Origin of the sequence: Micromonospora sp. LHW51205 (genome assembly GCF_003315815.1) — a bacterium.
Lineage (GTDB): Bacteria > Actinomycetota > Actinomycetes > Mycobacteriales > Micromonosporaceae > Micromonospora > Micromonospora chalcea.
This window is the reverse complement of sequence record NZ_QMEZ01000001.1, coordinates 1,577,664-1,632,831: the sequence shown is the minus strand read 5'-3', so window position 1 is coordinate 1,632,831 and position 55,168 is coordinate 1,577,664. Positions and strand designations below refer to the sequence as shown.

The 55,168-nt window shown below is 72.4% G+C and carries 56 protein-coding genes, 1 tRNA gene and 1 riboswitch (2 of these 58 only partly in view); of the genes, 30 read left to right on the top strand and 27 right to left on the bottom strand.

What is annotated here, in order from left to right; genetic code table 11:
* A protein-coding gene (locus DQE82_RS07770) for a DUF881 domain-containing protein (protein ID WP_043327617.1) crosses the window boundary here: on the bottom strand, positions 1-280 show its 5' end (the start). It extends 527 nt beyond the left edge of the window; only the first 280 of its 807 coding nucleotides appear in the window; its start codon is at positions 278-280; its stop codon lies off the left edge, out of view.
* 230 nt (positions 281-510) lie between these two features.
* On the opposite strand from DQE82_RS07770, the gene DQE82_RS07765 reads away from it, so the two are divergent.
* The 5 genes from DQE82_RS07765 to DQE82_RS07745 all read left to right on the top strand — a co-directional run bounded on the left by DQE82_RS07765 (position 511) and on the right by DQE82_RS07745 (position 6,776).
* On the top strand, positions 511-774 hold the full coding sequence (locus DQE82_RS07765; protein WP_043327616.1) for a cell division protein CrgA: 264 nt from the start codon (positions 511-513) through the stop codon (positions 772-774).
* 179 nt (positions 775-953) lie between these two features.
* Positions 954-3,152, top strand: coding sequence for a (Fe-S)-binding protein (locus DQE82_RS07760; RefSeq protein WP_113972299.1), 2,199 nt, complete (start codon positions 954-956; stop codon positions 3,150-3,152).
* 138 nt (positions 3,153-3,290) lie between these two features.
* Positions 3,291-4,598 (top strand): hemolysin family protein, encoded by a 1,308-nt coding sequence (locus tag DQE82_RS07755; RefSeq protein ID WP_113972298.1) that lies wholly within the window; start codon positions 3,291-3,293, stop codon positions 4,596-4,598.
* Positions 4,591-5,595 carry a hemolysin family protein gene (locus DQE82_RS07750; protein WP_064447992.1) on the top strand — a complete coding sequence of 335 codons (1,005 nt, stop codon included), beginning with the start codon at positions 4,591-4,593 and terminating at the stop codon, positions 5,593-5,595. The genes DQE82_RS07755 and DQE82_RS07750 overlap by 8 nt, the downstream gene beginning before the upstream one ends.
* Positions 5,596-5,765: 170 nt before the next feature.
* Positions 5,766-6,776, top strand: a complete 1,011-nt coding sequence (locus DQE82_RS07745) for a C40 family peptidase (RefSeq protein WP_064448126.1) — start codon at positions 5,766-5,768, stop codon at positions 6,774-6,776.
* Between the two features lie 65 nt (positions 6,777-6,841).
* Here DQE82_RS07745 and DQE82_RS07740 read toward each other — a convergent pair whose 3' ends face one another.
* The gene (locus DQE82_RS07740) at positions 6,842-8,875 is read right to left on the bottom strand and encodes an N-acetylmuramoyl-L-alanine amidase (RefSeq protein WP_064447991.1); all 2,034 of its coding nucleotides are present in this window, start codon (positions 8,873-8,875) and stop codon (positions 6,842-6,844) included.
* 238 nt (positions 8,876-9,113) lie between these two features.
* A riboswitch (cyclic di-AMP (ydaO/yuaA leader) is annotated at positions 9,114-9,251 on the top strand.
* Positions 9,252-9,264: 13 nt separating this feature from the next.
* Between DQE82_RS07740 and DQE82_RS07735 the strand changes: the two genes are divergently transcribed.
* Positions 9,265-10,296 carry an NlpC/P60 family protein gene (locus DQE82_RS07735; protein WP_043327611.1) on the top strand — a complete coding sequence of 344 codons (1,032 nt, stop codon included), beginning with the start codon at positions 9,265-9,267 and terminating at the stop codon, positions 10,294-10,296.
* Positions 10,297-10,360: 64 nt separating this feature from the next.
* On the opposite strand, the gene dcd is transcribed toward DQE82_RS07735, so the two are convergent.
* Positions 10,361-10,939: a dCTP deaminase gene (dcd, locus tag DQE82_RS07730; RefSeq protein ID WP_043327610.1), complete on the bottom strand. Its 579-nt coding sequence runs from the start codon at positions 10,937-10,939 to the stop codon at positions 10,361-10,363.
* Between the two features lie 78 nt (positions 10,940-11,017).
* Here dcd and DQE82_RS07725 point away from each other — a divergent pair, with 78 nt between their 5' ends.
* Complete coding sequence (locus DQE82_RS07725; protein WP_113972297.1) at positions 11,018-11,563, top strand: pyridoxamine 5'-phosphate oxidase family protein; 546 nt, start codon at positions 11,018-11,020, stop codon at positions 11,561-11,563.
* A gap of 72 nt (positions 11,564-11,635) precedes the next feature.
* Here the strand turns inward: DQE82_RS07725 and DQE82_RS07720 are convergent, their stop codons facing one another.
* The gene (locus DQE82_RS07720; RefSeq protein WP_104113413.1) at positions 11,636-12,628 is read right to left on the bottom strand and encodes a zinc metalloprotease; all 993 of its coding nucleotides are present in this window, start codon (positions 12,626-12,628) and stop codon (positions 11,636-11,638) included.
* Between the two features lie 268 nt (positions 12,629-12,896).
* On the opposite strand from DQE82_RS07720, the gene DQE82_RS07715 reads away from it, so the two are divergent.
* Positions 12,897-12,970 (top strand) — tRNA-Gly (locus DQE82_RS07715).
* 52 nt (positions 12,971-13,022) lie between these two features.
* Here the strand turns inward: DQE82_RS07715 and DQE82_RS07710 are convergent.
* Positions 13,023-13,793: a hypothetical protein gene (locus DQE82_RS07710; protein WP_113972296.1), complete on the bottom strand. Its 771-nt coding sequence runs from the start codon at positions 13,791-13,793 to the stop codon at positions 13,023-13,025.
* 114 nt (positions 13,794-13,907) lie between these two features.
* On the opposite strand from DQE82_RS07710, the gene DQE82_RS07705 reads away from it, so the two are divergent.
* A complete protein-coding gene (locus DQE82_RS07705) occupies positions 13,908-14,453 on the top strand; it encodes a hypothetical protein (RefSeq protein ID WP_113972295.1) in 546 nt (181 codons plus the stop codon).
* Here DQE82_RS07705 and DQE82_RS07700 read toward each other — a convergent pair.
* Complete coding sequence (locus tag DQE82_RS07700) at positions 14,431-14,733, bottom strand: hypothetical protein (protein WP_013473379.1); 303 nt, start codon at positions 14,731-14,733, stop codon at positions 14,431-14,433. The two genes, DQE82_RS07705 and DQE82_RS07700, sit on opposite strands and share 23 nt — an antisense overlap.
* A gap of 77 nt (positions 14,734-14,810) precedes the next feature.
* Between DQE82_RS07700 and DQE82_RS07695 the strand changes: the two genes are divergently transcribed.
* Positions 14,811-15,422 carry a dihydrofolate reductase family protein gene (locus DQE82_RS07695; protein ID WP_113972294.1) on the top strand — a complete coding sequence of 204 codons (612 nt, stop codon included), beginning with the start codon at positions 14,811-14,813 and terminating at the stop codon, positions 15,420-15,422.
* Here DQE82_RS07695 and DQE82_RS07690 read toward each other — a convergent pair.
* Together DQE82_RS07690 and DQE82_RS07685 are read right to left on the bottom strand one after the other, a co-directional pair.
* Positions 15,401-15,907: a GNAT family N-acetyltransferase gene (locus tag DQE82_RS07690; protein ID WP_113972293.1), complete on the bottom strand. Its 507-nt coding sequence runs from the start codon at positions 15,905-15,907 to the stop codon at positions 15,401-15,403. The two genes, DQE82_RS07695 and DQE82_RS07690, sit on opposite strands and share 22 nt — an antisense overlap.
* 9 nt (positions 15,908-15,916) lie before the next feature.
* Positions 15,917-16,312: a VOC family protein gene (locus DQE82_RS07685; protein ID WP_064447975.1), complete on the bottom strand. Its 396-nt coding sequence runs from the start codon at positions 16,310-16,312 to the stop codon at positions 15,917-15,919.
* An 87-nt stretch (positions 16,313-16,399) separates the two neighbouring features.
* Between DQE82_RS07685 and DQE82_RS07680 the strand changes: the two genes are divergently transcribed.
* The 3 genes from DQE82_RS07680 to DQE82_RS07670 all read left to right on the top strand — a co-directional run bounded on the left by DQE82_RS07680 (position 16,400) and on the right by DQE82_RS07670 (position 19,357).
* Entirely contained in the window at positions 16,400-17,296 is an 897-nt protein-coding gene (locus tag DQE82_RS07680; RefSeq protein WP_113972292.1) for a LysR family transcriptional regulator, read from the top strand.
* A 76-nt stretch (positions 17,297-17,372) separates the two neighbouring features.
* On the top strand, positions 17,373-18,425 hold the full coding sequence (locus DQE82_RS07675) for a MerR family transcriptional regulator (protein WP_113972389.1): 1,053 nt from the start codon (positions 17,373-17,375) through the stop codon (positions 18,423-18,425).
* Positions 18,426-18,475: 50 nt separating this feature from the next.
* Complete coding sequence (locus tag DQE82_RS07670; protein WP_113972388.1) at positions 18,476-19,357, top strand: LLM class flavin-dependent oxidoreductase; 882 nt, start codon at positions 18,476-18,478, stop codon at positions 19,355-19,357.
* Here DQE82_RS07670 and DQE82_RS07665 read toward each other — a convergent pair.
* Positions 19,354-19,767 carry an ASCH domain-containing protein gene (locus DQE82_RS07665; protein WP_104113406.1) on the bottom strand — a complete coding sequence of 138 codons (414 nt, stop codon included), beginning with the start codon at positions 19,765-19,767 and terminating at the stop codon, positions 19,354-19,356. The genes DQE82_RS07670 and DQE82_RS07665 overlap by 4 nt on opposite strands.
* 39 nt (positions 19,768-19,806) lie before the next feature.
* The gene (locus DQE82_RS07660) at positions 19,807-20,355 is read right to left on the bottom strand and encodes a phosphoribosyltransferase family protein (protein ID WP_199495948.1); all 549 of its coding nucleotides are present in this window, start codon (positions 20,353-20,355) and stop codon (positions 19,807-19,809) included.
* 160 nt (positions 20,356-20,515) lie between these two features.
* Between DQE82_RS07660 and DQE82_RS07655 the strand changes: the two genes are divergently transcribed.
* From DQE82_RS07655 to DQE82_RS07640, 4 genes are all read left to right on the top strand, one after another.
* The gene (locus tag DQE82_RS07655) at positions 20,516-21,148 is read left to right on the top strand and encodes a septal ring lytic transglycosylase RlpA family protein (RefSeq protein WP_069089158.1); all 633 of its coding nucleotides are present in this window, start codon (positions 20,516-20,518) and stop codon (positions 21,146-21,148) included.
* A gap of 68 nt (positions 21,149-21,216) precedes the next feature.
* Positions 21,217-22,344 carry a PP2C family protein-serine/threonine phosphatase gene (locus tag DQE82_RS07650; RefSeq protein ID WP_043327596.1) on the top strand — a complete coding sequence of 376 codons (1,128 nt, stop codon included), beginning with the start codon at positions 21,217-21,219 and terminating at the stop codon, positions 22,342-22,344.
* A gap of 116 nt (positions 22,345-22,460) precedes the next feature.
* A complete protein-coding gene (locus DQE82_RS07645; RefSeq protein WP_043327595.1) occupies positions 22,461-24,317 on the top strand; it encodes an acyl-CoA dehydrogenase in 1,857 nt (618 codons plus the stop codon).
* A 185-nt stretch (positions 24,318-24,502) separates the two neighbouring features.
* On the top strand, positions 24,503-24,772 hold the full coding sequence (locus DQE82_RS07640; protein ID WP_013283345.1) for a DUF6458 family protein: 270 nt from the start codon (positions 24,503-24,505) through the stop codon (positions 24,770-24,772).
* A 9-nt stretch (positions 24,773-24,781) separates the two neighbouring features.
* Here the strand turns inward: DQE82_RS07640 and DQE82_RS07635 are convergent, their stop codons facing one another.
* The gene (locus DQE82_RS07635) at positions 24,782-25,648 is read right to left on the bottom strand and encodes an aldo/keto reductase family oxidoreductase (protein ID WP_113972291.1); all 867 of its coding nucleotides are present in this window, start codon (positions 25,646-25,648) and stop codon (positions 24,782-24,784) included.
* Positions 25,649-25,776: 128 nt separating this feature from the next.
* Here DQE82_RS07635 and DQE82_RS07630 point away from each other — a divergent pair, with 128 nt between their 5' ends.
* A complete protein-coding gene (locus DQE82_RS07630; RefSeq protein WP_043327593.1) occupies positions 25,777-26,187 on the top strand; it encodes a helix-turn-helix domain-containing protein in 411 nt (136 codons plus the stop codon).
* A gap of 3 nt (positions 26,188-26,190) precedes the next feature.
* Here DQE82_RS07630 and DQE82_RS07625 read toward each other — a convergent pair whose 3' ends face one another.
* A complete protein-coding gene (locus DQE82_RS07625; RefSeq protein WP_069089161.1) occupies positions 26,191-26,727 on the bottom strand; it encodes a histidine phosphatase family protein in 537 nt (178 codons plus the stop codon).
* A gap of 117 nt (positions 26,728-26,844) precedes the next feature.
* Between DQE82_RS07625 and DQE82_RS07620 the strand changes: the two genes are divergently transcribed.
* A complete protein-coding gene (locus tag DQE82_RS07620) occupies positions 26,845-27,135 on the top strand; it encodes a DUF6458 family protein (RefSeq protein ID WP_030500523.1) in 291 nt (96 codons plus the stop codon).
* A 68-nt stretch (positions 27,136-27,203) separates the two neighbouring features.
* Here DQE82_RS07620 and DQE82_RS07615 read toward each other — a convergent pair whose 3' ends face one another.
* Complete coding sequence (locus DQE82_RS07615) at positions 27,204-27,881, bottom strand: hemolysin III family protein (RefSeq protein ID WP_030500524.1); 678 nt, start codon at positions 27,879-27,881, stop codon at positions 27,204-27,206.
* Between the two features lie 75 nt (positions 27,882-27,956).
* Between DQE82_RS07615 and DQE82_RS07610 the strand changes: the two genes are divergently transcribed.
* From DQE82_RS07610 to DQE82_RS07600, 3 genes are read left to right on the top strand one after another with little or no spacing between them, the layout of a single operon-like run.
* Positions 27,957-28,571: an allophanate hydrolase subunit 1 gene (locus DQE82_RS07610; RefSeq protein WP_113972290.1), complete on the top strand. Its 615-nt coding sequence runs from the start codon at positions 27,957-27,959 to the stop codon at positions 28,569-28,571.
* On the top strand, positions 28,568-29,431 hold the full coding sequence (locus tag DQE82_RS07605) for a biotin-dependent carboxyltransferase family protein (RefSeq protein ID WP_113972289.1): 864 nt from the start codon (positions 28,568-28,570) through the stop codon (positions 29,429-29,431). Before DQE82_RS07610 ends, DQE82_RS07605 begins: the two co-directional genes overlap by 4 nt.
* Positions 29,415-30,164, top strand: a complete 750-nt coding sequence (locus DQE82_RS07600) for a LamB/YcsF family protein (RefSeq protein ID WP_043327589.1) — start codon at positions 29,415-29,417, stop codon at positions 30,162-30,164. The genes DQE82_RS07605 and DQE82_RS07600 overlap by 17 nt, the downstream gene beginning before the upstream one ends.
* Positions 30,165-30,224: 60 nt before the next feature.
* On the opposite strand, the gene DQE82_RS07595 is transcribed toward DQE82_RS07600, so the two are convergent.
* From DQE82_RS07595 to DQE82_RS07555, 10 genes are all read right to left on the bottom strand, one after another.
* Positions 30,225-32,057 carry an NHL domain-containing thioredoxin family protein gene (locus DQE82_RS07595; protein ID WP_113972288.1) on the bottom strand — a complete coding sequence of 611 codons (1,833 nt, stop codon included), beginning with the start codon at positions 32,055-32,057 and terminating at the stop codon, positions 30,225-30,227.
* 118 nt (positions 32,058-32,175) lie between these two features.
* Complete coding sequence (locus tag DQE82_RS07590; RefSeq protein ID WP_113972287.1) at positions 32,176-34,953, bottom strand: hypothetical protein; 2,778 nt, start codon at positions 34,951-34,953, stop codon at positions 32,176-32,178.
* 347 nt (positions 34,954-35,300) lie between these two features.
* A complete protein-coding gene (locus DQE82_RS30785; protein ID WP_013283356.1) occupies positions 35,301-35,438 on the bottom strand; it encodes a hypothetical protein in 138 nt (45 codons plus the stop codon).
* A gap of 224 nt (positions 35,439-35,662) precedes the next feature.
* On the bottom strand, positions 35,663-37,120 hold the full coding sequence (locus DQE82_RS07585) for a dihydrolipoamide acetyltransferase family protein (protein ID WP_043330772.1): 1,458 nt from the start codon (positions 37,118-37,120) through the stop codon (positions 35,663-35,665).
* A 5-nt stretch (positions 37,121-37,125) separates the two neighbouring features.
* Entirely contained in the window at positions 37,126-38,115 is a 990-nt protein-coding gene (locus DQE82_RS07580; RefSeq protein WP_030269708.1) for an alpha-ketoacid dehydrogenase subunit beta, read from the bottom strand.
* Positions 38,115-39,293, bottom strand: a complete 1,179-nt coding sequence (gene pdhA, locus DQE82_RS07575) for a pyruvate dehydrogenase (acetyl-transferring) E1 component subunit alpha (RefSeq protein ID WP_030500531.1) — start codon at positions 39,291-39,293, stop codon at positions 38,115-38,117. Before pdhA ends, DQE82_RS07580 begins: the two co-directional genes overlap by 1 nt.
* 613 nt (positions 39,294-39,906) lie before the next feature.
* Positions 39,907-40,356 carry a hypothetical protein gene (locus tag DQE82_RS07570; RefSeq protein ID WP_231915604.1) on the bottom strand — a complete coding sequence of 150 codons (450 nt, stop codon included), beginning with the start codon at positions 40,354-40,356 and terminating at the stop codon, positions 39,907-39,909.
* 635 nt (positions 40,357-40,991) lie between these two features.
* The gene (locus DQE82_RS07565; protein WP_113972286.1) at positions 40,992-42,218 is read right to left on the bottom strand and encodes a hypothetical protein; all 1,227 of its coding nucleotides are present in this window, start codon (positions 42,216-42,218) and stop codon (positions 40,992-40,994) included.
* Positions 42,219-42,270: 52 nt separating this feature from the next.
* On the bottom strand, positions 42,271-43,929 hold the full coding sequence (locus DQE82_RS07560; RefSeq protein WP_113972285.1) for a GTPase: 1,659 nt from the start codon (positions 43,927-43,929) through the stop codon (positions 42,271-42,273).
* A gap of 17 nt (positions 43,930-43,946) precedes the next feature.
* Positions 43,947-45,764 (bottom strand): ABC transporter, encoded by a 1,818-nt coding sequence (locus DQE82_RS07555; protein WP_064447964.1) that lies wholly within the window; start codon positions 45,762-45,764, stop codon positions 43,947-43,949.
* Between the two features lie 211 nt (positions 45,765-45,975).
* On the opposite strand from DQE82_RS07555, the gene dnaK reads away from it, so the two are divergent.
* The 5 genes from dnaK to DQE82_RS07530 all read left to right on the top strand — a co-directional run bounded on the left by dnaK (position 45,976) and on the right by DQE82_RS07530 (position 50,749).
* Positions 45,976-47,847: a molecular chaperone DnaK gene (gene dnaK / locus DQE82_RS07550; protein WP_043327583.1), complete on the top strand. Its 1,872-nt coding sequence runs from the start codon at positions 45,976-45,978 to the stop codon at positions 47,845-47,847.
* Between the two features lie 48 nt (positions 47,848-47,895).
* Complete coding sequence (gene grpE / locus DQE82_RS07545; protein ID WP_043327582.1) at positions 47,896-48,630, top strand: nucleotide exchange factor GrpE; 735 nt, start codon at positions 47,896-47,898, stop codon at positions 48,628-48,630.
* Positions 48,631-48,709: 79 nt separating this feature from the next.
* Positions 48,710-49,891, top strand: a complete 1,182-nt coding sequence (gene dnaJ, locus DQE82_RS07540; RefSeq protein ID WP_113972284.1) for a molecular chaperone DnaJ — start codon at positions 48,710-48,712, stop codon at positions 49,889-49,891.
* Between the two features lie 24 nt (positions 49,892-49,915).
* On the top strand, positions 49,916-50,356 hold the full coding sequence (locus DQE82_RS07535) for a heat shock protein transcriptional repressor HspR (RefSeq protein WP_030500539.1): 441 nt from the start codon (positions 49,916-49,918) through the stop codon (positions 50,354-50,356).
* 186 nt (positions 50,357-50,542) lie between these two features.
* The gene (locus tag DQE82_RS07530) at positions 50,543-50,749 is read left to right on the top strand and encodes a hypothetical protein (protein WP_043327580.1); all 207 of its coding nucleotides are present in this window, start codon (positions 50,543-50,545) and stop codon (positions 50,747-50,749) included.
* 70 nt (positions 50,750-50,819) lie between these two features.
* Here the strand turns inward: DQE82_RS07530 and DQE82_RS07525 are convergent, their stop codons facing one another.
* The 4 genes from DQE82_RS07525 to DQE82_RS07510 form a co-directional block, all read right to left on the bottom strand.
* Positions 50,820-51,248, bottom strand: a complete 429-nt coding sequence (locus DQE82_RS07525) for a hypothetical protein (protein WP_030500541.1) — start codon at positions 51,246-51,248, stop codon at positions 50,820-50,822.
* Positions 51,249-51,412: 164 nt separating this feature from the next.
* The gene (locus DQE82_RS07520; protein WP_043327579.1) at positions 51,413-52,630 is read right to left on the bottom strand and encodes a cation:proton antiporter; all 1,218 of its coding nucleotides are present in this window, start codon (positions 52,628-52,630) and stop codon (positions 51,413-51,415) included.
* Between the two features lie 5 nt (positions 52,631-52,635).
* Positions 52,636-53,136: a cation:proton antiporter regulatory subunit gene (locus DQE82_RS07515; RefSeq protein ID WP_064447962.1), complete on the bottom strand. Its 501-nt coding sequence runs from the start codon at positions 53,134-53,136 to the stop codon at positions 52,636-52,638.
* A gap of 72 nt (positions 53,137-53,208) precedes the next feature.
* Entirely contained in the window at positions 53,209-53,427 is a 219-nt protein-coding gene (locus DQE82_RS07510; protein WP_030500544.1) for a winged helix-turn-helix domain-containing protein, read from the bottom strand.
* 205 nt (positions 53,428-53,632) lie between these two features.
* Between DQE82_RS07510 and DQE82_RS07505 the strand changes: the two genes are divergently transcribed.
* From DQE82_RS07505 to clpB, 3 genes are all read left to right on the top strand, one after another.
* Positions 53,633-53,950: a DivIVA domain-containing protein gene (locus DQE82_RS07505; RefSeq protein ID WP_113972283.1), complete on the top strand. Its 318-nt coding sequence runs from the start codon at positions 53,633-53,635 to the stop codon at positions 53,948-53,950.
* A complete protein-coding gene (locus tag DQE82_RS07500) occupies positions 53,947-54,201 on the top strand; it encodes a hypothetical protein (RefSeq protein ID WP_113972282.1) in 255 nt (84 codons plus the stop codon). The genes DQE82_RS07505 and DQE82_RS07500 overlap by 4 nt, the downstream gene beginning before the upstream one ends.
* A gap of 159 nt (positions 54,202-54,360) precedes the next feature.
* A protein-coding gene (gene clpB, locus DQE82_RS07495; RefSeq protein WP_064447961.1) for an ATP-dependent chaperone ClpB crosses the window boundary here: on the top strand, positions 54,361-55,168 show its start. The gene runs 1,784 nt beyond the window's last position; 808 of the gene's 2,592 nt are visible here — the first part of the coding sequence; its start codon is at positions 54,361-54,363; its stop codon lies off the right edge, out of view.

Here is a 55,168-nt window from a genome sequence, read left to right as displayed (position 1 = left end):
CCACCTCGGTGCGGAGCCGGGCGGCCTTCGCCTCGCTCGCCGCCACCTGCTCCCGGCGGTCCTCGATCAGCTGGGTGAGCTGGGGCCGGCGGTCCTCGCGCAGCGGCGTGCCGCCCGCGGTGGTGGCGGTGGTGGTGAACAGCAGCCCGGCCGCGGCGGCGATCAGGGGTACGCCGATCGACCAGCCCGGGCGGCGCTGGCGGGCGCGCCGGGGCAGCAGGGCGGCTGCCGCGCGGCGGAGGACCTTCTGCCAGGAGGCGGCGCCGGACGTGTACTCCACCGGGCGTTCCCTTTCCCGTCGTCTCGTTCCGGCTCGCGCCGATGCGAACCGACCTGATCGACCCGGAAAGTCCGCTCTTTCCGGTTACTGAGTGCACCGGCCTGGCCCCATTCGTGGCCTGGACGGTCCGTCGGGACTACGCTAGCTGTCGAACATTATTGGCCATGGACCGTCGCCCTCGCGCCCGGTTGTCAGGCCGGACGAGGTCGTACCCCCCTCTGGAGAGCGTCGTGCCCAAGTCTCAGGTCCGCAAGAAGAAGGTGTACACCCCGCCCACGGACGTTCGTCCGACGGCGACGGCGTCGACGCGCAAGCCTAGCCCGGTCTGGCTGCCGGTCACGGCGGTCGCGCTGATCGTGGTCGGCATCGGCTGGCTGGTGCTCTACTACCTGTCCGAGCAGGCGTACCCGGTCGCCACCTGGGGTTACTGGAACCTCGCTGTCGGCTTCGGCGCGATGGTCTCCTCGCTGATCCTGCTCTCCCGCTGGCGCTGAGCCGGCCGCCCGTCGACCCGGCGTAGGTCACGCCACGCCGCCCCTGCCAGGCGCTTCGTCGCCGCTACACCTAAGGTGTGCGCAGGGCGGCGTGGCCTGGTGCGAGAAGACTCACGTTACTGCTGGGTAACCTTGCGCGTAGGCTGCACGGACAAGCAGCAGACCGGGAGGCCAACTCGATGGGCAGCGTCCAGATCGTCACCACGATCCTCGCGGCCGCCATCACCGCTGTCGCGGTGTGGCTTGCGGTGCGCGCGGTCATGAAGATGACCGCCGTCATCCGGCTCGGTCAGCCCGCGCCGGAGCGCTTCGGCGACAAGGGCGCGCGTACCAAGAAGATGCTGGTGGAGACCGCAGGTCACACCCGCATGCTGAAGTGGAGCGTGGTCGGCGCCGCTCACTGGTTCGTGATGGTCGGCTTCATCGTGCTGTCGCTGCTGGTGCTGGAGGCCTACTTCGAGGTCGTCTCGACCGGCGGCGGGTTGCCGATCATCGGGCACTGGACGATCTTCGGCCTGGTCACCGAGTGGATCGGCATCCTCGGCCTGGTCGGCATCCTGGTACTGATGGCGATCCGCCTGCGCAACCGGCCGGGCCGCGCGGAGAACCGCTCCCGGTTCACCGGTTCGAGCATGTGGCAGGGCTACTTCGTCGAGTGGGTCGTCCTGCTGGTCCTGATCTTCGGGTTCGTGATCCGGGGCTTCAAGGTCGCCACCGACCACTTCGAGTACCCGGTCTGGGCCGCCCCGCTCAGCCACGCGATCGGCTCGGTCCTCCCGAACTGGGAGGCCGGCGTCAGCGTCGCCGCGCTCATCAAGATCTGCATCTCGATGACCTGGCTCATCGTGATCTCGCTGAACGTCACCATGGGCGTGGCCTGGCACCGCTTCCTGGCCTTCCCGAACATCTTCTTCAAGCGCGACCCGGAGAAGCCGGCCGGCTCGGGCCTCGGCCCGCTGCGCCCGATGACCAGCGAGGGCAAGCCGCTGGACTTCGAGGAGGCCGACCCGGAGAAGGACCAGTTCGGCGTCGCCCAGGTCGAGCAGTTCAGCTGGAAGGGCCTGCTCGACTTCAGCACCTGCACCGAGTGCGGCCGCTGCCAGTCGCAGTGCCCGGCCTGGAACACCGGCAAGCCGCTGTCGCCGAAGCTGCTGGTGCTGAGCCTGCGCGACCACGCGTACGCCAAGGCGCCCTACCTCCTGGCCGGCGGCGGCAAGGACCTCACCGGCGAGGAGAAGGCGACGCAGGAGCAGCTGGCCGGCGTCGACGTGCTCGCCATGGCCGAGGCCGACCGGCCGCTGATCGGCACCGCCGACGAGGGCGGCGTCATCGACCCGGACGTGCTCTGGTCCTGCACCACCTGTGGCGCGTGCGTCGAGCAGTGCCCGGTGGACATCGAGCACGTGGACCACATCGTCGACATGCGCCGCTACCAGGTGCTGATCGAGTCGAGCTTCCCGTCCGAGGCCGGCGTCATGCTGCGCAACCTGGAGAACAAGGGCAACCCGTGGGGCGCCCCGCAGAACACCCGCGAGGACTGGACCAAGGGCCTCGGGTTCGAGGTGCCGCGGGTCGGCGAGGTCGACGACTTCGAGTACCTGTTCTGGGTCGGCTGCGCCGGCGCGTTCGAGGACCGGGCCAAGAAGACCACCCGTGCGGTCGCCACGCTGCTCAACGAGGCGGGCGTCTCCTTCGCCATCCTCGGCGAGGGCGAGACCTGCTCCGGTGACCCGGCCCGCCGCATCGGCAACGAGTTCGTCTTCCAGATGCTCGCCCAGCAGAACGTCGAGACGCTGAACGAGGCGTTCGAGGGCCGGGAGAAGACCAAGCGCAAGATCGTCGCCACCTGCCCGCACTGCTTCAACACGCTCGGCAACGAGTACGGCCAGCTCGGCGGCGAGTTCGAGGTCGTGCACCACACCCAGTTGCTGGCCCACCTGGTCAGCGCCGGCAAGCTCACCCCGGTGCAGCCGGTGGACGGCGGCGTCACCTACCACGACCCGTGCTACCTGGGCCGCCACAACCGGATCTTCGCCGCGCCGCGTGAGGTGCTCGGCGATTCGATCCAGGGCGAGCTGACCGAGATGCCGCGTAACAGCGAGCGCTCCTTCTGCTGCGGCGCCGGCGGCGCCCGGATGTGGATGGAGGAGAAGATCGGCAAGCGGATCAACGTGGACCGGGTCGAGGAGGCCATGTCCACCGGGGCGAAGACCATCGCGGTCGGCTGCCCGTTCTGCTCGACGATGCTGAACGACGGCGTGAACGGCAAGGGCGCGGGCGAACAGGTCGAGGTGGTCGACGTGGCCAGCGTGCTGCTGCGCTCGGTCAAGCCGGAGGCCCCGGCCGGCGAGCCGGAGGTCGCGCCGAGCGCGAGCTGAGGCGTACCCCGGCAGAAGCCGGACCACGACGGCGGCGGCACCCGTGCGGTGCCGCCGCCGTCGCGCGCCACGGGGGCCCACCGTCGGCGCTCGCGTGCCACAATCACGCCCATCGACGGCCTTCTTCTTCTGACGCTGTTGCCCCTGGTCGGTTTCGTGCTACTGACCGCCGGCAACGCCTTCTTCGTCGCGGCCGAGTTCGCCCTCGTCACCGTGGACCGGGCGGAGATCGACAGGCGGGCCGGCGAGGGCGACGGCCGGGCCGCCACGGTACGCCGCGCGCTGCGCGAACTGTCCTTCCAGCTCTCCGGCGCGCAACTCGGCATCACCCTCACCGCGCTGCTCACCGGCTACCTCGCCGAACCCGCGCTGGCCCGGATCTTCGCCCCGCTGCTGCATCCGCTCGGCGGCGCGGAACGCTTCTCCGGCCTGCTCGCGCTGGCCCTCGCCACGCTCATCTCGATGCTCTTCGGCGAGCTGGTGCCGAAGAACCTGGCGCTGGCCCGCCCGATGCCGGCGGCGCTCGCCACCGCCGCGCCGATGCGCGCGTTCTCCCGCACGTTCGGCTGGCTGATCCGGCTGCTGAACGAATCAGCCAACCGGCTGGTGCGCCGCCTCGGCGTGGAGCCGCAGGAGGAGCTGGCCAGCGCCCGCTCCCCGGAAGAGCTGGGCCTGCTCGCCGCCATCTCGGCGCGGGCCGGCGCGCTGCCGCCGGACACCGCGATGCTGCTGCGGCGCACGATCCGCTTCGGTGACAAGCGGGCCGCCGAGGCGATGACGCCCCGGGTGGACGTCACCGCGCTGCGCGCCACCGCGTCCGTCGCCGACCTGCTGGACCTCTCCCGGCAGACCGGCCGGACCCGGTTCCCGGTCTACGAGGAGACGCTCGACCTGGTCACCGGCGTCGCCGGGGTGCCCGACGCGCTGGGGGTGCCGCTGGCCCGCCGGGCCGTCACCTCGGTGGCCGCGGTGGCCCGGGAACCGGTGTACGTGCCGGAGAGCCTCAACCTGAACGGGGTGCTGGCCGCGCTGAAGGCCGCCGGGGCGGACCTGGCGATCGTGGTGGACGAGTACGGCGGCACCGACGGCGTGGTGACGGTGGAGGACCTGGTCGAGGAACTGGTCGGGGAGATCGCCGACGAGTTCGACCCGGACGCGGTCGACGACGCCGGGCCGGTGGAGCTCACCGTGCCGGGCGGCGAGCGGACCGTCCTGGCCGACGGCGTGCTGCGCGCCGACGAACTGGTCGAGCAGACCGGGTTCCGGCTGCCCGACGGGCCGTACGAGACGCTGGGCGGCTTCCTGATGGCGCGGCTGGGCCACATCCCGGTGCCGGGCGAGACGGTCGACGAGGCCGGGTACGAGTTCACGGTGGTGGAGGTCGACCGGCACCGGATCGAGCAGGTGCGGGTGGTGCGCCCCGAGGAGCCCGACGACGGTGCCTGAGCTACTCGTGGCGGTGGTGTTGCTGCTCGGCAACGCGTTCTTCGTGGGCAGCGAGTTCGCCCTGATCGCCTCCCGCCGTACGGTGATCGAACCGCTTGCGGCGACGTCGAAGCGGGCCCGGTGGGCGCTGGCCGCGATGAACCAGATTCCGCTGATGATCGCCGGAGCGCAGCTCGGCATCACCGTCTGTTCCCTCGGCCTCGGCGCGATCGCCGAGCCGGCGCTGGCCCACCTGCTGGAGGGGCCGTTCGCCGCGCTGGGGATGCCCGCCTCGGCGGTGCACCCGGTGACCTTCGTCATCGCGCTGGCGGTGGTGGTGTTCCTGCACACGGTGGTCGGCGAGATGGTGCCGAAGAACATCACGCTGGCCGGTCCGGAGCCCTCGGCGCTCTGGCTCGGCCCGGCCATGCTGGCGTTCTGCCTGGTCACCAAGCCGCTGCTGCTGGCGATGAAGTGGGCGTCCCGGCAGGTCCTGCGGTGGTGGCGGGTGGAGGCGACAGACGCGGTGAAAACCGTGTTCACCGCCGAGGAACTGGCCGGGCTGGTCTCGCAGGCGCGTACCGAGGGGTTGCTGGACGCCGAGGAGCACGCCCGGATCACCGGCGCGCTGGCCCTGCACAGCCGTACGGCGGCGGACGCGCTGCAACAGTGGTCCACTGTCACCACAGTCGCCGAGGACGTCTCACCGGCGTCGCTGGAGGTGCTGGCGACCCGCACCGGCCGGTCCCGCTTCCCGGTGGTGCAGCGGTCCACCCGCCGGGTGCTCGGTTTCGTGCACGTGAAGGACGTGCTCGGGTACGCCGGCGCGAGTCGCCGGGCCCCCGTGCCGGCCGCTGTCTACCGGCCGCTGGCGGTGGTGCCGCCGGACCGTACGCTCGCCGACCTGCTGCTCGCGATGCGCCGCGAACGCCGCCACATGGTGCTGGTCAGCGACGGACGGCGGCCGATGGGCGTGGTGACGCTCGACGACGTATTGACAGCCATCGTCGGAAGATGAAATGAATACCCTTGGTGTGCAATCGATTGCGGATACGTGATTGAACAAACGGTCGCCTTGATTCCACCGGACGCCTTCCCTAATGTGGGGCACCGACCGCTGTGGGTCGTCTGCCTCGATCTTCCCTCTCGCGAGGCGCCCGGCGGTCGGTTGCAAAGGAGTCCGTGCCGGTGGCAACCACGCCCCCTCAACGTCACGCCCCGAGCGCTCCACCCGGCCGACGTGCCGGGTTCCACCGGATGGCACGCCGTCTGGTCACCCTGGTCGCGGCCGCCGCGGTCGGCGCCGGGATGCTGACGGCTCCGGCGCACGCGGCGCCGTCGGTGGACGAGATCGACGCGCAGATCGACAAGCAGTGGGAGCAGCTCGAACCCACCATCGAGCAGTTCAACAAGGTCCGCTCGCAGCTTCGCGCCAACCAGAAGAAGTCCAAGGCGCTGAAGGACAAGATGGTGCCGCTGGAGCTGGCCTCCACGCTCGCCATGAACAAGGTTGGCGACATCGCGGCCCGCTACTACATCCAGGGCCCGTCGCAGGAGCTGGGCGCGCTGCTGGTGAGCACCAAGCCGGGCACGCTGGCCGAGCAGCTGGTCATGCTGGACCGGATCGCCGACGACCAGCGCCGTCAGATCGCCGGTGTGCTCAAGGTGCGGGACGAGTACAACAGGCAGAAGGAGAAGCTCGACGAGCTGATCGAGCTGGAGACCAAGCAGCAGAACGACCTCGCGGCGAAGAAGAAGCAGATCGACTCGGAGATCAAGCGACTCACCGCGATGCTGCCGGTGACCTCGATCCGCCCGGCGGGCTGCCCGAAGATCGACGGCGTGGTGAGTAGCGCCGCGCGTACCGCGATCGCGACGGCGTGCGCCCAGGTCGGCGACCCGTACGTGTGGGGCGCCACCGGCCCGAACGCGTTCGACTGCTCCGGCCTCACGCAGTACGCGTACAAGGCGGCGGGCATCTCGCTCACCCACTTCACCGGCGCGCAGTGGAACGAGGGCCGCAAGGTGTCCCGTTCCGAGGCGCGCCCGGGTGACCTGGTGTTCTTCGGCTCCGATCTGCATCACGTCGGGCTCTATCTCGGCAACGGGGTGATGGTGCACGCGCCCCGGACAGGCAAGCCGGTCCAGGTGTCGAGCATCAACACCCAGCCGCTCGCCGGCTTCGTCCGGGTCACCTGACCTCGGTCACACCGAAAGGCCCCCGGTCCGCACGGACCGGGGGCCTTCGCGTTCTCGGGGAGAGGTCAGCGCGGCGCGCCGACCGGGGACGGCAGGATCAGCACGTCGTCCAGGTTCACGAACATGATCCGGTGGCCGAACTGGACCTGCACGTACTGGTTCTTCCCGCGTACCACGGTCCGGTCACCCGGCGCGGAACCGTCGAACGAGACCGCCCGGTAGTACTCGCCGGGCAGCACCCCGCCGACCGCGTACCGCTGGCCGGCGGCGAACGTGTACTGCAGCGGAGAGATGGCCTGGTACGGGATGGTGTCCGGGTAGGCGGACTGCTCCGGGTAGGCGCGGCCGTACACCGGGATGGTGGCCTTGCCGGGCCGCGGGGTCACCACGAAGCCGGTGGCCCACTTGGCGGTGGGCGCGGAGGCCGGGTTGTGGAACCACGCCTTCTGGCCGAGGTACCAGATCGCGGTCCAGTCGCCCTGCCGGCCGGCGAGCGCGTACGTCTGGCCGGCCGAGGCGCGGGCGCCGTGGTCGGAGATGTACATGGTGTCCGGCGTGCCGTCCGGGCGCAGCCCGAGGTCGTTGACGAGCGGGGCGTCCGGGCTCGGCGCGGTCCGCAGGATCACCGCGGAGGAGCCGCGCGAGGGGCACGGCTGCGCCGGCGGGGTGGGCGTCGGGACGCCCGGCGGCTGCTGGTTGCAGCCGGTGAACGCGGGCCGGTTGGTGGCGAAGTCCGGGTCGATGGTGACCAGGCCGGTCTTCGCCGTGCCGGTGCCGCGGAACGGCGCCTTCATCAGGTCGAAGTAGTGCGACCAGTCCCAGTAGGGCCCCGGGTCCCAGTGCATGCCGCCCACGTTGGCGGCGGTGATGCCGGGCACGTTGTCGTGGCCGATGATGTGCTGCCGGTCCATCGGGATGCCGAACTTCAGCGCCAGGTGGCGGACCAGCTTGGCGGAGGTGCGGTACATCGCCTCGGTGTACCAGGTGCCCTGGCCGGCGAAGCCCTCGTGCTCCAGGCCGATGGACTTGGCGTTGACGTACCAGTTGCCGGCGTGCCAGCCCACGTCCTTGGTCTTGATGTGCTGGGCGATGTAGCCGTCCACCGAGCGCAGCGTGTAGTGCCAGCCCAGGTAGTCGGCCCGCTTCACCAGGTCGACGCTCGGGCCGAAGTAGCCCTCGGTGTCGTGGATGACGATGTACTCGATCTTCTGCTGCTTCGGCCGGTCAGCCAGGTCGTGGTTGCCGTAGTCGCCCGGGTCGTCGCTGAGCTGCTCGTAGGGCGCGGGAATCCACTCGCAGGCCAGCCGGACCGGGCACTCCAGCCCGTCCGGCCGCTGCGCGGTGCGCAGGCCGAGGCGGGCCAGCCGGGAGCGGTCCGGCTTCGCGGCGGTGGCGGCGAGCGTGACCCGCTGGCCGTCGTCGGTGGTCCGGGTGGCGCCCTGGCCGAGCTGGTCGTACACCTCGTCGGCGAAGGCCGCCGCCGCGTCGGCGGTGTCCGCGCCGGAGTAGCGGGCCACCGCGGCGTACCAGGCCGCCGGGTCGGTGCCGGCGCCGACCGGCCCGCCCAGAGCCTTCTGGTACGACGACAGCAGCGCCGCGCCGCCGCGGATGTTCGCGGCCGGGTCGGTGCGCAGCGTCCCCGCGTCCAGCCCGGTGAGCGCGGCGGCCGCGTCGAGCGTCTGGAGCGAGGCGCTCGGCAGCGGCGTCTCCCGCGTCGGCGCGGCGGCGGTGGCCGGGTCGAGCTTCAGCGGCCGGGAGTCGTCGCCGCGCGGGTCCTCGTCCTCGTCGACGTGGGCGCTGCCCGGCGTGGCGAGGATGTGCGCGGCGTCGGTCAGGTGCATCGGGCCGTAGCCGCCGCTGGTGCTGGGCTGACCCGGGTGGGTGTCCCAGCGGGACTCCAGATAGGAGACACCGAGCAGCACGTTCTGGGGCACGCCGTACTCGGCCGCGGCGGCGGCGTATTGTTGTTGCCGGTCGCTCGCGGGCGCGGACGTGTCCGGCGCGGCGGTAACCGGGCCGGTGGTCGCCAGCGCGGTGGCCGTGGCCACGGCGGCGGCGAGCAGTATCCGTCTGCCCGACGGCGGGGCGGAGAGATGCATCGAACCTCCTGGACAGGGATGGGGGTCACTGCGTTTCCACCCTCACTCCGCACACCCGCGATGGTCAATACCTTTCCAGTAAGTAATCAGTCGTGAAAGAAAATTTCACCTCCGTGCGCGGTGTGGCGCTGGATCGCGTACGGAGTGTCACGGCGCTGGAAGTTGCGGATCGATAACGGTGGTCCCTACTCTGGTGAATCGTCGGCCGCACGTCTCACCGTCCAACCCGGTCGGTGACGGTCCGACACCGCCGAGTCGCCTCCGGGCGAGCCGGGGAACCAGGTACCTGGGGTGAATCCGCAGCGCTGCTGCGGTAGGGCGGCTCCCTTCCCGCCCGAATCCGTCAGCTAACCCGGTAGGCGGTACGGAAGAAGGAGTACGGACGCCCGGTGGCACTCCATGCCCCGCGGCCGTCGTCGAACCGGTCGGTCGACCGGTCCAGCGCCGCGCCGCGTTCCCGCTGGTCCCGCTTCACCACCGCCCTCGCCGCACTGGTCGGCACCGCCGTCGTACTGACCGGCGGCGCCACTGCGGCACACGCCGAACCCTCGGTCGCCGAGATCGAGGCCCAGATCGACCGCGACTGGAACAAGCTCGAACCGGTCATCGAGCAGGTCAACGACGTACGCGAGCAGCTCGCCGCGCGGCGCAGGCAGGCCGACGCGCTCGGCCGCCAGATCGCACCCCTCCAGGCGCGGGTGGACGCCGCGCTCGGTCAGGTGGGCGGCCTCGCCGCCGACGCCTACAAGGCCGACAACCTCTCCACGGTCAACGCGCTGCTCGGCAGCCGCTCACCCGGTGACCTGGTCGACGGCCTGGAGCTGCTCGACCGCTTCGCGCACCGCCAGCACGAGCAGGTGCGCTCGGTCGCCGCGCTGCGCGACGAGCTGGCGGCGAAGAAGAAGCCGCTGGACGAGATGATCGCCGGCCTGGCGCGCACCGAGGCCCAGCTCGCGGCGAAGAAGAAGCAGATCGACGCCGAGATCGCCAAGCTGGAGAAGCTGCGGCTCAAGGTGTACGGCAAGGGCGGCGGCGGCCCGCTGCGCCCGGCGCCCTGCCCGGCCGGCTATCCCGGCGGCCCGGCCGGTGCGGCGGTGAAGTTCGCCTGCGCCCAGATCGGCAAGATCTACGTCTGGGGCGCCGCCGGCCCGGACCACTTCGACTGCTCGGGCCTCACCATGGCGGCCTGGGCCAAGGGCGGCGTCTCGCTGCCGCACAGCGCACGCCAGCAGCACGGCGTGACGAAGCGCATCAGCCGGGCCGAGCTGCGCGCCGGCGACCTCGTCTTCTACTACAGCGACCTGCACCACGTGGCGATGTACGTGGGCGACGGCTGGGTGGTGCACGCCTCCCAGTCCGGCAAGCCCATCACGATGAAGCGGGTCGACGACGGCGACATCAACAGCTACGGCCGCGTGTAAGGAAGGGCCCCCTCTTAACGCCTCCGGTAGAGGAGGGGGCCCTTCTTAACAACTGCGGGCGGCGTCAGCGCGTCGGCCAGGTGCGCCAGCTCTGCCAGGACCGGCTCGGCGTCGGGCCGCGCTGCCCCTGGTAACGCGAGCCGTAGACGGCCGAGCCGTACGGGTGCTCGGCCGGCGAGGAGAGCCGGAAGATGCAGAGCTGGCCGATCTTCATGCCGGGCCAGAGCGTGATCGGCAGGTTCGCCACGTTCGACAGCTCCAGCGTGACGTGACCGGAGAAGCCGGGGTCGATGAAGCCGGCTGTCGAGTGGGTCAGCAGCCCCAGCCGCCCCAGGCTCGACTTGCCCTCGAGCCGGCCCGCGAGCTGGTCGCCCAGCGAGATCACCTCAAGCGTGGAGGCGAGCACGAACTCGCCCGGGTGCAGCACGAACGGCTGGCCCTCGGGCACCTCCACCATCGAGGTGAGGTCGTCCTGCTGGACCGACGGGTCGATGTGGGTGTAGAGGTGGTTGTTGAAGACCCGAAAGAGCCGGTCCAGGCGTACGTCGATGCTCGACGGCTGCACCAGCGTGGGCTCGAAGGGCTCCAGCGCGAGCGTGCCGGCCTTGATCTCGGAGATCAGGTCGCGGTCGGAGAGCAGCATCGGAACACCATAGCGACCGGTATGGGTGACCTGCGTGTCGCACTACTTCTTCGTACACGTGTTCGATAGGATGTCCGCATGGCTTCCTGGTCCGAATTCGCCGCCGACGAGCCCCGCCTCGCCGGCGAGATCCGCCTCCTGATGCAGCAGTACGGGCCGGGCTTCGGCTACCTCGCCACGGTCCGCGCCGACGGCGGCCCCCGCGTCCACCCGGTCTCCCCGGTGTTCACCGACGACGGCCTCTGGTGCTTCGTCATCGACTCGCCGAAGCGCCGTGACCTCGAACGCGACGGCCGCTACGCGCTGCACTCGTTCCCGCCCGAGGAGAGCGACGACGAGGCGTACGTCGCGGGGCGCGCGCGGCCGGTGACCGACCCGGCCACCGTGACGCGGCTGGCCCGGATCGCCCGCGCGTCGCCACATGGTGACTGGCGGCTGTTCGAGTTCACGGTCGAGGCGGCGATGCTGACCCGGCGCGACCCTGTCGCCCAGCCGGGCGCCGCTCCGCCGCAGGTGCGGGTGTGGCTCGACCCGCTCGGGGCCGAGCCGGCCCGGCGTGAGCCGGTGTCCGCGGAGGGCCGGCGCGGCCGGCACGGCTTCGACACCCGCCGCCCGGCCGCCTGACCCCGACCCCGAAACGAGCGGTGCCGGCCCCGTCCGAGGACAGGGCCGGCACCGGTACGCGGTACGAGGCGGTCAGGCCGCGCGGTAGGCGTTCCACGCGGTGAGCATGCGGCTCGCCTGGCCGGCGGTGAACTGGTACATGCAGGAGTCGTACGTGTAGTCCATGAAGTTGGTGATCGGGTCCTTGCCGGCGGTCGAGCAGGTGTCGCGGCCGGTCGGGCACTGGTACGCCGGGGACGCCTCGGCCGGGGTGTCGGAGACGCTGTCGCCCGAGCCGGAGCAGCCGCCCTGGAAGGTGTGGTAGAGGTTCAGCCAGTGGCCGACCTCGTGGGTGCCGGTGTCACCCTGGTTGTAGTTGGTAGCGGTGCCGCCGGGCAGCGACTCGTTGAGCACGACCACGCCGTCCATCTTGTCCAGCGTCCGCTTCGGGAACGTCGCCCAGCCCAGCAGGCTGTCGCTCAGCTCGCCGAGGTAGATGTTCAGCGTGTTCTTGCCGCCCTCACGCAGCGAGGTCTTCATCGAGCGCTCGGCGGAGGAGCCCTGCACGATCGGGTACCACGACGGGTTGGTCACCCGGTTGATCTTCGTGAGCTGGAACCCGAAGGCGGTGGCGGCGCCGCCGGTCGAGCCCGCGTACGACTGGTTCAGCACGGTGATCTGCTGGTTGATCATCGAGTCGGTGATGTTGCCGCCGGCCCGGGTGCTGTTCTCCTGGATGACGTGCACGACGACCGGGATCGTCACGGTGGCCAGCGGGGTGACCGCGCCGGTCCGGAAGTTGGCCCGCTCGCGCTGCGCGGCGGCGAGGTCGGCCTCCCGGTCCTGGACCTGCTTGGCGGTCAGGTGGTTGGGGTCGAGCTTGGCGCTGCCGCCCTTCGCGACGCGAGCGTTCGCGTGCTCGTCGGCGTGGGCGTCAGCAGGCTCGGCGCAGACGCCGGCCGGGGCGGCCGAGAAGGCCGAAGCAGCGGGGACGACGCCGACGGCGGCGGTGCTGAGCAGCAGCGCGAGGGTCGACGTCGCGACACCGGCGGTACGCCGGGTCAGCAGGTTGGGACGGAGTCCCATGGGCCCACCTCTTTCTGACGGCGTGCCAGGGGGTGTGTCACGCCGGTGCGGAAACGTGGGGCAGACGTTACATCCCATCGATGCATTTGAGAATGCCCATACGTTTCCGACGTGCAACTTCGCGCCTGCCGGCGCCGGTGAGTGCTTGATCCACTCCAGTTCGGGGAGGTGGCTGGGTCAACCGCCCGCCGATGCCGCCACCTCGCCGAGGTGGCGCGCGCACCTGACTGCACGGGGGTGGGGGGCTTCAGGTAGAGTGGTGCCGCCTGCGGGTGTAGTTCAATGGCAGAACATCAGCTTCCCAAGCTGACAGTGCGGGTTCGATTCCCGTCACCCGCTCCACGCGAGAGGCCCTGGTCAGGACGCAAGTCCCAGCCAGGGCCTTCGACGTCACTCAGGCCACGGGCGCCCGGCGCGCCAGCGCGAGAGCGGTTTGTCGTACCGCGGAATCGGGCAGGCTGAACCGGCTGATGTCCTCGATCAGCTCCGCCGACGCGTCGTGCTCGCGCAGGACGGCCGGCGCGTGCCGTATCACCCACAGTTGCAGCGCGGGGGGCCACGCGTCGATGTCGTGCGAACTCGGCCACGGGAGCGCGTCGCCCTGCAGGTCGTACATCCACTCATCCATGGCCTCGACCAGATGTCGCCGGGCCGGCTCGTCGACCAGCGCCTCCGCCCAGTCGGCCAACCACGGCGTGAGCCTGGTGGTGGCCTCGGCGAGGAACGGCAGGGCCGCATGTGCGGGCACCTTCGCGTCGGGCTCGACCAGAACGTGCACCCACCAGACGTTCAGAAACCTCCGCAGGGCGGCCTGCTGCCCCTTCGGCCACTCGTGCCAGGGAGAGACGGCGAAGAAGCGGGCCAGACTGTCCAGCCCTTCCATCGCCACTATTCGGCCGTCCACGAGGCGCTCAGTCACCTGGGGCAGGATCCGGCGCAGCAGCAGACCCGGATAGTGCCAGTCCGCGGCCCAGTACGTGCGTCGGAGCAGCTCTTCGTCGAGCGGCACGTCCGGCGTCTTCAGCAGTGCCAGTTCCTCCGCACTGCCCCAGTGGCACTCGCAGTTGGACTCCTGCTCGTGGGCCGTCATGCCCTGGAACGCGACGGCCACACCCGCCAGCGCCTCGTCCAGGAGGCCGCTTGTCTCAGTCCGATCGGGGATCATGGCGAATCCGCCTTCGAGGACTCCGGAGACGTACGCCTGCCGAAGAGATTGATCTTACGGTGGAGACGGACGGGGCGTGCACTCGATTAACGATCATCTGCCGGAGGTCGCCGAATGACACCGAGCGCTTCGCCGACGACGGACCGGCTCGCCGTCCTGCTCGACTGGGACGGATCGGCGGGAATCGAGGTCGACTGGCCAGCCCTCACCGAGGCCGCCGGCCACCCCTTTCCCGAGGACTACCGACGCTTCGTCGAGCGCTTCCCACACGGCGTCATCGGCTTCCTGGAAGTGCTTCATCCTTCCGCCTGGGGCGTACCGGACTTCCTCCTGTACGCGCGCAACTGGCAAGACGTGATGAACGAGAAGGCGGAGTGTGCGGGTGGCTTCCCCTACCACTTCGGCACCTCCCCGGGAGACCTCCGGGTCTGGGGAGCCGTGAACTTCGACTATCTGCTCTGCTGGCACCTGAACGACGGCCCTCCCGAGCAGTGGCCGACGGTGGTCTGCGATACCGCCCTGATCGACCCGCCCGAGCCCTACGCCGGCACTGCCACCTCATTGCTTGTCGAGATCGCGGAGCTGAGGAACCCGGCGCCGGTCATCGGGTACGTCACGGAGATCGATGGGGTGCCCTTCAGGCTCGTCCGGCACGAGTAGAGCGGGTCCACTGGCCCGGGCGGATCCAGGTCTGCCCATCGCCGGGCCGGACCCGCACGGAGTCGCCCAGGTCCAAGGCGGCGAGCACCCCGAAGACGGCGTCCAGGACGGCTCGTCGGTCCGCCGTCACAAGGACGTCGACGTCGAGGTGCGAGCCGTGCTCGCTTGTTCCGGCACCGGTCACCTCGCCGCGCCCGACGAGAGCCTCGTTGAGGGCATCTTCGAGGTCGTCGCGATCGATGTCGATCTGCCCGTCGATGACAAGTTCCACGAAATCCATCACGTACACCTCGGCGATGAGTTGCGGGTCGTTGACGGGTCTGTCGGGGGACGAGCGGAAACCGGAGGAGCAGACCCATGGGTACGTTGATCGTGACCGAGTTCCTGACCCTCGACGGCGTGGCGCAGGCGCCCGGCGAGCCTGACGAGGACCGCGACGGCGGCTTCAGCCACGGCGGATGGCAGATGCCGCTGCTGGACGAGAAGTCCGGCGCGGTGATGTTCCAGCAGGCGAGCAGCATGGACGCGCTGCTGCTGGGCCGCAAGACGTACGACATCTTCGCCGGCTACTGGCCGAAGGCGCCGGAGGAGATCCCCTTCACCGGCCTGCTCAACGGCGTGCCCAAGTACGTGGCCAGCCGTACCCTCACCGAGCCGCTGACCTGGGCGAACTCGACGCTGGTCAACGGTGACCTCGCCGAGCGCGTCACCGAGATCAAGGCCCGCCACGACGAGGTGCACGTGATCGGCAGCCTCGACCTGGCGCAGCCGCTGCTGCGCGCCGGTCTCGTGGACCGGCTCAACCTGTGGGTGTACCCGGTGCTGCTCGGCACCGGCAAGCGGCTGTTCGGCGACGGCACGGTGCCGACCGCGCTGCGGCTCACCGAGTCGGTCACCCACGCCCACGGCACGCTGCGGTTGACGTACGAGCCGGCCGGCGCGCCCGCCTACGGCGACGCGGCCGCGTAGGGCACGTCGAGGTCGAGCGTGTGCCGCAGGCCGGGCTCCCCGTCCAGTTCCACCGGACCGTCCGGTACGAAGCCGGCACGCGTGAGCACCGCCAGTGAGGCCGGGTTCGCCAGCGCCGCCGAGGCGACGAGCCGGCGCAGCCCGTACTCGCCGCGGGCCAGTTCGCAGACGCGCCGTACGCCTTCGCCGGCGAGCCCGCCCCCGGCGGCGCGCTCGGCCACGCGGTAGCCCAGCTCGGCGCTGCCGCCTGCGACGTCGACCAGGTTGAAGCGCCCGAGTACGGCGCCGTAGTCGCCGACCAGCACGTGGAAGTGGCAGGTGCCGCGGTCCTGCTCGGCCAGCAGGGCCGCGTGCCGGGCGGCGTAGCCGGTGAAGAAGTCGTCGCCCCGGTCGGGGACGTACCGGGCGAAGTAGGCCCGGTTCTCCCGCTCGAACCGCAGCACGGCGGGCGCGTGGCGGGCGGCGAGTCGTTCCAGCTCCGGCATCGGGCCAGGTTAGGCGTCGGCCGGGTAGGAACGCAGTTCGATTGTGTTGCCGTCCGGGTCGCTGACGTAGATCGAGGTGGCGGTGCCCCGCGCCCCGAAGCGCGGGACCGGGCCGGTCAGCACCGTGAACACCCCGGAGTCGACCACCCGCTGCCAGTCGACCGGCTCCACGACGAGGCAGAAGTGGTCCACGTTGGACCCGGTCGGGTCGCCCGCGATCAGGTCGATGATGGTGCCGGCGTCGATGCGTACGGAGGGGAACGGCACCTCGCCGGCCCGCCACCTGTCGACCCGCACCGGGGCCAGCCCGAGCGTGCCGCAGTAGAAGTCGAGGGAACGCTCGACGTCGCTCACCGAGAGCACGAGATGGTCGAACCCGGTCACCGTCACGAGATCGTTCCGCATGCCGTCAACTCTGGCCCGGCGCGGCGGCGGGACCAACCCCCGATCGCACTACGATCGTTGACTCACGGGCAACGACGGAGGCGCCTTGTGCTGGAGCGGTACGAGATCGAGACGTTCCTGACCCTGGCCGGGGAGCTGCACTTCGGGCGGACCGCCGAGCGGCTGCGGGTGAGCACCGGACGGGTCAGCCACGTGGTGCGCAAGCTGGAACGCCGCATCGGTGCGCCGCTGTTCGAGCGCACCAGCCGGGTCGTCCGGCTCACCCCGATCGGTGCCCGCCTGGCCGAGGAGATGCGCCCGCTGGTGGCCGGCATCGAGGCGGCGGTGCAGCGGGCCGTGGACGCCGGGCGCGGGCTCACCGGCGAGCTGCGGGTGGCGTACGTCGGCGAGTCGACAGCGCCGGTGCTGCTGCGGGCGGTCGCGCTGTTCACCGAGCGTCATCCGGACTGCGAGGTGCACGTGCACGAGGCGCCGCTGGCCAGCACCCGGTCGAGCCTGCTGGACGGCACGATCGACGTCCTGATCGCCTCGTACCCCTTCGACGGCATGGCGAACGGCCCGGTGCTGCTGCGCGAGCGCCGGGTGCTCGCGGTGGCCGCGGGCCATCCGCTGGCGGCCGAGGAGTCGGTGTCGCTGGAGGTGCTCGGCGACCATCCGGTGGTGCAGTACCCGGCGGTGACGTCGACCGCGTTCAAGCAGGACCGCACGCCGGACCGCACCCCGTCCGGCCGTCCGGTGCCGAAGGGCCCGGTGGGTGGCAGCTTCTCCGAGATGCTGGCGCTCGTCGCGCTCGGGCGCGGGGTGCTGCCGGTGGGTGAGCAGGCCCGGCAGTTCTACGCCCGTCCGGACGTGGCCTACGTGCCGATCCACGACGCGCCGCCGATCTGTCGCGGTCCGGTGTGGCCGGCCGGGAACACCACATCCCGGGTACGCGAGTTCGTCCGCGCAGCAGCCGACGCCAACCCGCTCCCTGACGCGGCTTGACCCGTCCCCTGCGGCAAGGCCCAGCGTGATCGGTGCCGGTCGCGGTGACCGGCACGAGGAGCGCGAGGGAGGCACGGTGCGACTGCTGACCATCGGGGCGTTCGCCCGCGCGACCGGCCTGAGCGCCAAGGCGCTGCGCATCTACGACGACTGCGGGCTGCTGCCCCCGGCCGCGGTGGACCCGCACTCGGGCTACCGCTACTACGCGCCGGAGCAGGCGGACCGGGCGCGGCTGATCGCCGGGCTGCGCCGGGCGGGGATGCCGCTGGCCGAGATCCGTACCGTCTGCGGCCTGCCGCCCGCGGCCGCCGCGGAGGCGCTCGACGCCTGGTGGCGGCGGGTCAGCGCGGACACCGCGGCGCGCGGCCGGGCCGTCGCGCTCCTCGTCGACACGCTCAGCGAGAGGGGCACCACCATGTCCGAGACGATCTTCCGGTACGCGACGCGCTGCGAAACGGGAACGGTCCGCCATTCCAACGAGGACACCGCGTACGCGAGCGCGGCGCTGCTCGCTGTCGCCGACGGCGTACGCGGCCCGGCCGGGTCCACCGCCAGTGCGGAGGCGGTGGACGCGCTGCGGCCGCTGGAGCAGACGGACGAGTCGCAGGCCGACCTGCTCGCCGCGCTTGCCGACGCGGTGAGCCGGGCCGACCGGGCGGTACGCGCGCACGCCACCGACGCCGACCAGCCCGCCACCACGCTCACCGCGCTCGTGCGACGTGGCACCCGGCTGGCGCTCGTGCACGTCGGGGACAGCCGGGCGTACCTGCTGCGCGGCGGTGAGCTGTCCCGGCTCACCCAGGACCACACGTACGTGCAGACGCTCGTCGACCAGGGCCGGCTCACCCCGGCCGAGGCGGGATCGCATCCGCAGCGGGCGCTGCTGGCCCGGGCGCTCGGCGCGGGCGCGGAGGTCGAGGCGGACCTGGCGCTGCGGACCGCGCTGCCCGGCGACCGCTACCTGCTCTGCTCCGACGGCCTCTCCGCCGTGGTGGAGCCGGGCGCGCTGCACGCCGCGCTGACGGAGGCGGACGATCCGGAGAGCGCCGTCGAGCGCCTGGTGGAGCTGGCGTACGCGGCCGGCGCACCGGACAACATCGCCTGCGTGGTCGCCGATCTGGCGGCGTGATCACCGCGACCCGGGTCGGAGTGTCCGACCCGGGTCGTACCCTGGCGGGCATGCGAATCGGCATCGTGATCCTGCCTGACCAGCGCTGGTCGGAAGCACGTCGGCGGTGGGCCCAGGTGGACGAGTGGGGCTTCGACCACGCCTGGACCTACGACCACCTGGGCTGGCGTGACCTGGTCGACGGGCCGTGGTTCGACTCGTGGACGACGCTGACCGCGGCGGCCGGCGTGACGTCCCGGGTCAAGCTGGGGACGCTCGTGGCCTCGCCGAACTTCCGGCACCCGGTGGCGTTCGCCCGGCAGGTGACGGCGCTCGACGACGTGTCCGACGGCCGCGTGCTGCTCGGCCTGGGCGCGGGGGGCATCGGCTTCGACTCGGCGGTGCTCGGCGGCGAGACGCTGCCGCCCCGGCAGCGCGTGGACCGGTTCGCCGAGTTCACCGAGCTGCTCGACGCGATCCTGCGGGAGGACGGCACGACCTGGCGCGGGGACTGGTTCACCGCAGTCGACGCGCGCAACAACCCGGGGTGCGTCCAGCAGCCGCGGGTGCCGTTCGTGGTGGCCGCGAACGGTCCCCGCTCGATGCGGCTGGCCGCCCGGTTCGGGCAGGGCTGGGTGACCATCGGGCAGGGCAGCGACGACGTGGAGAGCTGGTGGCGGACGGTCACGGAGCTGTCCGAGCGGATGGACCGCACGCTGGAGCAGGCCGGCCGTGACCCGGCGACGCTGGACCGCTACCTCTCGCTCGACTCCGCTCCGATGTTCTCGCTGACCAGCGCCGACTTCTTCGCCGAGCAGGTGGCCCGGGCGGCCCGGCTGGGCTTCACCGACGTGGTGACGCACTGGCCCCGGGCCAGCAGCTGGTACGCGGGCGACGAGGCGGTGCTGGTGGAGGCGGCGGCGCTGCTGCCGGAGCTGCGCCGGGCCGGCTAGGTGCCGACGCTGCCCTCGGTGGAGACCACCCGGAACCGGAGGCAGACGATCAGGGTGTCGTCGGTGACCGGCGTGCCCTGCCGGGCCCAGTAGGCGCCGTGGCCCTCGCGCCACTCCTCGATCGACCTGTCGCCCTCGCCCTCGGCGCGGGCGAAGTCCCACGGCACGTCGGCGAAGCGCACCACCTCGACGCCTGTCACCTCGATCACGGCGACGAACCGGTCGTTGTCGTCGACCAGGACCAGTCGCTCGCCGACGTACTCCAGTTCCTCGTTCTCGTCGTCGTACTCCTGCACGAGGCCGGCGGTGGCGGTCTTCACGCCGGAGAGCACGAGGGTGTTGAGCCGGGTGCGCAGCTCACCGGGCGTGCCGAGGGCGAGTGCGCGCAATCCACCGATGCGGGGCCACATGCCGCCGACGCTACGGCACGCTCCGCCACCGCCGGCGGCTCACGGCAGGTCGGCGCCGGTGAGCAGGGTGCGCAGCCTCAGCCGCGCGGCGACCTCGGGCGGGCAGGTCGCGACGAGCGCGGCGGCGCCGACCAGGTCGGCCCCGGCGTCCCGGACGACCCGGCACAGCGCGTCCAGTTGCGCGCCGGTGTCGACCCAGTCGTCGACGAGCAGCACCCGGTCGCCGGTGCCGAGCCGCCTGCTGTCCACGCCGACCCGCAGCCGCCGGCCCCGGTAGTCGGGGGGTGTCTGCGCCCAGCGCGTCGGCCCGGCCCGGCGTCGCTCGCCGCCGTCCTTGTACGCGGGCAGGAAACCGGCTCCGGTGGCGACCGCGACGAGCGGGCCGAGCAGCAGCCCGGTCACCTCGGGCGCGATCACGACGGTCGGGCGGGCGTCCGGAAAGAGCCCGGCCAGCGCCGGGCCGACCTGGGCGAGCACCTCGGGGTCACGCCACCAGCCGGAGGTGTCGCTGACCAGGTGGGTGCTGCCGGGGCCGGGGTCGATCCACCGGAACAGCTCGACCAGGCGACGGTTCAGCACGGTTTCCATCCTCGGGGATCGGTGGGCCGTTCGGCCGATCGAGCGTGGCGTGATCGGCTACACGTACCGGGGTAAATACGGGCATAGCACCATGATCACGTTGACTTCGGAAGTGCTTCTCTCGTTACGGTCCGGGCCGGTTTGTTCAGTTGACGAAAGGACCGGGCCGGTGGCTGCTAGGCACCTTCGTACCCGCAAGTTCTCCTCGCCCGCCGCCATCGCCGCGACCGCGGCGGTCGGCGTGGCGCTCGCGGTCGGCGGTACCGTCGGCGCCGTGCGGCTCACCTCCGCCGAGCCGCCCGCCGAGCCGGTCGCGGTCGCGACGCTGCCCAGCACGCCCGCCCCCACCTCGGCGGCCCCCTCGCCGAGCGCCTCGGCCTCGCCGAGCGCGAGCCTCAGCCCGTCGCCGAAGGCCACCGCGAGCCCGAAGTCGAGCCGGACCCAGGCGGCCTCCCGGAGCAAGGCCCGGACCGCCTCCCCGTCGCCGACGGCGAAGAAGACCAGCAGCCCGAAGGTCGTGGACAGCGGCTCCTGCGGCGCGTCCTTCTACGCCGAGGGTCAGATGACCGCGAACGGCGAGTCGTTCAACCCGAACGCGCTGACCGCCGCGCACAAGACGCTGCCGTTCAACACGAAGGTCCGGGTCACCAACCCGGACAACGGCAAGTCGGTGGTGGTGCGGATCAACGACCGGGGCCCGTTCATCGAGGGCCGGTGCCTGGACCTGTCCCGCGCCGCGTTCGCGTCCATCGCCGCCACCGGTCTCGGGCACATCCAGGTCCGGTACGAGGTCCTCGGCTGACCGTCCACTCGGCCAGAACTTCCACGGCCGACGGGCCAGGTTCATTCTCCCGTTCACGTCCATCAGGCATGCTGTCCGATGTACGCACGCAACCCTTCCAGCCGGGCCGTCGCCCGCTGAGCCCCGGATCCCGCGCCGGCCTCGGCGCGGCCCTCGGGCTGCTCGCGATCGTCGCCGCGGCGGAACTGGCCGACGGCCGTCCGGCGCACTACCTCGCGCTGATGGTCATCGCGCCGTTCCTGGCGGCGGCGCTGGCCTCCTGGCGGGTGGTGCTCGCGATGGGCGGGCTGGCCACCGCCGTCGGTGTCGCCTTCGCCCTCGCCGAGCGGGGTACCACGCTGGTGACCGCCGTGAACGTGACAGCCATCGCGGTGGGGACTGTCGTCGCCGCGGCCACGGCGGCGGTACGCCAGCGGCAGGTGGACCGGATCGCGGAGCTGTCCCGGCTCGCCTCGGTGGCCCAGCAGGCGGTGCTGCGCCCGCTCGGACCGCAGGTCGGCACGCTCGCGGTGGCCGCCCGGTACATCTCCTCGACCGCTACCGCCGAGATCGGCGGCGACCTGTACGAGGCGATGGACACCCCGTACGGCGTCCGCATGATCATCGGTGACGTCCGGGGCAAGGGGCTGGACGCGGTCCGCCTGGCCAGCATCGTGCTCGGTTCCTACCGGCACGTCGCGTACGAGCGGGCCGACCTGCGCGCGGTGGTGACCGACCTGGACCGGGCGGTGGCCCGCAACGTCGGCGACGAGGACTTCGTCACCGCGGCGCTGGTCGAGGAGCGCGGCGGCACCCTCACGATCGTCAACTGCGGGCACCCGCCGCCGTTGCTGCTGCGCCGGGGCGCGGTGATCCCGCTGGAGCCGCCCGCGCCCGCGCCGCCGCTCGGCTTCATGCCGGTGGTCCGGCCGCGTGTGGAGCGGCTGGAGCCGGGCGACCGGCTGCTGCTGTTCACCGACGGGCTTGGCGAGGCGCGCCGGGACGGCGAGTTCTTCCCCACCGCCGACCGGGCCTGGCGGCTGCTCGGCCACGGCACCGTCGCCGACGGGCTGGCCTCGCTGGAGACCGCCCTGGTCGAGTGGGTGCACGGCCGGCTCGACGACGACATCGCGCTGGTCCTGATGGAGTACGCGGGCCCGTACAGCGCCACCGCGACGCCGGTGCCGAGCTGGGAGGTCGGCGCCGCCGACGGATGAACGGGAAGTGTGTAATCGCTGTCACTTCCGAGATCCGCTTGTCGTTGCCTACCGGTGAGTAATACAGTCTGGAGTTACTGATCGGTAACACCTGTCCGGAAGCGGGGCCAGCGAGCATGACCCACTACAAGAGCAACGTGCGGGACCTCGAGTTCAACCTGTTCGAGGTATTCGGGGCGGACCGGACGCTCGGCCAGGCCCCGTTCACGGACCTGGACGTCGACACCGCCCGCAGCTTCCTCGGCGAGGTCGACCGCCTCGCCCGCGAGGACCTGGCTGCCAGCTACACGGACAGCGACCGCAACCCGCCGGTCTTCGACCCGGCGACGTTCACCGCGCCGCTGCCGGAGTCGTTCAAGAAGTCGTACAAGGCGTTCATGGACTCCGAGTTCTGGCGCCTCGACCTGCCGGAGTCCCTGGGCGGCACCAACGCCCCGCGTGCCCTCTGGTGGTCGCTCGCCGAACTGGTGCTCGGCGCCAACGCCCCGATCTGGATGTACGCCTCCGGCCCGTCCTTCGCCCACGTGCTGCACGTCGAGGGCACCGAGGAGCAGAAGAAGTGGGCCCGGCTGTTCATCGACAAGCAGTGGGGCTCGACCATGGTCCTCACCGAGCCGGACGCCGGCTCGGACGTGGGCGCCGGCCGTACCCGCGCGATCCAGCAGCCGGACGGCTCGTGGCACATCGAGGGCGTGAAGCGCTTCATCACCTCCGGTGAGCACGACCTGAGCGACAACATCGTCCACTACGTGCTGGCCCGCCCGGTCGGCGTCGAGGGCGTCGGTGGCCCGGGCACCAAGGGCCTGTCGCTGTTCGTCGTGCCGAAGTACCACTTCGACGCCGAGACCGGCGAGCTGGGCGAGCGCAACGGCGTCTACGCCACCAACGTCGAGCACAAGATGGGCCTGAAGGTCTCGAACACCTGCGAGGTGACCTTCGGCGAGCACGGCGTACCGGCCAAGGGCTGGCTGCTGGGTGAGAAGCACGACGGCATCCGCCAGATGTTCATGATCATCGAGTACGCCCGGATGCTGGTCGGCACCAAGGCCATCGCCACGCTCTCCACCGGCTACCTGAACGCGCTGGAGTACGCCAAGAACCGGGTGCAGGGCGCCGACCTCACCCAGATGGCCGACAAGACCGCGCCGCGGGTGACCATCACCAACCACCCGGACGTGCGCCGCTCGCTGCTGCTGCAGAAGTCGTACGCCGAGGGCCTGCGCGCGCTCGTCTGCTACACCGCGACCTGGCAGGACAAGGTCACGATCGCCGAGGCGGCCGGTGACGAGAAGGCCACCAAGCTGGCCAAGCGCGTCAACGACCTGCTCCTGCCGCTGGTCAAGGGCGTCGGTTCGGAGCGGGCGTACGAGCTGCTCGGGCACGAGGCGCTGCAGACCTTCGGCGGCTCCGGCTTCCTCCAGGACTACCCGCTGGAGCAGTACGTCCGGGACGCCAAGATCGACACCCTGTACGAGGGCACCACGGCGATCCAGAGCCTGGACCTGATCTTCCGCAAGATCGTCCGGGACAACGGCAAGGCCCTGATGGCGGTCGCCGCCGAGATCCAGGAGCACATCACCTCCGAGGCCGGCAACGGCCAGCTCAAGGAGGAGCGGCAGGCGCTCGGCAAGGCGCTCGCCGAGATCCAGAACATCCTCGGCGTGATGACCGGCTGGCTGGGCGAGGCCCAGGGTGGCGACACCCGCGCCCTCTACAAGGTCGGCCTGAGCAGCCGCCGGTTCCTGCTCGCGATCGGCGACCTGGTGGTCGGCTGGCTGCTGCAGAAGCAGGCGGACGTGGCGCTGAAGGCGCTGGCCGGCGAGGTCTCCGCGGCCGACAAGTCCTTCTACACCGGCAAGGTCGCCGCCGCCCGGTTCTTCGCCCGCGAGGTGCTGCCCCGCATCGGCGCGGACCGGCGGATCATCGAGGGCACCGACCTGGAGATCATGGACCTCCCGGAGGAGGCTTTCTGAGCCCTTCCGGGGGCTTTCACCCCTGAAGCGTCACTCTCCCCCTCATGACGACGGCCGGCGGGCCCCAGCCCGCCGGCCGTCGTCGTGCGTGCGCTCCGGGCGGATAGGCGGCCCGGTGGCGGGTAACCGTCGCGGACCACGACCGGAGTACGCCCAAGGCCATCGCACGGGGGAGTGCAGCGCACATGGGCATTGGTAGCGCCATCTTTCTCATCGCGCTCGGCGCGATCATGACCTTCGCCATCCGGGCCAACGTCTGGTGGATCGACCTGCGCGCGGTCGGCTGGGTCTTCATCCTGGCCGGGCTGGGCGTCCTGCTGACCACGCTGTGGTTCTGGCAGGACCGCCGCAAGCGGGCCCGCACGCTCATCGTGGAGGAGAACCGGCTCTCGCATCCGACCGCGATGATGCCGCCGCCGCCCGACCCGCCGCCGCCGACGGCGCCGCCGTCCTGACGCCGCGTCTCAGCTGCCGATCCGGTCCAGCTCGGCGAGATCCTCGCCGGAGAGGGCCAGCCCGGCGCCCGCGACGTTCTCGCGCAGGTGCGCGACGGACTTGGTGCCGGGGATCAGCAGGATGTTCGGGGAACGGCGCAGCAGCCAGGCCAGGGCGACGCCCATCGGTGTCGCCCCGAGGCGCGCGGCCACTGCCGACAGCGCCGAGGACTGCAGCGGGGTGAAGCCGCCGAGCGGGAAGTACGGCACGTAGGCGACGCCCTGCCGGGCCAGCTCGTCGATCAGGTCGTCGTCTGCGCGGTGCGCCAGGTTGTAGTGGTTCTGCACGCAGACGATGGGTGTGATGGCCTGTGCCTCGGTGACCTGTTCCGGCGTCACGTTGCTCAGGCCGAGGTGGCGGATCAGGCCCTCCCGCTGGAGCGCGACGAGCGTCTCCAGCGGCTCGGCGAGTGAGCCGGGCTGCGGGCCCGTGGCGTCGCCGAGCCGCAGGTTGACCAGGTCGAGCCTCTCCAGGCCGAGCGTCTCCAGGTTCTCCCGGACCTGCCGGCGCAGGCTGCGCGGGTCGCGCGCGGTGGGCCAGCCGCCCTGCTCGTCCCGGTCCGCGCCGACCTTGGTGACGACGTGCAGCGACTCCGGGTACGGGTGCAGCGCCTCCCGGATCAGCCGGTTGGTGACGTACGGCCCGTACGCCGCGCTGGTGTCGATGTGGGTGATGCCGAGCGCGACCGCCTCGCGCAGCACCGCGAGGGCGCCCTCGTGGTCCGCCGGTGGTCCCATGACCCACTGGCCGGCGAGCTGCATCGCGCCGTAGCCGAACCGGGTCACGGTCAGGTCGCCCAGCGTCCAGGTGCCGCCGGGAAGGGTGGTGGGGGCCATGCGTGTACCTCTCGTCGTTACGCGACGCCGCCGGGTCGCGGCGGCCGCCCTCCACTATCGGGGTGTTACTTTCTCGTGGGAAGTAGGCACCTGAAAGTGCGTAGCTCACCGGGCGGCAGGAGCAGAAGATGAGCAAGGCCGAGTACGACGCGTTCCTGGCCGGGTGCCCCAGCCGGCAACTGCTCGACCGGATCACCGACAAGTGGGTCGCACTCGTGCTGGCCGCGTTGCGCAGCGACGGCTCGCACCGGTTCGGGGCGGACTGCGCGGGCGACCCACGACCGAGGCGATACTCCGAGCTGTTCCGCACGCTGCCCGGGGTCAGCCAGAAGATGCTCACCCAGACGCTGCGCGCCCTGGAGCGCGACGGTCTGATCACCCGCACCGTCGAGCCGACAGTGCCGGTGACGGTCACCTACGAGATGACCGACCTCGGGTTCTCCCTGCACGAGATGATCCGCGGCCTGAAGTCCTGGGCGGAGGCGCACATGGACGACGTGCTCGCCAACCGGGCCGCGTACGACACCCGCGTCGGGTGAGCATCAGGCGCGGGCGGTGTGGCGGCCGGTGATCGGCGCGGTTCCCGGCCCGAGGTCGGCCCAGCGGGTCGTCGGCCGGTGCACCACAAGGTCACTGGTCCGCAGCCCGTCCGGGTCGGCCCGCTGCGGGTCGAGCAGCGCCGACAACAGTGAGATCCCCGGATTGTGGGCGACCAGGAGCACGGTGCCGGCGGTCGGCTCGACGGTCCACAGCAGCTCCAGCAGCTGATCCGGAAGCGCGTCGTACGCGCTCGCCTCGTACCGCACCTCGGGCGCCGAGCCCGCCGGACCGCTCTCCGTCGGCGAACCGCTCATGCCCATCGCCGCGTCGTGCCAGGTCTGCCGGGTACGCCGGGCGGGCGAGCAGAGCACCACGTCGGGGAGCAGCCCGTGCCGGGCCAGCCAGGCCCCGGCGGTGGCCGCGTCGGCGTGCCCCCGCGCGGTGAGTGACCGCTCCACGTCCGGGAGGTCCCCGGACGGCTCGGCCTTGGCGTGCCGCAGCAGCACCAGCGTCCGCTGCCCGTTCCTGCCGTCCGTCATACCGCCCAGCTTGCCTGATTGACGATCAAAGCGCCTGGGTATGTCGATGTGTGCCGCTACCTCATCCATGGCCGCGGCGGGCAGGAAACGCCAGCAGGACGCCAAGGAGGCGACGTCATGGGCATCGGTGCCAGCATCTTTCTCATCGCGCTCGGCGCGATCTTCGCGTTCGCCGTCGACGCCAATCTGGGATGGCTGAACCTCAACGTGGTGGGCTGGGTGCTCATGCTCGCCGGCGTCGCCGGCCTGCTCACCACGCTGTACTTCTGGAACAGCCGCCGCCGGGTCGTGGCCGCGCCGGTGCGTGAGCGGGTCGTCGCCGAGCCGGTCGCACCGGTGCGGGAGGACCGCGTCGTACGCGAGGAGTACCGCGAGGTGCGTGGTCCGGGCTCGGGTTACCCGGCCTGATCCCGCCCCCGAACCCGAGGGCCCCGCAACGGCGCGGGGCCCTCGCGCGTGTCCGGGGCCGGCTCGGCTCAGGCGAACAGGGCGAAGTAGATCGCGATGTGGTGGCAGATCGCCGCGACGAGCGTGCAGGCGTGGAAGAACTCGTGGTGCCCGAAGACCGTGGGCCACGGGTTCGGGCGGCGCAGCGCGTAGAACACCGCGCCCACGCTGTAGATCGCGCCGCCCACGGCCAGCAGCACCAGCGCGGTGACGCCGCCGGAGTGCAGGATCTGCGGCAGCATGGCCACCGCTACCCAGCCGAGCGCGAGATAGAGCGGGGCGGAGACCCAGCGCGGCGCGTGCGGCCAGATCAGCTTCACCGCCACGCCCGCGATCGCGCCGCCCCAGACCAGGCTCAGCATGATCGTGGCCTGCCGGGTGTCCAGCAGCAGCGCGCAGAACGGCGTGTAGGTGCCGGCGATGAACACGAAGATCATCGAGTGGTCCATCCGGCGCATGATCTGGTAGCCGCGTTCGGACCAGACCCGCCGGTGGTAGAGCGCGCTGGTGCCGAACAGCCCGCACACGGTGAAGCTGTAGATCAGGCAGCTCACCAGCGGCGCCCAGCCGGGACGGCCGGCGGCGATCGAACACAGCACGATGCCGCAGACGAGAGCGGCGAAGAACGCGTATGCGTGCAGCCAGCCGCGCATGCGCGGCTTCCCGATGTCGGCCGGCCGGAGCCGGAACGGTGCGGATGTGGTCACGTCAACAGGTTACGACAGCGTAGGTTACTTGCAAGTAGTGTGGACCGTCACGTCAGCCGACGGGAGGATGACCGGATGCGGATCCGGCCGGTCGGGCCCCACGCCCTGCTGCTCGACTGCGACGACCCCGAGCAGGTCGAGGCATGGCGGGCCGAACTGTGGCACCGGCGCGCGAGCGGCGAGCTGACCGCCACCGAAATCGTCCCGGGCGCGGTCACCGTACTGCTCGACGGCGTACCGGACCCGTCGGCCGCCGCCGACCGGATCGCCGGCTGGCGGCCCCGGACCGGCGGCCCCGGCGCGACCACCGCCGAGGTCCGGGTGCCAGTCGTGTACGACGGCGAGGACCTGCCGCGCGTCGCCGCCCACTGGGACACCGACGTGCCCGCCGTGATCGACCGGCTGCGGCGTACCGAGTTCCGGGTCGCGTTCTGCGGATTCGCGCCCGGGTTCGCGTACCTGACCGGGCTGCCGCCCGAGCTGGCAGTGCCCCGGCTCGCCACACCGCGTACCCGGGTGCCGGCCGGCTCGGTCGCGCTCGCCGGCCCGTACGCGGGCATCTACCCCGCCGCGTCACCCGGCGGCTGGCTGCTGGTCGGCCGGACCGACCTGCCGCTGTTCGACGTGCACGCCGACCCGCCGGCCCGGCTCACCCCCGGCACCCGGGTCCGGCTGGTCGACACGCCGTGATCGAGGTACTGCGGGCCGGGGCGCTCACCACCGTCCAGGACCAGGGCCGACCGGGGTGGGCGCACCTCGGCGTACCCCGCTCCGGCGCGCTCGACCCGGCCGCCCTGCGCCTGGCCAACCGCCTCGTCGGCAACCACGAGCACGCCGCCGGGCTGGAGATCACCATGACCGGCTGCGTGCTGCGCTTCACCCGGGCCGTCGCGCTCGCGCTCACCGGCGCCCCGGCCGACGTGGCCGTCGAGTGGCCGGCCGGGGACACCCGGCCGGGGGACGTGGGACTGCCGCTCGCACTACCGGCGGGCGCGGTGCTGCGCGTCGGACCGGCCCGGGCCGGCGTACGCACCTGGCTGGCGGTCAGCGGCGGAATCACCGTCGAACCGGTGCTCGGCAGCCGATCCACCGACACGCTCTCCGGGCTCGGGCCGCCTCCGCTGCGCGACGGGGACCGGCTGCCACTCGGCACCGCGGACCGGCCGCCGCCCCCGGTCGACCTCGCCGTCACCCGGCCGGTCCCGGACGAACTGCGGCTGACAGTGCGCCCCGGCCCCCGGCAGGACTGGTTCACCCCGCAGGCGCTGGACCTGCTGTGCGGCACCGCGTACACGGTGAGCCCGGACAGCAACCGGGTCGGCGCGCGGCTGGCCGGCGCGGCGCTGCCCCGCGCGGTCGCCGGCGAACTGCCCAGCGAGGGCCTGGTGCTCGGCGCGGTGCAGGTCCCGCCGGACGGCCAGCCGCTGGTCTTCCTGGCCGACCACCCCACCACCGGCGGTTACCCGGTCGTCGGAGTGGTGGACGACGTGACAGCGTTCGCCCAGGCCCGGCCAGGCACTACGGTGACGTTCCATGGACCTCAACGCTGACCTGGGCGAGGGATTCGGAAGCTGGCGGCTCGGCGACGACCACGCGCTGCTCGACCTGATCAGCTCCGCGAACGTCGCCTGCGGCTTCCACGCCGGCGACGCGGCCACCATGCACCAGGTCTGCGCCGCCGCCGCCGAACGCGGCGTCGCGGTCGGCGCGCAGGTCGGCTACCGGGACCTTGCCGGCTTCGGCCGGCGGCACATCGCGTACGACTTCGCCGAGCTGCGCGACGAGACGATCTACCAGCTCGGCGCGCTCGACGCCTTCTGCCGGCTGTACCGCACCCGGGTCCGCTACCTCAAACCGCACGGCGCGCTCTACCACGCGGCGGCCCGCGACGAGGCCCAGGCCGCCGCGCTGGTGGCCGCGATCAGCGGGTACGACCACGAGCTACCGGTGCTCTGCCAGCCCGGCAGCGTGCTCGCGCAGCTCGCCACCGGCGCCGGCCTGCGGGTGGTGGCCGAGGGGTTCGCCGACCGCAACTACCTCCCGAACGGCACGCTGGTGCCGCGCAGCTCCCCCGACGCGCTGGTGACCGACCCGGAGCAGGTGGCCGTCCGGGCGGTACGGATGGCCGTCGAGCAGACGCTCGTCGCCGTCGACGGGACGGTGATCGCCTGCCCGGTCGAGTCGATCTGCCTGCACGGGGACACGCCCGGCGCGGTGCGGTGCGCGGAGCTGGTCCGCGCCGCGCTCATCGACGCGGGGGTCACGCTCACTCCGTTCGCGTGAAAGGAAGGGCCCCTTCTTAACGCCTCCGGTAGAGGAAGGGCCCCTTCTTAACACGCGCTGTCAGGCGTCCATGCCACGCAGCACCAGCGGCACGCGGGTCGCGCCGCCGGTGACCACCCGGACCGGCACGCCCCAGTCCTGCCGCGTCAGGTGACAGGCCGCGTGCTCCACATCGGCGTCGCAGGTCGCCGCCTGGGCGGTCACCTGCAGCACCCCCTGCGTCACGTCGCCGCTGACCACCAGCTTGCGGGACAGGTCGGTGGTCGTGCCCGCGCCCTCGACCAGCAGCTCCGGCGGGGACGCCGAGACCACCAGCCGGGTCGACGGCCCGTACGTCTCGTCGAGCTTCTGCCCCGGCGCCGGCGTGAAGATCACGTCCAGGGTCAGCTCCCCGGCCGCCACGTCGGTCGGCTTGCGCTCCAGCCGGTGCCGCGGGCCGTCCACCGTGTTCGCCCCGGCCGACGTCAGCGCGCCCGGCGCCAGCCGGGTCAGCCGGTGCGCGGCCGACTCGACCACGAGCACGTCGCCCTCGCCGGTCAGCACCAGGTCGCTCGGCTCGGCCAGCCCGTCCGCCACGGTGCCCACCTGGCCGGTCTCCGGGTCGAAGCGGCGCACCGCCCCGTTGTACGTGTCGGCGATCAGCACCGAACCGTCGGGCAGCGCGCACACGCCCAGCGGGTGCTGGAGCAACGCCTGGTCGGCCGGGCCGTCGACGTGCCCGAAGTCGAACAGGCCCTGACCGACTGCGGTGTGCATCACACCGTCTTCGACCCACCGGATCGCGCTGGTCTCGCTGTCGGCCACCCAGAGCCGTGTCCCGTCGACGGAGACGGACAACCCGGACGGCTGGGCCATCCACACGTCCGGCAGCGGGCCGTCGCGCAGCGCCTCGACTGTGGTCCCGGCGTACATGCCGGCGGTCCGCTTGATCGGGTCGAACCACCAGAGCTGGTGGATGCCGGCCATGGCGACGATCACCCGATCGCCGTACCAGGCCACGTCCCACGGGGACGACAGGTCGACGGCGCGGGCGTCGTGCGCGTGGTCGTCGACGGTCGAGCGCCACTGCCGCCCGGTGCCCGCGATCGTGACCACCTCGCCGGACGACAGCCGTACGCCGCGCAGCAGGTGGTTGACGGTGTCCGCGACGACCACGTCGTAACCGGCGACCTCGGCCACGTGCGGCGGCAGCAGGCAGAGCCCCTGCGGCTCGGCGAACGTGGCGGCGGAGGCCGGGCCGTCCGTACGGCCCCGGGAACCGGCGCCGATGCGGCGCACCACCGTCTCGCCGTCGGCGGCCAGCTCGACCAGTGAGTGCCGGGCCGAGTCGCTGACCAGCAGGTTCCCGCCGTCGAGCGGCAGCGCCTTGCCGGGGAACCGCAGCACGGTGTCCGGCTCGGCCGGCGGCACGTACGGGCCCTCGCCCCGGTGCAGCGTGCCCTTCGCCTCATGGGTGGCGATCAACTCGTCGATCAGCCGCGCCAGCCCTTCGGCGTGCCCCTCGCCGGCCATGGTGGCGACCACGTACCCCTCGGGGTCGACCACGGCCAGGGTCGGCCACGCCTTGGCCGCGTACTGCTGCCACATGTCCATGTCGGCGTCGTCGAGCACCGGGTGGTGCACGCCGTACCGCTCGACGGCCGCGGCCAGCGCCGCCGGGTCCCTCTCGTGCTCGAACTTCGGCGAGTGCACCCCGATCACGACCAGGACGTCGCCGTACTTCTCTTCGAGCGGGCGCAGTTCGTCCAGCACGTGCAGGCAGTTGATGCAGCAGAAGGTCCAAAAGTCCAACAAGACGATCTTGCCGCGCAGGTCGGCCAGCGTGACGGCCTTGCCGCCGGTGTTCAGCCAGGCCCGACCCCGCAGTTCCGGTGCCCGTACGCGCGTGCTCATGCCCCCATCGTGCCGCACTGGCCGGGTGCGCTCGCGGCGAACCCGGGGTGAACAGAGGCACACCGGAACGGCGCGGAGCGCCCACCCGGTGAGGGGTGGACGCTCCGCGTACGTGTGGTTACTGGCCGGCCGGCTTCAGGCAGAGCACCCGGGTGGTCCCGCCGTTCTCGACGGAGACGGTGGGCTGCGTCAGATCGGCGCACTTGTCCTTGTTGTCCACCTTCGACACCACGCTGAACGCGCCCTGCTCACCGCAGTCGGCGGGAACGGCGGTCTCGCCGGACTGCTTGACGCAGGAACCGACCGCCGGGTCGAAGCCCGCCGGTTTGTCGTCGCCGACCTTGCCGAGCAGCGTGAGCAGACCGAGCGGTACGGCGAGGATGAGCACCGCCGCGATCAGTACGGCGGCGAGCACCCGTCCGTTGCGTACCTTCGGCGGGGGCGCCTCGGTCTGCGGCTCGGCGGCGTCCGGCTTGAACGCGTCGAACCGGCCCTGCTCCGGCTCACCGGACGGCGCGTCCTGCGACCAGGCCGGCGGGGCCTGCTGTGCCGGGAAGGGGCTCGTCTCGCCCGGCCGGCCCTGGCCGGGCACCGCGACGGAGGCGCGCCCACCGGCCGGCGGGCCGAACTGGTCCGGCTGGCCGCCGAACGGCTCGGGCCGGCCGGCCGGGCTGCCGAACGCATCCTGGCGGCCGCCCTGAGGGCCACCGAACGGGTCCTGATGGCCGCCGGGCGGGCCGAACGGGTCCTGGCTGCCGCCCGGGGTGCCGTAGGGGCTCTGCGGGCCGTCGAACGGGTCCCGGACCGCGCCGGGCTGCTCGCCGCCCGGGTGCACCCCGTTGGCGGGGCGGGTGTTGGCGGGCGGGTCCATGAAGGACGGCACACCGGCCGGGAACGGCGGCGGCGCGGCCGGCGAGGACGGCGGCACGGCGGCGTACCCGTGCGGCCCGTCGGCGTCCTCGGTCCGGGACTGCGGGCCGGGGAAGCCGTTGTCCGGGCCGAATCCGGAGGGCCCGTCCTGCTCGGGGAAGCCGTGACCGTCCTGCTCGGGCGTGTCCTCGGGCTCCGGGCGGGCGGGCCGGCCGTACACCCGGGGCTGCGGCGCCGGGGTGCCGGTCGGCAGGGGCTGGTCGGACGGCGGGGTGACCCGGCTGGTCACCGGGACCGACGCGCTGGCCGAGACCGGGCCGCCCTCCGGAGAGGTACGCGGGCCGGGCACGGAGGCCGACTGCGACTCGCCCCACGCGCCGTCACCGCGCTCCGGCTCGTACCCCTGGGGTTCGGCCGGCGCGGGCGGCTGGTCGGCGGGCGGCGACGCGGCGAGCGCGGCTCCGGGCACGCGCTGCTGCTGTGCCGGCAGTGGCACCGCGTTGCCGGGCGAGATGCCCGGCGCGGGAGCGGGCTGGTACGCCGGGGCGGAGTCCTCGGAGCGGCCCCACGCCTCGGCGGGCGACCACGGCTCGGCGGCCGGTACGGCCGGGCGGTCGTTCTGGTTGCCGCCCCAGCCGGCGTCGGGCGCCGGTACGGAGACGCTCGCGCGGGCCGCCGGAGTATCGACCGGTGCGGCGGCACCCCAACTGGGCTGTGCCGGCTCCTCGGCCGACCGGCCGCTCTCCTGCTGCTGCGGCACGGACGCGGCGCCGCTCCAGGCGCCGGCCTGCTCCTCGGAGTCACGCTGCTGCGGTGCGGCGGGGGCGCCCCAGCCACCGGGCTGCCGGCCCTGGTCCGGCTCACCCCAGCCGCCCGGCTGTGCCGCCTCGGCGGGGCCGGCGGCGCGGCCCGCGGCCCAGCCGCCGGAGCGGTCCGGGTCGTCGGGGCGGGCGGGCTCGTCCCAGCCACCCGGCCGGTTCTCGGCCTGCGGGGCGGGCCATCCGCCGTCGTGCTGTCCACCGGTCGGACGCCAGCCGCCGGAGCGGTGCGAGTCGTCCTCGCCAGCGGCGGAGCGGTTGTCCTGATCGGACTGCTCCGGAGTGGACCACGCGTTGTCCGGCCGGGTGACGCCGGGCACCGAGACCGCGGCGGCGGCACGGGCGGGCGGGTCGGCCGGCGGCCAGGTGGCGCCGGTCTGCTGACCCGGAGGTGCCCAGGCCGGCTGGCTCTCACGCGGCGTCCAGCCGCCGGAGCGGCCGGGGTCGTCGGCCGCGGCGGGCTGCTCGTCGCGCGGGTTCCAGCCGCCGGAGCGGTTCGGATCGTCCGGCGGCGCGGCGGTGGACCAGCCACCGGCGTGTCCCGGGGCGTCGTCGTGCTGCCCACCGGTGGGCGCGAAGCCGCCGGAGCGGTGCGGGTCGTCCGGCGGGGCGGGCGTGACCCAGGTCTCGTTCGGCACGGTGGCCGGGGCGGGGACGTAACCGGTGCTGCGGGCGGCCGGGTCGCCGGACGGCGACCGGGCCGGCTGCTCACCGGAGCCCCACCCCTGGCGGTTCTGCTCGGCGGCCCAGGCCGGCGCCGTCGGCTCGACCGGGCTGCCCGGCGGCGTGGCGGCCCACGCGGGCGGCGCCGGGTCGGCGGCGCGGTCCGGGCCGGGCTGCTCCTGAGCGCCCCACACGGGACTGCCCTGGGCGGGACCGGCCCAGGCGGGGGCGCCCTGGTCGGTGCCGCCCCAGGCGGGCTGCTGCCCACGGTCGGCGGGCGGTGGGACCTGGGCGGTGGCCCGGCCGGTCACCGGCTGGCCCGCGGGCGGGGCCCAGGCGGGGGGCTGTTCGTCGTTAGCGGCCCAGGCCGGGGCCGGCTGCGCGGGCCGACCGGCCGGCGGGGGCGGCGCCCAGCCGAGGTCGGGCGCTCCGTTGTACCCGTTGTCCTGCTGCGCCGGCTGATCGCCGTACGGCACCGGTCCGCCGGTGCCCGGCGACACCTCGCCCGGCTCCTGGCCGGGGCGGTGCGGAGCCTCGGACGTCATGGGTGCGCCTCCTCCATCACAGGTCGGCCGCCGATGCCGGTCCGGGGAACCGTCGGCATGGCTGCCGGCGTCGCCGGCGGGTACCGGCCGTGCGGGCTCCCCGCACCGTATCCGGTGGTTGCCCGGAGCCGCCCGGGGGAGCATCGGCCGTCACCGAAAGTCACCGGACGACGTCGATGGGTTTCACTTGCCCGCGTCGGCCCGGAACCACCGGTTGGCGACCGTGCCAACCGTACCGGGCGGTGCGGCGAGGTGGAATCCCGGTGCCGACCGATGCCGATACGCCGAAGACCCGCCCGGTGTCGGGCGGGTCTTCGGACTGGAGGAGGTGAGAAAGGTCTGTGGCGTCAGCTCATGTGACGCTGGGCGATGGCGAGAAGCTCCTCGCGGACCGCGGGCGAGTTCGCGGAACGCAGCGCGTGCTCGATGGCGCGGGCGCGGCGGTTGGCGTCGCGGCGGGTGCGGATTCGCTCGATCATGCTCATCTTGGGTCTCTCCTCCTGGCTATTCGGTTGTCAGCCCCTTGATGTCTCTATTTAAGCGCACCAGGCCGCCCATCGCCATCGATTATTAGGTGAGCTGAACCACGTACCTAAGGATCGTAGGTCAGCCTGCCCTCAGATCCTATGATTCCGTTCCCGAAACGGTTACGGCCGGTGTGCCGGGCGTTCACCCGTGGCACACCGGCCGTGACCGGAGCGGTGGTGCGTCAGGTCCAGGCGAGCAGCGCCGCCTCCGGGTCGGCCAGGAAGTCCCCGATGTCGCGGAGGAACTTCGAGCCCAGCTCACCGTCGATGATGCGGTGGTCGAAGGAGAGGCCGAGCGTGGTCACCAGGCGCGGCTTCACCTTGCCCTTGTGCACCCACGGCTGCTCCCGTACCGCGCCGAAGGCGAGGATCGCCGACTCGCCCGGGGGCAGGATCGGCGTACCGGTGTCGACGCCGAAGACGCCGACGTTGGTGATGGTGAACGTGCCGCCGGACATGTCCGCCGGGGACGTCCTCCCCGACTTCGCGGTCTGCACCAGGTCCGTCATCGCGTCCGCCAGCTCGCGCAGCGAGAGCCGCCCGGCGTCCTTGATGTTCGGCACGATCAGGCCGCGCTCGGTGGCCGCCGCGATGCCGAGGTTGACGTACTCCTTCACCACGATCTCGTCGCCGGCCCAGGTCGAGTTGACCATCGGGTGCCGCTTGACCGCCAGCAGCACCGCCTTGGCGACCAGCAGCAGCGGCGAGACCCGCACGTCGCGCCACTCCCGCCGGTCACGCAGCCGGTCCAGCGCCTTCATCGCCCGGGTCACGTCGACGGTCAGGAACTCCGTCACGTGCGGGGCGGTGAACGCCGAGCGGGCCATGTTCTCCGCGGTGAGCTTGCGTACCCCCTTGACCGGGATGCGCTGCTCGCGGTCCGCGCCGAAGCTCGCGGCCGACGCGGCCGGCGTCGTGACCGTCAGCGGCTCGGCCGCCGCCGGGGTCGCGGTCGCCGCCCGCTGTACGTCCTCACGGGTGATCGAGCCGAGCGGACCCGAGCCGGTCAGCGTGGCCAGGTCGATGCCGAGGTCCTTCGCCAGCTTGCGGACCGGCGGCTTGGCCAGCACCGGACCGGAGACCCGGCCGTTGCCGTTGACCGCCGGGGCGGGAGCGGGCGGGGCGGGCGCGACAGGCGCGGGCGCCACCGGGGCGGCGGCCTGAGCCGGTGCCGGCGCGTCACCCTTGCGCGGGCGGCGCTTGGCCGGGGCGTTGCGCGGGCCGTAGCCGACCAGCACGGCGGTACGCCCACCCGGGGCCACACCACCGATCAGGCCCGGCTCGACCATGCCCTCGGCGGGCGCGACCTGGACCGCGGCGAGCGACGCTGCAGACGGAGCGGGCAGGTCCGACGCGGGGGTCGCGGTCGTCGACTCCTCGATCGGCCCGGCGCCCGGGTCGGTGTCGATCGCGATGATCGGCACGCCGACCTCGACAGTGGACCCCTCCGGGTGGAAGATCGCCTGCACCCGGCCGGCCCACTTCGCCGGGATCTCGACCGCCGCCTTCGCGGTCTCCACCTCGACGATCGGCTGGTTCAGCTCGATGTCGTCGCCGACCTTGACCAGCCAGGCGAGGATCTCGCCCTCGGTCAGGCCCTCGCCCAGGTCGGGAAGGTTGAACTCCTTGATCCGGGACATGCCGCTCACCAGCCGAACGTGCGGTCGACGGCGTCGAGCACCCGGTCCAGGTCGGGCAGGTACTCCTCCTCCACCCGGGCGGCCGGGTAGGGGGTGTCGAAGCCGGTCACCCGCAGCACCGGGGACTCCAGGGAGTAGAAGCACTCCTCGGTGATCCGGGCCGCGATCTCCGACCCGAGACCCAGGTTGCCCGGGGCCTCGTGCACGACCACGCAGCGGCCGGTGCGCCGCACCGACTCGTACGCCGCGGTCAGGTCCAGCGGCGAGATCGTGCGCAGATCGATGACCTCCAGCTCGCGGCCGTCCTCGGCGGCGGCGGTGGCCGCGTCGAGCGCGGTGCGCACCATCGGGCCGTACGCCAGGACCGTCGCGTCCGTGCCGGGCCGCGCGACCCGGGCCGAGTGCAGGGGGTACGCGTCGGCGATCGGCGCGTCCAGGTCCACCGGACCCTTCTCCCAGTAGCGCCGCTTCGGCTCCAGGAACACGATCGGGTCGTCCGACGCGATCGCCTGCTGGATCATCACGTACGCGTCCTGCGGGTTCGCGCAGCTCACCACCTTGAGACCGGCGGTGTGCGCGAAGTACGCCTCGGGCGACTCGGAGTGGTGCTCGACCGCGCCGATGCCGCCGCCGAACGGGATGCGGATGACCATCGGGATCCGCACCTTGCCCTGCGAGCGGTAGTGCATCTTCGCCACCTGCGACACGATCTGGTCGTACGCGGGGTAGACGAAGCCGTCGAACTGGATCTCGCAGACCGGACGGAAACCGCGGATGGCCAGGCCGACAGCGGTGCCGATGATGCCGGACTCGGCCAGCGGGGTGTCGATGACGCGCTGGTCGCCGAAGTCCTTCTGGAGGCCGTCGGTGATCCGGAACACGCCGCCGAGCTTGCCGACGTCCTCGCCCATGATGACGACCTTCGGGTCGTTCTCCAGGGCCCGCCGCAGGCCGGTGTTCAGTGCCTTGCCGAGGGTGAGCGTCTCCGTGGCCATCAGTGCGCGCTCCCCTCGAAGGACTCCATGTACTGCGTGAACCGGGCCCGCTGCTCGTCCAGCTCGGGAGAGCCGTTGGGGTAGACGTGGTCGAACATGCTCACCGGCTGCGGGTCGGGCATGGCGAGCACACGCTCGCGCAGGTGCACCGACTCGGTGCGGGCCTGCTCGTCGACCTCGGTGAAGAACGACTCGTCGGCGATCTTCTGCTTGGTCAGGAACGCCTTCATCCGGGCGATCGGGTCCTTCGCCTGCCACGCCTCGACCTCGCTGGCGATGCGGTAGCGGGTCGGGTCGTCGGAGGTGGTGTGCGCGCCCATCCGGTAGGTGTACGCCTCGATCAGGCTCGGGCCCTGGCCGTTGCGCGCGTTGTCCAGCGCGTGCCGGGTCACCGCGTACGACGCGAGCACGTCGTTGCCGTCCACCCGGACGCCGGGGAAGCCGAACCCGCCGGCCCGCCGGTACAGCGGCACGCGGGTCTGCCGCTCCAGCGGCTCGGAGATGGCGTACTGGTTGTTCTGGCAGAAGAACACCAGCGGGGCGTTGAAGACGCTGGCCCAGACGAACGACTCGTTGACGTCGCCCTGGCTGGTGGCGCCGTCACCGAAGTAGGCGATGACCGCCTCGCCGTCCTCGCCGCCGGTCTTGCCGTCCATGGCGACACCCATGGCGTACCCGGTCGCGTGCAGGGTCTGCGCCCCGATCACGATCGTGTACATGTTGAACTTGAACTCGTTCGGGTCCCAGCCGCCCTGGTCGACGCCGCGGAACAGGCCCAGCGGCATGATCGGGTCGATGCCGCGGCAGTAGAGCACGCCGTGCTCGCGGTAGGTCGGGAACGCCATGTCCTGCGTACGCAGCGCCCGGCCGGAGCCGACCTGCGCCGCCTCCTGGCCCAGCAGGCTGGCCCACAGTCCCAACTCGCCCTGGCGCTGCAGCGCGGTGGCCTCGGCGTCCAGCTTGCGGACCAGCACGAGGTCGCGGTAGAGCCCGCGGTACTCCTCGTCGGTGAAGTCGACGCGGTACTCGGTCCCGTCCGGGCCGAGCGCGGTCTCGATGCGCTCACCTTCCGGCGTGAGCAGCTGTACGAGTTCCGGTTCACCGGCCGCGGCGGCGCGCCTGGTGCGGGGTGCGGCCCGCTTGCTGCGGGTGGCGGCCCCGGGGTCGCCCTTTGCCATCCGTCTCTCCCTGTCTGTCTGCGCCGGCGCCGGGGGTTACCCGAGCCGAGCACCTCGTGCGCCCGCCCGGCTGATGCCGGGTCGGTCCCTGGCGACCGCGCCTGACCCCGGTAGGGGTTGCCGCGCGGCGTGAGCCGGAGTCGGTCGGGGACAGACCCAGGCCCGGGAGCGCCGGCGCCGTTCCGCACCAGCCGCGGGGTACGCGGAGGTGGCGGCTGCGTTGCCGTCGTGTCTGAATGATTGCAGAGGAGGTGAGCGGGCCCACAGTATGGCCTCCTTGGTGGGTGAGGTTCCATCGTCTTCATGACGGATAGCCGTCTTTGTCCCCAGTGGCGGGATCGGCTGACGTACAAAATGTGTGTCGACACGCGGTTGCGACTGGTGAACTGAGCGTCACTGGGTCAAGCTTGCGGTGAGCTGTTGCGCGGCATTTGTCCGAATATCCGCGCATGCTCTCCCGTCCCCGTTCGCGCGTGAGGAGTGTGCCGGTGTCCGAACCAGAGGGTCCCCCCGGCTCACCCTTCCTCGGCCGGCACCGCGCGCTGCCCGCCTCCCCGTACCGCCGGGTCGTCGGCGCCCACCGCGCCCCCGGCGCCGGCGCCCCCAGCCGGGGCTACCTGCTCACAGTGGCGCTGCTCGCCGGCACCGCGTCGATGCCGATCCTCGCCGCCATCAGCACCGGATCGGCGACGGTGGGCAACAGCGCGCTCCCCGACACCAGCACCCCGTTCCTGCCGACACCCTCGATCGGGCCGGTGGTGATCCCGCCGCCCCAGGCGACCCAGCCCGCAGTGCCGTCCACGCCCACCCCCGACGTCACCTCCGTACCCCCGGCGCGGCCCGTCCTCCCCGCCGCGCCGAGCCTGCCCGACGACAGCGACCTCGCCGCCCGCCACCGGTCCCGCCCGGTGGCCGCGCCGCCGCCACCGTCCACGCCGGTCCGGCCCACCCCGGTCCGCCCGCCGCACCCCTCGCCGGTGCCCTCACCGTCGCCGTCGCACCCGCCGTCCGACCCGGGTACGCCGACGCCCGAGCCGAGCCCCAGCCCCGAGCCGTCCGCCACGTCCGTCGAGCCGACGCCCTCGGCAGGTTCGTCCGACCCGTCCGGCCCATCGGGTACGTCCGGTCCCGCTGATCCGTCGGGTCCTGCCGAGCCGTCCGGTTCTGCTGGGCCGTCGGGTCCCGCTGGGCCGTCGGGTCCCGCTGGGCCGTCGGGTCCCGCCGAGCCGTCGGGTCCCGCCGAGCCGTCGGGTCCTGCCGATCCGTCCGGTTCTGCTGGGCCGTCGGGTCCTGCCGGGTCGTCCGCCGCGTCCGCTCCTTCCGGCCCGGCCCGCCCATCGGTGTCCCGCGCCTCATGATCGACACCACTTCGGCGTAGTGGTGTGGTCCCGGCTGGTCTGATGCGGCCACCTCGCCGAGGTGGTGTGGATCAACAGGGGTCTGGGGGGTGTGCCCTCGTGCCGGGGTGGGGTGGTCGGGGGACGGCAGGCCTCATGATCGACTCCGTTACGCCGTGCTGGTGTGGTTCCGGCCGGCTCGATGCAGCCACCTCGCCGAGGTGGCGTGGATCAACGAGGGGCGGGGCCACCGAGGGCCGGCGCCCGCATGATCGACACCAGTACGGCGTAGTGGTGTGGTTCTGGCCGGGGTGATGCCACCACCTCGCCGAGGTGGTGCCGATCATGCGTGTGCGACTGCCTAGGCCGGGTCGTCGGTCAGGCGGTGACGGTTCGCCTCGATCCAGGCGTTCAGCGCCTCCGGGTCGTCCGGGTCCACCCCGTCCGCCATCAGCTGGGCCACCGCGGCCGTGGCCGGGCTGCGCCGCTCACCGGTGCTGTAGAGCCGCGCGAACTCCGGGACCATCTCGGTGATCGCCTCGTCCGTCCGGGCGGCCGCCGACTGCGACAGCCCGCGCTGCCGGGCCGCGTACGCCGCCCAGGCGCGCAGCACCCGGGGCAGCATCGCCGCGTCGTCCATGTCCAGCACGGCCCGGCGGTGCACCCAGTCGAGCAGGAACAGCTCGGCGACCATCGGGCTCCACCGCATCGGGTCGGCGTCCGGGAAGCTGGCCGCGTGGTCGAGCAGCAGGCCGAGGCAGAAGTGCAGCGAGGCCAGCTCGCCGTCGGCGACCTCGGGCAGGCCGAACCGGGACGCCTCGGGCGAGTCGAGGAATGCGCGTACCAGGCGGGTGCGCTCCTCGTCGGTGGGCGGCGGCACGACCGCCGGACCGGCCGGCGGGGTCGGCCCGGGCAGCGCGGCCAGCCGTGCGCCCACGAGCGCCCGGTCGGTGGCGAGCGAGCCCTGTGCGGGCAGCTCGGCGAGGTCGTCGGTGACCGCCAGGTGGCGGCTCACCTCGGCGTGCATCCGGGCCGGGTCCTCGGTACGGAACCAGGTGAACTCGTCCTCGGTGCAGATCTCCCGGGCCTGCTCCACGATCCGGGCCGCCGGGCCGCCGACGAAGACGTCCTTGGTGATGCCGATGTTGTGGTCGACCAGCGCCACCAGCGCGTGCTCGGGCCCGCCCTGTTCCTCGTCGTCGTACGCGAACGTGGCGAGGTAGGACGTCTGGTCGCCGTACACGTCGCCGTACGCCCAGGCGCCTGTGACGTGCACCCGGCCGAGCTGGCCGGCCCACGTCGGGGCGTACGCGCCGGGCCGGACCCGGGCGGCGCCCTCGGCGTCGGGCACCAGGGCGGCGAAGACGGCGCGCAGTGTGGTCGCGGCGGCGCTGCGCCGCCGGGACGTGGCGGCGAGGAAGCCGGTGACGAACTCGCGGACGGCCTGTTCCCGGTCGTGCTCCGCGACGGCGTAGACGCTGCCCAGCAACGCGGCGCCGAGCATCTCCGCGTCCAGGGCCGAGTCGAGCCTCGTCACGTCGCGCGCGGCGTGCAGAACCGCGTCGTAGGGGGTCTGTGGCGTGGCCATGCATCGACCCTACGCCGCGCGGGCCGCCCCCACACCGGTCAGCACGCCGGGTTCAGCGCCGCACGGCTTCGCGCAGCGCCTCCCGGGCCGTGCCGTAGCGGGTCAGCACCGCCCACACCGGGTCCAGCACGTACTTCTCGCCGACGCTGCCCACCGACGTGAGCAGGCGTCGCTCGGCCCGCGCCCGGGCCCGGCGGGCCGCCCACCCGACCACCGGCCGGGTCAGCGCCGCGATCAGTAGCCCGGCCAGCAGGCCACCGAGCAGCAGGACCGTCGGCCACGGCACCACGCCGAGCGTGGGGTGTTCCAGCGGGGGCAGGCCGAGCAGGCGCACCGCGTACCCGAGGAGCAGCCAGACCAGGCCGGCCAGCGCGGCCAGGGTGACCACCCACTGGAGCACGCCGACCACCCGCCACCAGGCCGGCCGGCGGTCCATGCCCAGGTCGGTCGCGGCGACCGCGTGGTCGAGCGCGCCCGGCAGGTCGGCCTGCCGGGACCGGGCCGCGGCGGTCACCGCAGCCGGCCACGGCGCCGGCAGACCGGCGCCGTTCCGGTCGGCCACCGCGCGGATCGCCAGCGTCAGCGCCGAGCGCTGCGCGGCTGTCGGATCGGGTACGGAGGTGGCCGCGACCAGGCTGTCCGCCGGCGCGTCCGGGTCCCGCCCGGGCAGGTGCAGCCGGCGCAGCGGATCGGGTCGTAGCTTGCGCCAGCTCCGCAGCAGCGGCCAGCCGGTGTTGCTGACGGCCCGGTGCCGGTACGCCCTCTCGACTGCCGCCGCCACAGTCGGCACCCCGGCCGCCCCGGCCAGCGCCCGGTTCAGCTCCTGCGCCGAGGCGTCGCCGGGTTTGCTGCTCGGCGGTTCCGGCCCGACGAGCGGTTCGAGATCGGCCACCACGGCGTCCACGTCGCCGGAGAGCCGGCGCAGGGCGGCCTGCCGTTCGGCGACCGTACGCTCCAGCTCGGCCCGCAGGCCGCTCAGCCCGTTCGGGTCGACCGCTACCGTGGGCAGCAGCGGCACCCCGCCCAGCCCGTCCTCGTCGAGCAGCCGGCGCAGATCCTCGAGGACCTTGGGCAGCTCGGTCGGGTGCAGCCGGTCGGCCTGGTTGAGCACCACGACCGTGACGTCCTTGTGCCTGTGGAACTCGCGCAGATAGCTGGTGTGGATCACGCGGTCGGCGTACTTCTGCGGGTCGACCACCCAGACCACCAGGTCGACCAGGCCCAGCAGGCGGTCGACCTCCAGCCGGTGACCGTGCTGCACCGAGTCGAAGTCGGGCAGGTCGAGCAGGACGAGGCCGTGCAGCGTCGACTCGTCGTCGGCGTCCAGCGGGCTCTCCCGGACGAACCGGTGCCGGGGCAGCACGCCGATCCAGTCGAGCAGCCGGACCGCGCCGTCCAGCGGACCCCACACGCAGGCGTGCGCGACGCCGGTGGTCGGCCGGCGCACCCCGACCGGGGAGAGGTCGAGCCGGGCCAGCGAGTTGAACAGGCTCGACTTGCCGCTGCCGGTAGCGCCGGCCAGCGCGACCACCGTGTGCCGGCCGGAGAGGGCGAGCCGGTCACCGGCCCGCTCGACCACCGTGTGCGCGGCGACCAGTTGAGCGTCGGGCACGTCGCCGTCCACCGCGGAAAGGAACCGCTGGATCGCCTGGAGGCGCTCGATCAGCACGTCCGGGTCGACCCGCTGCTCGCCGCGCAGCGCGTCCCGCATCCGTCCGACGACGTTACTCACTGGCGTCCGTCCTGCTCGGGGCTCGGAAACAGACCACTCCGGTGCCGGGCCCGCTCGACCTCCAGGGCGGCCCAGCGCAGCGCCGCGCCGGCGTTGTCGGCCGGGCGTTCGGCCTCGGTGCGGGCCAGGAAGCGCTCGGCTTCCTCGGCCAGCAGCTTGCCGGTCCGGTCGAGCAGGTCGATCCGGGCCTTGCGTGCCAGGTTCCGCACCGCCTGGTCGCCGAAGATCGCCTGGAGCACGGTCTGCCCGGCGACCGCCGTGCCGGTGCCGGCGGCGACCTCCAGCCCGGTGGGGATGAACGCGGTGGAGGCGAACACGCCGATCATGACGGCGAGGCCGGTGGCGTTCACCGCGTACGCCGCGGTGCGGGCCACGAACCGCCGGTCGCCGCCCTCGACCCGGACCAGTTCCAGCACGCCGCGCTGCCAGTCGCGGACCAGCTGCTCGGCCCGCTCCGGCAGGTCGGCCGAGGCGTGGGCCAGGTCCGGCTCCAGCAGCGCCGCGCCGGCCGGGTGCGCCTTCCAACCGGTGTACGCGTTCTCCGCCGCCTCGGCGGCCACGCCGCGCAGCAGCGTGACGAGCTGCGACTCGATCGCGGTACGCAGTTCCGCGGCGGGCGCGGGCCGCCCGGTGACCGCCGCGACGACCCGGTCCCGCAGCCGGCCGATGCGTGCCTCCAGGCCCCGGAAGAACTCGCCGGTGCCGATGAACTCCTGCCAGCGGGCCAGCACCTCGCCGCGCAGCAGCCGGCCGTCCCGGAGCCCCTGGTCGACGCTCCGCTCGGCGCCCCGGTACGCGGCCCGTACCCGTTCGTCCAGCGCGTCGGCCGCGGTGCACTGCTCGTCGGCGGCCTCGGCGAGCGCCTCCACCACCGGGTGCAGCGCGGCCAGCGCGCCGTCGAGCGTCTGCCGGACCACCGCGGCGCGGGCGTCGGCGTCGGCGGCGAGCCGGGCGAACCAGTCACTGAGCGGGGCGGTGATCCGGTCCGGCAGCAGCCCCTGCCCGTCCACCCAGGTCTCCGGCAGCACGAACAGCGGCGCGGCGCCCAGCTCCTGCTCGGCGAGCATCTCGGACAGGTGGGCGGCGACCTCGTCGGCGGCCTCCGGGGGGACCCGGTCCAGCACCATCGCCACTGCGGTGCCCCGGGCGCGGGCGCTGCGCAGCAGCTCCCAGGGGACGGCGTCGGCGTACCGGGCGGCGGTGGTGACGAACAGCCAGAGGTCGGCGGCGGCGAGCAGTTGCCCGGCGAGCGCCCGGTTGGCGTCGACCACCGAGTCGATGTCGGGCGCGTCGAGGAAGGCCAGGCCGGGCGGCAGCGCCGGTGCGGTGACCAGGTGCAGGGTGCCCGGCTGCTCGCTCGGCTCGGTGGTCCGGGTCAGGCCGGGCAGCAGCTCGCCCTGCCGGAACCAGGCCGCGTCGGTCGGGCTGCACACCAGCACCGGGGAGCGGGTGGTGGGGCGGAGCACCCCGGCCGCGCTGACCCGTGCCTGGACCAGGCTGTTGACGAGCGTCGACTTGCCCGCGCCGGTGGAGCCGCCGACCACCACCAGCAGCGGGGCGTCGAGCCGGGCCAGCCGGGGAAGCAGGTAGTCGTCGAGCTGGTCGGTGAGGCTCGTGGCGGCGTGCCGGGCCGGCTCGGCCGACGGGAGGGCGAGCGGGAAGCGGGCCGCGCCGATCGCCGACCGCAGGCCGGTGAGCGCGGCGGGCAGGCCCTCCGCGGCGTGCGCAGGCTGGTCGGCGCCGGTGGTGGCTCCGGTGCGGGCTGCGACGGCGGGCGCGCCGGCACGGGTGGCGGAATCGCCATGCGTCGTCACCGCTAAAGCGTGCCCGACCGACGCAAGGTAAGACAACCGGACAGTAGTAACGGTCGGGTTGCGCCGGGTCGGCTCAACCTCGACTTGCGGATTGGCGATGGCGTGGCACTATTGAGTCAAGTTCACTCAACTTGTGGTGCGGTCGCTTCCGGGCGGCCCTCCCGGGCAGGCCGTCTGACCTGCTCACCCGTTACGAAGCGAGGAAGCGAACATGGCACGTGCGGTCGGCATCGACCTCGGCACGACGAACTCCTGCGTCAGCGTTCTCGAGGGCGGTGAGCCCACCGTCATCGCCAACGCAGAGGGCTCGCGTACGACTCCCTCGATCGTCGCGTTCGCCCGCAACGGCGAGGTGCTCGTCGGTGAGGTCGCCAAGCGCCAGGCGGTGACCAACCCCGACCGGACCATCCGCTCGGTCAAGCGGGAGATCGGCACCAACTGGACCGTCGACATCGACGGCAAGAAGTACACCCCGCAGGAGATCTCGGCCCGTACGCTGATGAAGCTCAAGCGGGACGCCGAGGCGTACCTGGGCGAGCAGATCACCGACGCGGTGATCACCGTCCCCGCCTACTTCAACGACGGGCAGCGCCAGGCCACCAAGGAGGCCGGTGAGATCGCCGGCTTCAACGTGCTGCGGATCGTGAACGAGCCGACCGCGGCCGCCCTGGCGTACGGCCTGGACAAGGGTTCCAAGGAGCAGACCGTCCTGGTCTTCGACCTCGGTGGCGGCACCTTCGACGTGTCGCTGCTGGAGCTGGCCGAGGGCGTGGTGGAGGTCAAGTCCACCAGCGGTGACAACCAGCTCGGCGGTGACGACTGGGACCAGCGCATCATCGACCACCTGGTGAAGACGTTCCGCGGTGAGCACGGCATCGACCTCTCGCAGGACAAGATGGCCATGCAGCGGCTCAAGGAGGCGGCCGAGAAGGCCAAGATCGAGCTGTCCGCCGCCACCACCAGCAACATCAACCTGCCGTACATCACCGCCGGCTCGGCCGGCCCGCTGCACCTCGACGTGACGCTCAGCCGCGCCGAGTTCCAGCGCATGACGCAGGACCTGCTGGACCGCTGCAAGGGCCCGTTCGAGCAGGCCGTCAAGGACGCCGGCATCAAGATCTCCGACGTCGACCACGTCATCCTGGTCGGCGGCTCGACCCGGATGCCGGCCGTCACCGACCTGGTCAAGCAGCTCACCGGCCGGGACCCGAACAAGGGCGTCAACCCGGACGAGGTCGTCGCCGTCGGCGCCGCGCTCCAGGCCGGTGTGCTCAAGGGCGAGGTCAAGGACGTCCTGCTGCTCGACGTGACCCCGCTGAGCCTGGGCATCGAGACCAAGGGCGGCATCTTCACCAAGCTCATCGAGCGCAACACCACCATCCCGACCAAGCGCTCCGAGGTCTTCACCACGGCCGACGACAACCAGCCGTCGGTGCTGATCCAGGTGTTCCAGGGCGAGCGGGAGATCGCGGCCTACAACAAGAAGCTCGGCACCTTCGAGCTGACCGGCCTCCCGCCGGCCCCGCGCGGCGTGCCGCAGATCGAGGTCACGTTCGACATCGACGCCAACGGCATCGTGAACGTGCACGCCAAGGACCTGGGCACCGGCAAGGAGCAGAAGATGACGATCACCGGCGGCTCCTCGCTGCCGAAGGACGACATCGAGCGGATGCGCCGGGACGCCGAGGAGCACGCCGACGAGGACAAGCGCCGCCGCGAGGAGGCCGAGACCCGCAACGTGGCCGAGGCGCTCCAGTGGCAGACCGAGAAGTTCCTCGCCGAGAGCGGCGACAAGCTGCCCAGCGAGAACCGTGACCAGCTCAACGAGGCGCTCGGCGAGCTGCGCAGCGCGCTCGGCGGCCAGGACATCGAGAAGATCAAGTCCGCGCACGAGAAGCTGGCGCAGGTCTCCCAGCAGGCCGGCTCGCTGCTCTACGCCCAGCAGCAGGAGGGCGAGCAGGCGGCGCCGGGTGGCGCGGCCGGGCCGGGCGCCGGCGCGGGCGCGGGCGCGACCGGTGGCCCGAAGGCCGGCGGCGACGACGACGTGGTCGACGCGGAGATCGTGGACGAGGACAAGAAGTGACATCCGGTCCCGGACACGATTCGCACGGCAGAGGGATGAGGTAACCGCATGACGGACAAGCCACGCGCGGCCGACCCGGGTGCCACCGGGTCGGCGGGCGCCGGCAAGGACGCCGGCGACGAACCCCGGGTCGTCATCCGCGACAAGCGCAAGCTCGGCAAGGTGACCGAGCAGCCGGCGAACGACGCCTCGGCGGCGGACGCCGCTGCCGACGCGCCCGCCGAAGGGCTGGTCGAGGAGGCCGAGGTCGTGGTCGACGAGATCGGCGGCGAGGCCGAGGTCACCGGGCCGACGGTGGTCGACTCCCCGGCCGAGCCGAGCGGGGAGACGGAGGCGACCGCGCCGCTCGGCGCCGAGCTGGAGTCGCTCCGCACCGACCTGGAGGAGCGCACCCGCGACCTCCAGCGGGTCACGGCGGAGTACGCCAACTACCGCAAGCGGGTCGACCGGGACCGCAACCTGGTCCAGGAGCAGGCCACCGGCACTGTGCTCAGCGCGCTGCTGCCGATCCTGGACGACCTGGACCGGGCCCGTGAGCACGGCGATCTGGTGGGCCCGTTCGGCAGCGTGGCCGAGCAGCTCACCGCCGCGCTGGGCAAGTTCGGCCTGACCGCGTTCGGCGAGAAGGGCGACCCGTTCGACCCGACCCGGCACGAGGCGGTGGCGCACCAGACCTCCGCCGACGTGACCGAGTCGACCTGCGTACAGGTCATGCGCCGCGGTTACCAGCTCGGCGAGCGGCTGCTGCGGCCCGCCATGGTCGCGGTCGCGGACCCGGAGTAGTGCCGACCCGTGACGTCCCGCCCGCCCCCACCGGGCGGGCGGGACGGCCGGGCTTCGACCCGTGGAAGGGGGTGGACCGGTGAGTTCCAAGGACTGGATCGAGAAGGACTACTACGCCGCGTTGGGCGTGGAGAAGTCCGCCTCCTCGGACGAGATCAAGAAGGCGTACCGCAAGCTGGCCCGGGAGTCGCACCCGGACCACAACCCCGGCGACACCGGGGCCGAGGAGCGGTTCAAGACCGTCTCCGAGGCGTACGCGGTGCTGGGCGACGAGAAGAAGCGACGCGAGTACGACGAGATGCGCTCGCTGTTCGGCTCGGGCGCCTTCCGCCGCAGCGCCCGCGGCGCGGGCCAGCCGGGCGGCGTGCCGTTCGACGTCTCCGACCTGTTCGGCGGCGGCGCGGGCGGCGGGGACACCCGGTTCGGCGGCGGCGGTTTCACCGACCTGTTCAGCTCGATCTTCTCCGGCGGCGGGGGCGGCGCGGCGCGTCCGCGCGGTCCGGCGCGGGGCCGGGACGTCGAGGCCGAGGTGGCGCTCGATTTCGAGGATGCGGTACGCGGCGTCACGCTGCCGCTGACGCTGCGCGCGCCCGGCGTCTGCGACACCTGCCACGGCAACGGCGCGAAGCCGGGTACCCAGCCGGTGGCCTGCCCGGTCTGCCACGGCGCCGGCGTGACCACCCGCAACCAGGGGTCGTTCAGCTTCTCCGAGCCGTGCCGCAACTGCCAGGGCGTCGGCACGATCGTCGAGGAGAAGTGCCCGGAGTGCCACGGCACCGGCGGTGTCACCAAGACCCGCACGCTGAACGTGCGCTTCCCGGCCGGGGTGGCCGACGGGCAGCGGATCCGCCTGGCCGGCCGGGGTGAGCCCGGTGAGCGGGGCGGCGCGGCCGGCGACCTGTTCGTGCAGGTGAAGGTCCGCCCGGACGAGCTGTTCGGGCGTACCGGGGACGATCTGACCCTGAACGTCCCGATCACGTACGCCGAGGCGGTCCTCGGCACCGACCTGCGCGTGCCGACCCTGGACGGGACGGTGACGCTGCGGGTGCCACCGGGTACGCCCAGCGGGCGGGTGCTGCGCGCCCGCGGCAAGGGCGTCGTACGCAAGGACGGCCGCGCCGGTGACCTGCTGGTCACGCTCGACGTGGTGGTCCCGGCGAAGGTCTCGGACGAGGCGCGGGCGGCGCTGGAGACCTTCGCGGAGCAGACTCCGCCCGCCGCGCGGGAACATCTCGACGCGCGGGTACGTCGATTCAGTTGACGGCGGCAGCGGAGGTGAGCGGGCATGTCGGAGGAGTACGTCGGCTCGGGTGACCCGGCCTACGAGGCCAAGGTGTTGATGATCTCGGTGGCTGCGCGGATGGCGGGGATGCACCCCCAGACGCTGCGCCAGTACGACCGGCTGGGCCTGGTGCAGGCGGGCCGGGCGTCCGGCGGTGGCCGCCGGTACAGCGTCCGGGACGTGGTGCTGCTGCGCGAGGTGCAGCGGCTCAGCCAGGACGACGGGATCAACCTGGCCGGGGTCAAGCGGATCATCGGGCTGGAGCGGCTGCTCGAAGAGGCACAGCAGCGGGTGGCCCGGCTGGAGGCGGAGCTGGACGCCGCGTACCGGCGGATCGCCGAGCTGGAGTCGCTCGGTGGCTTTGCCCGCGGCGACCTCGTGCCGACCAACCGCACGTCCACCGCGCTCGTCGTCTGGCGACCACGCCGCGCTCCCGACCGCTGACCTTTCACCGGAAGGCCGGCGCGCCCCGCTCCCCCGGGGCCGCGCCGGCCTTCGTACGTCCGGCCCTCGTGCGTCCCTGGTTCGGGGCGCTCGTCGGGGAAAGCGGGATGCGGCAGGGCGCTGTCGACTAGGCTCGCCGGTAGGGCAAAAACCCCTAAATCGGACGCCGAGTTGGCAGGGGGAGCCATGGCGGAACCGGCTAAGAAGGTGGCGGAACGCGCCGAGGAACGGCTGGAGAAAGTGGCCGAGAACGTCCGCGAGCGGTTCGACCGGGTCACCGAGGGACGCTTCAGCGACAAGGTCAAGGAAGGGCGCTTCGCCGACCAGACGGACCACGGCGTAGACCGGGCCCGGGACGACGAGAGGCGCAAGAAGCAGGGCGGGTCGACCTGACGATCCGCCGACGTGCGGGCCGGGATCCACGGGGGATCCCGGCCCGTTCGCCGTTCAACCCGGCGACGTGTCAGAGGCGGCGGTTCTCGCGGACCAGGCCGCCCTCGCACCAGTCCCGGTAGACGAACAGGTCGGGCCGGGCGAGCAGCACGCGGCTGTTGTGCGCCCAGTTGCGCATCAGGTCGTCACCGGCGCGTTCGGCCTGCTCGACAAGCTTGCGGAACCGGCGTTTGGGATGGGCGCGGAAGTTCGTCCGGATGCCGTCGGCGGCGTAGATGTAGAGGCAGTGCAGCGCGAACCGCCGGGCCGGGCAGCGCTCGTCCATCGCCAGGTCGAACAGCGTCTGCACCAGATGGTCACCGGCGACCAGCAGGTCCCAGTCGGGCGGCATCGAGGTCAGCGGCACCGAATCCGGTTGATAGGCCCACGCCCGGAGTTCGGCGGGCGAGGGATCGACCGGATTGGCGAAGCCGTGGAACGTATCTTCCTGCACGCTCACCGGCCGACCTTCCGCTTGCGCTGGCGGGGGCACCGGCCACCCGCGGACCCTGGCTGCTGGGCCGAAACGTTAACGCGGCTGAGCGGAGCAGTGGTAGACCTTCCGGGGATCAATTTGACAACGCCGGGCCGGATCTGCCTGTGGCAGGTCCGGCCCGGCGCGGGTCAGTCCCCGGTCGGCGCGGGCAACGCCGCTGCCGCACGGGCGGCGGCGGCGCGGGAGCGCAGCCACTGCTTGAACCACTGGGTGTCGGGCAGCCGGGCGAGCAGCGGCCCGGTCACCACCGTGATCAACACGTACGCGGTGGCGAGCGCCGCCAGCTTCGGGTTCACCGGGTAGGCGGCCGCGACGGCCAGTCCGGCGATGACGATGGAGAACTCGCCGCGCGGGGTCAGCGCCAGGCCGGCCCGCCAGCGACCGGGCTCGGCGATCCCCGCCCGGCGGGCGGCCAGGTAGCCTGTGGCCACCTTCGTCGCCATGGTGACCACTGCCAGCACCAGCGCCGGCAGCAGCACCGGCGGCATGTCCAGCGGGTTGGTGACCAGCCCGAAGAACACGAAGAAGACAGCGGCGAAGAGATCCCGCAGCGGGGAGAGCAGTTCGGTGGCGTGGTGCGCCACCGGCCCGGACAACGCGATGCCGACCAGGAACGCGCCGACAGCGGCGGAGACCTGGAGTTTGGCCGCGATACCGGCGACCAGCAGGGTCAGGCCGAGCACCCCGAGCAGGAGCGCCTCCGGGTCCTTGGCGGAGAGCGCGGCGGAGATCAGGTGGCCGTACCGGATCGCCACGGCCAGCACCACGACGACGGTGAACACCGCGATGGCGAGCGCGATGCCGCCCTTCATCAGGCCGACCCCGGCGAGCAGCGCGGTGACCAGCGGCAGGTAGAGGGCCATCGCCAGGTCCTCGATCACCAGGACGGAGAGGATCACCGGCGTCTCCCGGTTACCGACCCGGCCCAGGTCGCCGAGCACCTTGGCGATCACGCCCGACGACGACACCCAGGTGACGCCTCCGAGCACCACTGCGGCGACCCAGCCCCACCCGAGCAGCAGCGCGAACCCGAAGCCGGGCAGCGCGTTGAGCACCGCGTCGATCAGACCGGCCGGCGCGGCCGAGCGGAGGTTGCCCACCAGTTCGTTGGCGCTGTACTCCAGGCCGAGCATGACCAGCAGCAGGATCACGCCGATCTCGGCGCCGACGGCGAAGAACTCCTCGCTGGCGTTGAGCGGCAGCAGGCCACCGTGCCCGAACGCCAGGCCGGCGAGCAGGTAGAGCGGGATGGGCGAGACACCGACGCGACGGCTCAGCCGGCCGAGCAGGCCGAGCAGGAGCAGCAGCGCACCGACCTCGATGAGCAGGATTGTGGTTTCGTGCATACGCGTCAGACGTCCGGGTCGGTCTCGGCGAGGATCGCGGTCACGCCGTCGAGCCCCTGGCGGGTACCGACCACGACGACCACGTCGCCGGCTTCGAACCGGAAAGTGGGATCCGGCGAGACGTTCACCGTGCCCTGACGCAGCACGGCGACGATCGACGCGCTGGTCCGGGTCCGGGCCTTGGTGTCACCCAGCCGCTTGCCGACGTACTTCGAGCCGGCCGGAATGGCGATCTGCTCGGTCAGCAGCCCGGCGGCCTGCTCGCGCAGCCCGGAGAGCTGACCCAGCATCAGCGACGCGCCGAGGATGTCGGCGAGCGCCTCCGCCTCGTCGTCCGTCAGGGGGATGTCGTGCTGACAGGAGTCGGGATCTTCCGGGTCGTAGAGGACCAGGTCGCGACGGCCATTGCGGTGGGAGACCACACCGAGCCGGCGGCCGGACTCCGTCATCAGGTCATGACGTACGCCGATACCCGGCAGGGCGGTCTGTTCGACACGTACTCGCACGCGGGTGAGGCTACTCCGGGCGCGCACCTGCTGCGTCCGGGGTCGAACTACAGGCTGGTCGATGCGACTCGTCTAGGCACGTTCGGCCACGAACACGCCGACACCTTCAAGGGTCTCGGTGAGGCCGGTCGCCCGCAGGATCATCATCGCCTTGCCGACGACGGTGTCGGAGACGCCGTATTCCTTGCAGAGCTGGGCACGGCTCGGCAGCTTGGTGCCGGGTGGCCACTCTCCCGAATCGATCTTGCTCTTCAGCTCGTCTGCGAGCACCTGGTACTGCTGCTTGGGCATACACACTCCCCGGATGGCACGCCCATTCGACCATGCACCCACCTCCAACCTCAAGCAATTGTGGGTCGATCGTTGACCTACGACTGGTACCGATTGTAGGTTGCTGACGAACGCTCCCGGATGGCACCTGGAGCTTTCCCGGGTCGGGGCGGGCATCCCCCGTGGCTCGTCCCGACCCCCGTCCTCTGCGAGAAGGGACAGTGTCGTGCGCAACCTCCTGCGAATACGTCCGAAGCGGCGGAACGCGCGCCCGCCCGACTCCGCGCCGGGCGCCGCGTACCGCTCCGCGTCGTACCTTCCGCTCCGGCCCTGGCAGGTGCGGGGCCGCCGCTTTGCGACGCGCCGCCGGGGGCTGGACCCCGCCGAGGTCGCCGCGTTCCTCGACCGCGTGGCCGGTGACCTCGCCGCCGCGTACGCCGAAGTCGCCCGGAGCCGTGAGGAGACGGCGCGGATCAAGGGCGCGTTGCGCGAGTGGCAGTCCCGTCAGGCTCCCTCGATGCGCGACCTGGCCGGGCGGCCGTGACCGGGCGGTACGTGATCCATCTGCCGGTGCGCGCGGCCGATCTGGCCCGGGCGAAGATGCTCGGTCGCACGGCCGGCCGGTCGTTGACGTTCCTCGCGGTGGTGGAGTTGGGCGGGATCACCGTGTCGACGGAGGACGACCAGGCCGTACGCCATTGGGTTTTCTGCGACCGCAAGCTGGACGGCGGCCGGCGTTGCGTGCTGCGCGCCGACCACGAGACGCCCTGCCTCGCGCGCCTCCCGCGTCGCTGAGATCTTGGTACGGAAGGGCCCCTATGAGGGCCGTTCCGTACCAAGATCTACCCGGCCTTGCCGGCGGAGGGTGACTCAGGTCACAGGGGTGGAGTTGAGCGGAATAGACTCAACTCTGGTTGTGTCATGTCCAGTGGACACGCCGATCCGGGGGAGCCCATGAACACGGAACGTCTCACCACCAAGAGCCGCGAGGCCATCACCGGTGCCGTCGCGCTGGCGAACCAGCGCGGTCACGCCACCGTGGAGCCCTGGCACCTGCTGCTGTCACTGCTGGACACCGAGGGCTCGACCGCCGCGGGCCTGCTGCGCGCCGTCGGGGCCGACCCCGCCGAGCTGCGCCGCGTCGCCCTGCGCTCGGTCGACGCGCTGCCCGCCGCCCGTGGGTCGAGCATCGCCGAGCCGACGCTGGCCCGCGAGTTCGTCAACGCCATCGGCGCCGCCGAGCAGATCGCGCGGCCGCTGGGCGACGAGTACACCTCCACCGAGCACCTGCTGGCCGGGCTGGCCCGGGTCGGCGGCGCGGTCTCGGTCGCGCTGAAGAACTCGGGCGCCACCGAGGAGAACCTGGTCGCCGCGTTCCCGACCGTCCGGGGCGGGGACCGGCGGGTCACCACCGCCGACCCGGAGCAGACCTACCAGGCCCTGGCCAAGTACGGCGTGGACCTCACCGCCAGCGCCCGCGACGGCAAGATCGACCCGGTGATCGGCCGGGACTCGGAGATCCGCCGGGTGATCCAGGTGCTGTCCCGGCGTACCAAGAACAACCCGGTGCTGATCGGCGAGCCGGGCGTCGGCAAGACCGCGATCGTGGAGGGCCTGGCCCAGCGGATCGTGGCCGGCGACGTGCCGGAGTCGCTGCGGGACAAGAAGCTCGTCTCGCTCGACCTCGGCGCGATGGTCGCCGGCGCGTCGTACCGCGGCCAGTTCGAGGAGCGGCTGAAGTCCGTGCTGGAGGAGATCAAGA

Excerpts from the sequence above, each read along its gene's own strand:
- DQE82_RS07760 (WP_113972299.1), top strand. The coding sequence starts at position 954 with ATGGGCAGCGTCCAGATCGTCACCACGATCCTCGCGGCCGCCATCACC.
- DQE82_RS07740 (WP_064447991.1), bottom strand. The coding sequence starts at position 8,875 with ATGCATCTCTCCGCCCCGCCGTCGGGCAGACGGATACTGCTCGCCGCC.
- dcd (WP_043327610.1), bottom strand. The coding sequence starts at position 10,939 with ATGCTGCTCTCCGACCGCGACCTGATCTCCGAGATCAAGGCCGGCACG.
- DQE82_RS07725 (WP_113972297.1), top strand. The coding sequence starts at position 11,018 with ATGGCTTCCTGGTCCGAATTCGCCGCCGACGAGCCCCGCCTCGCCGGC.
- DQE82_RS07720 (WP_104113413.1), bottom strand. The coding sequence starts at position 12,628 with ATGGGACTCCGTCCCAACCTGCTGACCCGGCGTACCGCCGGTGTCGCG.
- DQE82_RS07710 (WP_113972296.1), bottom strand. The coding sequence starts at position 13,793 with ATGATCCCCGATCGGACTGAGACAAGCGGCCTCCTGGACGAGGCGCTG.
- DQE82_RS07705 (WP_113972295.1), top strand. The coding sequence starts at position 13,908 with ATGACACCGAGCGCTTCGCCGACGACGGACCGGCTCGCCGTCCTGCTC.
- DQE82_RS07700 (WP_013473379.1), bottom strand. The coding sequence starts at position 14,733 with ATGGATTTCGTGGAACTTGTCATCGACGGGCAGATCGACATCGATCGC.
- DQE82_RS07695 (WP_113972294.1), top strand. The coding sequence starts at position 14,811 with ATGGGTACGTTGATCGTGACCGAGTTCCTGACCCTCGACGGCGTGGCG.
- DQE82_RS07690 (WP_113972293.1), bottom strand. The coding sequence starts at position 15,907 with ATGCCGGAGCTGGAACGACTCGCCGCCCGCCACGCGCCCGCCGTGCTG.
- DQE82_RS07685 (WP_064447975.1), bottom strand. The coding sequence starts at position 16,312 with ATGCGGAACGATCTCGTGACGGTGACCGGGTTCGACCATCTCGTGCTC.
- DQE82_RS07670 (WP_113972388.1), top strand. The coding sequence starts at position 18,476 with ATGCGAATCGGCATCGTGATCCTGCCTGACCAGCGCTGGTCGGAAGCA.
- DQE82_RS07665 (WP_104113406.1), bottom strand. The coding sequence starts at position 19,767 with ATGTGGCCCCGCATCGGTGGATTGCGCGCACTCGCCCTCGGCACGCCC.
- DQE82_RS07660 (WP_199495948.1), bottom strand. The coding sequence starts at position 20,355 with ATGGAAACCGTGCTGAACCGTCGCCTGGTCGAGCTGTTCCGGTGGATC.
- DQE82_RS07650 (WP_043327596.1), top strand. The coding sequence starts at position 21,217 with ATGCTGTCCGATGTACGCACGCAACCCTTCCAGCCGGGCCGTCGCCCG.
- DQE82_RS07645 (WP_043327595.1), top strand. The coding sequence starts at position 22,461 with ATGACCCACTACAAGAGCAACGTGCGGGACCTCGAGTTCAACCTGTTC.
- DQE82_RS07640 (WP_013283345.1), top strand. The coding sequence starts at position 24,503 with ATGGGCATTGGTAGCGCCATCTTTCTCATCGCGCTCGGCGCGATCATG.
- DQE82_RS07635 (WP_113972291.1), bottom strand. The coding sequence starts at position 25,648 with ATGGCCCCCACCACCCTTCCCGGCGGCACCTGGACGCTGGGCGACCTG.
- DQE82_RS07630 (WP_043327593.1), top strand. The coding sequence starts at position 25,777 with ATGAGCAAGGCCGAGTACGACGCGTTCCTGGCCGGGTGCCCCAGCCGG.
- DQE82_RS07625 (WP_069089161.1), bottom strand. The coding sequence starts at position 26,727 with ATGACGGACGGCAGGAACGGGCAGCGGACGCTGGTGCTGCTGCGGCAC.
- DQE82_RS07620 (WP_030500523.1), top strand. The coding sequence starts at position 26,845 with ATGGGCATCGGTGCCAGCATCTTTCTCATCGCGCTCGGCGCGATCTTC.
- DQE82_RS07610 (WP_113972290.1), top strand. The coding sequence starts at position 27,957 with ATGCGGATCCGGCCGGTCGGGCCCCACGCCCTGCTGCTCGACTGCGAC.
- DQE82_RS07600 (WP_043327589.1), top strand. The coding sequence starts at position 29,415 with ATGGACCTCAACGCTGACCTGGGCGAGGGATTCGGAAGCTGGCGGCTC.
- DQE82_RS07595 (WP_113972288.1), bottom strand. The coding sequence starts at position 32,057 with ATGAGCACGCGCGTACGGGCACCGGAACTGCGGGGTCGGGCCTGGCTG.
- DQE82_RS07590 (WP_113972287.1), bottom strand. The coding sequence starts at position 34,953 with ATGACGTCCGAGGCTCCGCACCGCCCCGGCCAGGAGCCGGGCGAGGTG.
- DQE82_RS30785 (WP_013283356.1), bottom strand. The coding sequence starts at position 35,438 with ATGAGCATGATCGAGCGAATCCGCACCCGCCGCGACGCCAACCGCCGC.
- DQE82_RS07585 (WP_043330772.1), bottom strand. The coding sequence starts at position 37,120 with ATGTCCCGGATCAAGGAGTTCAACCTTCCCGACCTGGGCGAGGGCCTG.
- DQE82_RS07580 (WP_030269708.1), bottom strand. The coding sequence starts at position 38,115 with ATGGCCACGGAGACGCTCACCCTCGGCAAGGCACTGAACACCGGCCTG.
- pdhA (WP_030500531.1), bottom strand. The coding sequence starts at position 39,293 with ATGGCAAAGGGCGACCCCGGGGCCGCCACCCGCAGCAAGCGGGCCGCA.
- DQE82_RS07565 (WP_113972286.1), bottom strand. The coding sequence starts at position 42,218 with ATGGCCACGCCACAGACCCCCTACGACGCGGTTCTGCACGCCGCGCGC.
- DQE82_RS07560 (WP_113972285.1), bottom strand. The coding sequence starts at position 43,929 with ATGCGGGACGCGCTGCGCGGCGAGCAGCGGGTCGACCCGGACGTGCTG.
- dnaK (WP_043327583.1), top strand. The coding sequence starts at position 45,976 with ATGGCACGTGCGGTCGGCATCGACCTCGGCACGACGAACTCCTGCGTC.
- grpE (WP_043327582.1), top strand. The coding sequence starts at position 47,896 with ATGACGGACAAGCCACGCGCGGCCGACCCGGGTGCCACCGGGTCGGCG.
- DQE82_RS07535 (WP_030500539.1), top strand. The coding sequence starts at position 49,916 with ATGTCGGAGGAGTACGTCGGCTCGGGTGACCCGGCCTACGAGGCCAAG.
- DQE82_RS07530 (WP_043327580.1), top strand. The coding sequence starts at position 50,543 with ATGGCGGAACCGGCTAAGAAGGTGGCGGAACGCGCCGAGGAACGGCTG.
- DQE82_RS07520 (WP_043327579.1), bottom strand. The coding sequence starts at position 52,630 with ATGCACGAAACCACAATCCTGCTCATCGAGGTCGGTGCGCTGCTGCTC.
- DQE82_RS07510 (WP_030500544.1), bottom strand. The coding sequence starts at position 53,427 with ATGCCCAAGCAGCAGTACCAGGTGCTCGCAGACGAGCTGAAGAGCAAG.